The organism is Acidimicrobiia bacterium (assembly GCA_040289475.1).
GTDB lineage: Bacteria > Actinomycetota > Acidimicrobiia > ATN3 > PSLF01 > PSLF01.
This window is the reverse complement of record PSLF01000006.1, coordinates 1-57671: the sequence shown is the minus strand read 5'-3', so window position 1 is coordinate 57671 and position 57671 is coordinate 1. Positions and strand designations below refer to the sequence as shown.

Here is a 57671-nt window from a genome sequence, read left to right as displayed (position 1 = left end):
ACTCCCAGAAGGCTTTTCACTCGACAGGCCGTTTGGAGCGCGATGGCGTGGCACGCTGCAGGTGCCCAGCTCTGGCGAGTACGTGTTCGCCGTCGCTGCAAGCGGCCGCTCGAAAGTGTTACTCGACGGAGTCGAGATCGTAGACAACTGGACGGCTCCAGTGCCGGGCGGGTCGATGTTCGGAGCTACCACCAGAGAGAGGCGCTCGGTTGTTGTTCTAGAGGCTGGCCGGGAGTACTCTGTGAATGTGGAGTTCACTAGGGATCCTACCTTTGAGCAATCACTCCCGACTCAGACCCCCGTCACCTTAGTACATTTTGGACTCGAAAAGGCAGAGCGTCATCCAGGACTGGGGGAAGCAGTAGAACTTGCCGCCTGGGCCGACGTGGCCCTCGTTTTTTGTGGAACTGGTCCCGAGTGGGAGAGCGAAGGATTCGACAAAGAATCAATGGCTCTCCCGGGAGACCAGGACGAGCTCATAAAGGCAGTCGCCGCTGCAAATCCAAGATGCATCGTAGTTGCGAACTGCGGATCGGCAGTCGAAATGCCCTGGATAGAAAGGGTTGCAGCAGCGCTCATGGCCCTGTTTCCTGGCGAGGAGTTCGGCAACGCCTTAGCTGATGTTATCTTCGGAAATGCCACACCCGGCGGCAAGCTTCCCTTTTCTATTCCCAAGAGGATCGAAGACTGTGCTGTCTACCCGGGACTCCAACCCGAGGGTGAGAACGTGTTCTACACAGACCGTGTATTCACGGGCTACCGTTATTTCGACACAAGGAAGATAGAGCCGTTGTTCTGTTTCGGCCACGGTCTCAGCTATGGACAGATCGAAATCATCGACTGCAAGATTTTGCAGTTGACGTCCGGAGATTCCCAGTCACAACGACCTCTAACGGCTAGCCAGAAAAGCGCTGTCGATAAGAGTTTCCCAGCGACTGGGACATACTTTGGTCCTCAAGTAGCTATGGTACAAGCCACCCTTGAAAACCGTGGACGCCGCAGGGGAGCCGAGGTGCTCCAAGTTTATGTGAGAGATCCACAGAGCAGTATTTCCCGTCCAGAAAAAGAACTAAAGGGCTTCGTGCGGATAGAGCTAGACCCCGGAGACGCTGCCCAGGTACAGATCCCGCTGGAGAGTAGGGATTTCAGCTACTTTGACACCGGTGCGCGTGATTTCGTGGCACCCTCGAAGCACTACGAGATTCTGTTGGGATTCTCCAGTCGAGACATCCGATCGAGACTAGTCTTCAGACTCGAGTGATTGATTTTCTTGTCGGCTCCCGACGACAAAGCCGTTGTGGGATTCCGACTGCTTTCTATCACCGTTCTCTCCAACGAGAACTCTAAGCGCCGCGACCGCCACTTCTATTTGAGAGCTGTCGGGTTGCCGAGTTGTGATTGCTTGAAGGGCGAGTCCCGGCAGCATGAGGTATTTAGCCAGGGTTCGGTCTCTGAGGGCCCAGCCTGCTCTTATCAACTCATAGGAGATTCCAGCCACCAGCGGCAGGAGAAGAATGCGGGCTGCGATCTGCAACGAAAATGGAAGTGTGCCACGGATCACCGAAAAGACTGCGATTGTGACTATCATCACCGTAAGCAAAAAGCTCGTTCCACATCGGGGGTGTTTCGTCGAGTACTCCGAGATTCGCTCTACCACCAGAGGCTCGCTGTTTTCGTAAGCCGCGATCGTTTGGTGCTCGGCGCCGTGGTACTCGAAAACCCGCCTAACCTCTGGGATACGCGAAATTGCGAGGATGTAACCGACCAGAATTATTACGCGCAAGAGTCCCTCTGCTACGGATAGAGCGAAAGGGCCCTTCACGACTTGCGCTAGCGCGACCCTTGTGAGAACCGCAGGGATGACAACAAAGAGAGCGACAGCGAAGGTAATTGCGGCCGCCATCGAAACTGCTCCGCTCCCAGTCTCTTGTTTGCGGACTGGTTTGCCCGATTGAGTCGAGGCGAACACGTCCGCCGACCAGCTGAGCGCCGAAAACCCGATAGCCAGCGACTCCACGAGAGCCACGGCCCCTCTCAAAATCGGAATTCTAGCCCAGCGGTGAGTGGACTGGAACGACGGCCGCCTCTCCAGGCGCTTTTTGATGGTCCCATCGGGTGCCCGTACTGCAACTGCCCATCCAGTTGGATCCCGCATCATGACACCTTCTATAACAGCCTGCCCTCCGAGGCGGGGTTCGGAGCCTGGGGTCTGCAGCAAGAGGGCCAGAAAGGGGCGATCAGATCGGGCCTCCACCTGCCATCTGCTCCAGGTTCGCTAGCGGATCGCCATAACGCGAGACTCTTCTAGGTGACAACTCGCTAGGGGGCCTCCCGAGCCTCCTTCCGTTTCTGGATCTGTCGTTGAAGCCTCGAAGTTTTAGCTGCTTGACGCCTGAACCGCTCCACCCTACCACCTGTATCCACGAGCTTTTGCTTGCCGGTGTAAAAGGGATGACACTCCGAGCATAGTTCGACGTGGATTTCGGAACGGGTCGAGCGTGTCTCAAATCGATTTCCGCACGAACACACCACGGTGGCCACTACGTATTCAGGATGAATGCCTTGTTTCATTACCTACACCTTTCCCGCTCGCCGGTTGAGGAGATGGACGCTTCTCCTCGAGAAGTCCTAGGGAACACTAATCATGCAGCAGGCAAGGTTGACTTGGCGATCTCCGCCAGAAAGTCAGCGTTAGACGCTGTGGCTTTGATCTTGTCGATCAACAGCTCTAGGGCGGCCCCAGAGTCCAAACCAGCCAATACCCGCCTTAGCTTCCACACCTGAGCCAGCTCGTTCTTGTCGAATAACAACTCCTCGTGCCGAGTTCCCGACCCCTCTATGTCTATGGCTGGGAAAATACGCTTGTCAGCGAGCTTGCGGTCGAGCCTCAGCTCCATATTGCCGGTACCCTTGAACTCTTCGAAGATTACCTCGTCCATTTTCGAGCCCGTTTCGATGAGGGCGGTGGCAAGTATAGTCAGCGAACCTCCCTCTTCAATGTTGCGCGCTGCCCCGAAGAACTTTTTAGGCGGGTACAGGGCTGTTGAGTCGACGCCTCCAGACAGTACTCTTCCGGAAGCAGGCGTAGCCAGGTTGTATGCCCTTGCTAGTCGGGTAATGCCGTCGAGAATTATCACGACGTCGCGTCCCTGCTCGACCAAGCGCTTGGCTCTTTCCAGTGCCAACTCGGCCACCTGGGTGTGCTCCTCGACTGGCCGGTCGAAGGTAGAAGAGACGACCTCTCCCTCCACTGACCTCACCATATCTGTGACCTCTTCGGGTCGCTCGTCGACGAGAAGGACCATGAGATAAACCTCTGGATTGTTAATGGTGATCGACTGTGCGATCAGTTTCATGATCGTCGTCTTTCCGGCTTTAGGAGGAGACACGATCAGCCCTCGCTGACCCTTCCCTATTGGAGCCACGAGATCAATAATCCGCTGGGTAATGTCGTTTTTGGATCCTTTTAGCTCCAGGGTGAGGCGCTCGGTTGGAAACAGGGGGGTGAGGTCCTCGAAGCGAGGCCGCTGCCGAGCTTCCTCCGGATCTCTCTCGTTTATAGAGTCTATCCGCAGCAATGCGGGGTACTTCTCCGCATCTTTGGGAGGTCTAACCGCTCCCTGAACGAAGTCCCCCCTTCGCAACTGAAACCTGCGAATCTGACTCAGCGAGACGTAGACGTCCTTGTCGCCGGGAAGATATCCGGTGGCTCGTAAAAATCCATATCCTTCGGGCAAGATGTCTAGAACCCCGGATACTGTCGCTGCGGGCTCGTCCCTAACCTCTCTCTGGGCGCCACGCTCCTGGTTTCGCTTTTGCTTTCCCCTACTTTTGCGAGCTTGGGTGGTGGGCCGACGCTCGCCACTAGTCTCGGAAAAGCCTTCCTCTTCAAGGCTCTCCCCCGATGAGATTGCTTCATCGGATTCGCGTTCGGCCGCTGCCTGTTCTTCGACGGTATCGGTGTCAGTTTGAGTCATCGGTAGATTCCTATCTGGCAGTCGTGGATTCTCAGTGTGCAGTTGTGGACAGCCCGCAACCTACATGCTGGCCCTCGCTCGAGCGCAGCAATAGCCGCGGTACGGCTGAGGGAGACAACGGCACAGCTGGAGTCGTCAGGCTCCTGTTATAGCCCGCTGATACTTCTCCCAATCTTGCAAGAACCTCTCCGCTCCAATGTCTGTGAGAGGATGCTTGAACATCTTCTTGAAAACTTCGAAAGGCATTGTGGCGATGTCCGCGCCCAACCTGGCCGCTTCTGTTACGTGGAGAGGATGCCTGAGACTGGCTGCGAGAACCTTCGTAGTATATCCCTGGTTGGCATAGATCTCAACAATTTCTGCCAGGACATCCATTCCATGCCATCCAATGTCATCTATTCTGCCAAGAAACGCACTGCAAAAGTACGCCCCAGCCTCTGCGGCAAGAATCGCTTGGTTGGGTGAGAAGACCAAGGTCATGTTTACCTTGATCCCCTCTGCCGACGCCTTGGCGCACGCCGCTACACCCTCTTCCCCCATGGGCATTTTTACGACCACGTTTTCCGCAATTTCGGCGAGGGACCGTGCTTCCTCGAGCATCTCATCGCGGGTCTTTCCTACACACTCTGCAGAAACCGGGCCGCTCACTATGGAGCAGATCTCGGAGATCATTGATCTGAACTCCATTTTCTCTCTCGATGCAAGCGTGGGGTTTGTAGTGACGCCGCTCAGGACCCCGGTGGCTGCAGCCTCTTTTATCTCGTCTATGCTTGCCGTATCTAGAAAAAGTTTCATCTCGACCTCCTAGACTAAAGCCTTTCCCAACTGTTATCCGCCTGGGCGTTCCAAACGGCTAGAGAGGCGAGGCATGTTATCGGATGCTTCCCCCTCGCTTCCTCCAACGGCTGAGATCTTGCTGTGGGGCAGGGTTGCACGACGCATCGACTCGCCACTGTCTGGGACCCCACTCATCTTGGCCGAACTCGCAGAGCTTTTAGCTGCTAGGGTGACCCTTTCGAGGATTAGATCCATGCACGCAGTAACTGTCCCTTCAACATCATAACTCTCTATCACAGCAACCCCCGATCGAAGAGCGAGATTCCGGATGTATCTTTGAATCTTTCGGATGTTCGAGAAGTGGTGGAGATAGTGCTCGGCAGGGCGCCTACCGCTCTCCCTAGACCTGAACGCAAAGTGGCTACGGTGGAGACGTTCGCTGTCTATGGCAATGACTAGGTGGACGGCAACTGCGTCTTCAGAGCGGGGAACCTCGATAAATCCGGGACAGCAGTGGGCACCTTCAATGATGACGTTGGTCTTTTCGATCACAGCTCTTCGAATAAGAGCATTGATGCCTACACCAACTACCTGGACTTGCTCTCTGAACCCAATGATGGCCTTGTCAGCTGAGCGTGGAAGGGGCTGGGTAATGGATGCTTCGGCTGTAAAACTGGACGTATGGAGCGTGGGCATAAGCTCCTTGGTCAGCATACCTCTCATCACCTCGCGTACTGCGTCGGTAGGAATCACTCTAGTAATGCCCAGCCGAGATGCCAACAGCGAAGCAACCGTAGACTTTCCTACCCCAGTAGCACCCCCAATGAGGATGACAAGCGGCTTGTCTAGCCTCCCAACTCGGGTCCAACGCCGGTAGTTTTCCGCATAATGTTCTCCGGCCAGGTCTGCTAGGATGTCCGCTATAACGACCTCTAGCTCGTCAGCGGAAATTTTGGTGGTTCCCGATCCGAGCAGTCTTTGATAAACGGCTTCGGCGACAGCATAGGCTTTCTCGGGTGACAAACCGCTCCCCATGATGGATGTGGCTGTGAGTCCTCTCGAGTAGGGCAGCTCGTTTCCGGGTGCCGTTACGACGATGAGGTTGGGACGGCGAGAAGAATCCACCTACTCCTCCCTAGCCTCGAAGCGCTTTCGTGCGAGGTCCAGAAGGCGTCGCGATAGGCTGGCTAATTGGTCACCCTCGACCAACGAACGAGGACGATTCTCGGCGAAGATCACCTCGACTCCAGAGGCTACAGCCTGCCGGGCCGCCACGTCCACGGCTCTCGCTTTTAGTTCTGTTACTAATACATCGACTTGCGGAAGGAGCCGGGAAAGGTCTTCCGAGAGTCGATCGGGTCTGGAAAGGTTAACAGAGACGCCAGCAACCCGCGCTCCGTGCTCGGCTTCGAGTTGTTTTGCAACAACGCCGGCGACTTTTTTAGAGGCAGTCGTAGCGAGAGCAATCGTGCGGCCCTTGATAGGCTCCACCGGTGTCAGATCGAAAACGGTAAGGACAACCTCTATGTCTGTTTTCCACTCGTAGATCTTGCTGATGCGAACGCGTTCTCTCTCCGGGTCGAGTCCTGTAGGACAGCCTGTAACGACCAAGGCATCGGCGATGAGGAGGCGATAGAGGCCGAAACCTTTGAATGGATGCGGCAGTTCACCGGAGGCTTTCTCGAAGGCTTCCCAAGGGACTACTGTGACCGTGGCATCCGCATGCACTGGCGGGATGGAAGCGCCGCTGCCCTCAAGGAGCAGCAGCTGGGATTTGGACTCGGCAGCCTTTTCCTGCGCAAGGCGGACGGCGTCTTCGACCGCATTTGGTCCGGCCTCTCCTAAGATTCCGCCCCCGCAACGCCATGCGCCAATAGTGGGAAGACCGGTAAACAGAGCATCTTCTATGTAGTCGGATGCGGCGTGCAATCCTTCGTTTGCCATTTGTATAAGAGCAATGGGATCGGCTGGGATCGTTTTCGGAGGGATATACACGGGCTTTTTAGGTCCTCCTCTGCCCATAGTGACTATGAGAGGCGGAGCCCCGTTTTCGGTCAATAGGCGGGCGAGTTGAGCACATACAGCTGTCTTTCCCGTTCGCTTGCCAGTTCCTATCACTGCAACAGTCGGCAGCGTAGAAAGTCGCAATCTCGTTGGGGCTTCGAAACGGTATCCAGGCCCGACGTAAGTCACTTTCTTCGATGCTGCGACTGCCACAAGCTGTTCCCTTCTGGCCTGGGTGATGATAGGGTCGTCGGAGAGATCAACGATTTCTTCGGGGAAGTACTCGGCAATGGCTGAGACCAGGCTTTCAGCAACCGAATCTGTGCTTACTACGGGGATATCGAGCGGATAGCGGCTTGGATCGGCCTTTTCCGTACCGCCTGCCCACACGAGGGCAACTACCTTCGAATTAGCGTTTTCCAGAGCTTCAATAGCGGATTCGACCACAGAAGGCGAATGCTCGCCGTCGACCACCAAGAGGATCTTTTTAGGTCGAGCACCGTTCACTGGAGTCGGGAGAATATGAAGTCAATAGGTTTCACCTGTCGAACAAACGCCCGAGGAGCTCGTGACCTTCGATAGGGGATCGACCATCTTGGGCAGCTCCCCGCTCGGAAAACGTCAAGGTGGCGGAGGCAGCGCCCCCCTGGTTGGCGCGCCGCGTGTCGAAGATCAGAAACGGAACCGGCGAAGAGGTATGCGTTTTGGCTTTCACCGGTGTAGGGTGATCCGGCACGACGAGCACCCTGTACTCTTCGCCTTCGAGGCCTGATTGTAGTGTCGCCACGATCTGTTCGTCGATGGCTTCGTAAACCTCGATTTTGCGGGCATAGGATCCCTCGTGCCCTGCTTCGTCCGTGGCTTCTATGTGTACCAGACAGAAGGGGTGTCGCTCGAGAGATTCGAGGGCATACTCGGCTTTTCCTCTGTAATTGGTGTCGTAGTATCCGGTGGCACCCGGCACCTCTACTACTTCCAGTCCTGTCAACACCCCTAGACCCCGTACCAGATCTACGGCAGTAATCAGTGCGCCGGACATGCCATAACGATTGACGAAAGGCTCTACACTAGGGATTTTCCCTTGTCCCCAAAGCCAAATCTGTGTGGCAGGAAGCTGACCTTTTGCTCTGCGAGCCTCGTTAATAGGATGTTCTGCCAATATCTGTCTCGATCTGTCCATGATTTCTATGAGCTTGGACGCAGCCGGGCCCACCGGGAGCAACACCTCTTTGTCAGTTAGGTCGTGCGGGGGCGTACATTCCGCCTCGGAGTACGAGTCGTCGAGTACGCAGATGTTTCTATAACTGACGCCCGCATAAAACCTGGCTTCTCCGTCAAAGTAACGGTTGAGATCCTCTATGAGGGCGGCTGCCTCATTGCTACTTATGTGTCCAGCGGAGAAGTCTTTCATTACTCTGTTTTCAACAGTCACGAAGTTGCAGCGGTAAGCGACCTCTCCCTCTCCTAGGGGTACTCCCATCGCAGCCGCCTCGATCGGGGCTCTCCCAGAGTAGTGCTTGCGAGGATCCAGGCCTACGATCGACATGATTGCCACGTCGGAACCTGGTTTAAGCCCATCGGGTACGTTACGGGCGAGGCCAATCTGGGCTCTCGCTGCCCAATCGTCAATGTGGGGAGTGCTGGCTGCCTCCATGGGAGTGCGCCCGTTGAGTTCTTCCAACGGCTCATCTGCCAGACCGTCTGGGATTATGCAGAGATATTTCATGATTCCGGTACTCCCATCGATGATTGCTTGCGTGAGAATGCCTCAAAGCCCGAGGGCTTCGACGACGGCGTCGACTTTGGGTTCTAAGCTCGTTACCCTAGCCGACTCGGCGATCGCCCGGTCGGGATCCTTGAGGCCTGCTCCAGTCAGGATGCAAACCACGCACTTTCCCTTCTCTATATGGCCCCGGTCCGCTCTTTGGAGTAAACCGGCGACGGCGGCTGCAGATGCAGGTTCGCAGAACACTCCTTCGGTGTCAGCGAGAAGGCGGTACGCTGAGAGGATCTCTTCGTCGGTGACTGCCCAGAAACCACCCTTAGAGCTTCGGGCAGCTTCTACGGCGGTGTTCCAGGAAGCAGGGTTGCCTATTCTAATGGCGGTCGCAACTGTCTCGGGATTGGAGACAGGCTCACCCAGCACCAGCGGAGCCGCTCCAGCTGCTTGAAATCCGAACATCCTAGGGCGCCGCTTCGCCCTGCCTGCTTCTACATACTCGAGGTATCCCTTCCAGTAAGCGGAAATGTTTCCTGCGTTTCCCACCGGTATGCAGTGGTAGTCGGGTGCATCGCCTAAACAGTCGCACACCTCGAACGCGCCAGTTTTCTGTCCCTCGATCCTAAAAGGGTTCACGGAGTTGACCAGCGTGACGGGGTACGTGTGGGCGACTTGCTTCGCTATGCCCAATGCAGCGTCGAAATTGCCTTTTATAGCGAGAACTTTTGCTCCATGGATCAGTGCTTGGGCGAGCTTTCCAAGAGCGATCTTGCCTGCCGGAATCAGTACAGCCGAACTCATTCCTGCGCGTGTAGCATACGCAGCTGCCGAGGCAGAGGTGTTGCCCGTACTGGCGCAGATCACGGCTTTGGATCCTTCTTCTGCGGCCTTCGATATTGCCATTGTCATTCCCCGGTCCTTGAAAGATCCGGTGGGATTAGCTCCTTCAAGCTTGAGAAAGACCTCCGCTGAAACCATCGAGGAAAGTTTTTTGGCATGCACTAGTGGAGTGTTTCCTTCCCCGAGTGTCACCACTGGGGTCGATTTACCAACCGGAAGGAAATCCCGGTAAGCCTCGATCACCCCTTTCCAGGGGGTCGCATTCATCTTGGCTCCTCGCGGTTCGAGTTACGTCGATGGCCTGACGAAAACGAATCCGGCGCACGAAGCGTCATCCCCCCTCCTCGTCTTCGACCCTGAGAACCGAGATCACGCCAGAGACCACGTCTAAAGCCTTGAGGTCGTGCAATGTTGCTTGAAAGTCTTTCTCTCGAGCTGTGTGTGTCACTATGACTAGCTGCGCTGCCTCCCCATGTCCTTCTTGCCATACCGAAGCTATCGATACTCCGTGGGCTCCGAAGCATGAAGCAATCTTGGCCAAGACACCAGGCCGATCGACGACTTCCAGGAGAAGGTAGTACTGTGTGCACGTCTCGTCGAAGCTGCGGATAGGAAGCTTTCTAGTGGAGTCGACAGAGGGAGCCTGGCCTCCGAAGCGCAAATGTCGGGCTGCTTCGAGTATGTCGGCGAGGACGCTAGTCGCCGTCGGCCCGCCTCCTGCTCCCCGCCCGAAGAACATGAGTTCGCCGACGTGTTCGCCCTCGACAAATATCGCATTGAAAGAATCTCTGACCGATGCCAGAGGGTGGCTCTTTGGAATCATGCTGGGATGAACTCGGGCTTGCACTTCACCCCCCGACAGCTCGGCTATCGAAAGAAGCTTTATTACGTAACCTAGCCTGTCCGCGAATTTCATGTCGGAGGGGGTGATGCGCGAAATACCTTCTCTGTACACGTCGCCCTGAGTGATCCGGGTGTCGAAAGCGATGCTAGCAAGGATCGCAGTTTTTGCCGCGGCGTCGTAGCCCTCTATGTCAGCACTCGGGTCGCGCTCGGCATATCCGAGCTCCTGCGCTTCGGCTACAGCGTCGTGAAGAGACCTCCCCTCCTCCCACATTCGGGTTAGTACGAAGTTGGTAGTTCCGTTCAAGATTCCCACGACTCTGGCGACGCTTTCACCGGCCAGACTGTCTCTTAGGGGACGGATGATAGGAATGCCACCTCCCACAGCGGCCTCAAAGAGGAGATCTGTCCCTGTGGAGGCTGCTGCTCGGAACAATTCGGAACCAAGCGTCGAAATTAGTTCCTTGTTAGCCGTTACCACGGGCTTCCCGGATTGCAATGCTTCAAGGATCAGTGTGCGGGCTGGCTCGATACCGCCAATTACCTCGACGACGACGTGAATATCAGGATCGGACACCACTGAGGCTGGATCTGTAGTGAAAAGCGATTTGGGGACAGAGCAGTCTCTGTCCTTTGCGAGACTGCGCACCGCTATGGCTCCTAGTTCTAGTCGCATGCCGGTACGCCTGGCGATGGCGTCTCCGTTGTCCTGGAGCTGGCGACAGACCGCGGATCCAACAATCCCACATCCCAGCAAGCCAATCCGCACCGGATCGACCTTTGGGGACATAACCTTAGCAACTGGTCTGTCGTCTTCGGAGGTCATAGGGTCTCTGGAGGAAGTCTTGTAGTACGAGACGCCGCGGAAGCAGACATCAACTGTCGCTCTCGGCTACGGCTTTTACCTCGCTCTGAAATCCGATCTTTTTGTGACTGCCATCGCAGAACGGTTTGTTCTCTGAGTGCCCGCATCGGCACAACCAAGTTTTGTCCTCGGTGGTGAACTCGTTGCCATCTGAATCCAGTAGCCCGACGCGGCCTTCAACGAAGTATGGGCCATTTCGTCGCACATGGATCTTGACTTCTGGGACGGAGTCTCGCGCTTCGCCTTCCATGCTTGCCTCCTTTCTTAGCTTTTTTGATCTATTCTCGTGTGTTGCCTGGGTCTTTTTTAGTCTCAGCGTTTTTACACGTCAGTGCTGGAGTCGTAGTAGATCATCGATAGACTCACGCTCCACAACCAGCTCAGCTTTTCCGGATTCGACAAATACAATGGCTGCCCGCGGCTGCCCGTTGTAGTTGCTCGACATCGACCAGCCGTAAGCGCCTGTAGCCGGGGTGGCGACGATGTCGCCGGCGTCCACCGAAGTTGCCATGGACGCTCGGTCTATCAAAACATCTCCTGACTCACAGTGTTTCCCAGCGAGTGTCGCTTGGAGGCTGTGGTCTTCATTCAGCTTGTTAGCAATCAAGGCATGGTAGGTGGCTCCGTACAACATCGGTCTGAGATTGTCGGACATTCCGCCATCGACGGCTACGTAGGTGCGACCAGTTGGAGTCCTCTTGACGCTCTGGACGGTATAGAGAGTCAGCCCGGCGTTTGCAGTGATCGAGCGTCCGGGCTCTACTACCACCACTGGGAGAGGAAGACCGCTAGCTTCACACGATTCTTTCACGGCGTTCTTGAGGCATGCTGCGTAATCTTCGACCGACGGAGGATCGTCGGCGGGCGTGTAGGTGGCTCCCAGTCCCCCTCCAAAGTTCACTTCCTCAAGTGCGATAGAGAGTTTGTGCCTTATCGTCGCCATAAACTCCACAGCCACTCGGGCTGCTTCGGCAAACGGTTCGAGTTCAAGTATTTGTGATCCGATATGGAGATGAATTCCAACTGGCTCGATGTTTCGGCAGGAGGCGGCCTCCTTGAGGGCGGCTTCTGCGGATCCGTCGGAGAGGTAGAAACCGAACTTAGAGTCGAGGTGGCCGGTGTTGATGAATTCGTGTGTGTGAGCTTCTATTCCCGGAGTTATGCGAATTAAAACCTTTTGGCGCTGTCTGCTCGTCCTGTGTTGTTCGCACGACGACAGGACTTCCTCAATCTTGTACAACTCATGGATGTTGTCGACGACGAATCTGCCTACGCCTGCTTGTATCCCCATCGATATTTCCTGATGGGACTTGGCGTTACCATGAAAATAGATCTCAGAACCGTCCGCTCCTGCTTGTAGCGCTGCGTAAAGTTCACCTGGCCCCGCTACGTCGATGCCGAGTCCAGAACCCAGAGCTAGTCTTATCATTGCTACTGCCGGAAAAGCTTTGGAGGCGTATACCACCCTTCCATGGGGGGGAGACTTAGATTGAAACGCAGTAATGTAGCGCGCACACATTTGCTTCAGGTGGTCAGCGTCGTAGACGTAGAGCGGGGTTCCGAACTCTGAGGCAAGGGAAACGAGGTCGACACCGCCGACCTCAAGGTGTCCTTCGGGGGTTTTCCTCGCTGATGCAGGCAGAATTGATTCAAGGGCGGAAAAAGCGTCCAACGGTTTCCTCCGGGAGATCGAGCGAGAGCTAATCTTCGTCCGCAGAGCGATCGGAATCGTCTAGCTTTTCCATGCGTTCTGGGGCTCTCACCCCTAGTATTGACAGGCAGTTAGCCAAAGCTTGCCTGCAGGCCGCAACTAAAGCAAGTCGTGCTTTGGTCAGTTCTTCGCTGTCGGCCTGAAGCACTCTTAGCGATTGGTAGAACGCATGAAACTCCGCTGCCAGCTCTCTGGCCCAGTTCGCCAGCTTATGCGGTGCCCGCGCTGATGCAGCCTCGGACGTAAGGTAAGGGTATTCCTCCAATCGTTTGAGCACAGCGATCTCTTCTTTCGACGACAAAGGAGCCGCCTTCGCCATTTCCGGTATCGGATGTTTCAAGCCTGCGTCACGGGCTTTATGGAGTATTGAGCAGATTCTTGCGTGGGCGTACTGTACGTAGTAGACGGGGTTGTCCAATGAGTGCGCGACCGCTTTTTCGAGATCCAGGTGAAGAGCGCTGTCAGGTCCTTGCATTAGGAAGTGGAAACGGGCGGCATCAGGCCCGAGCTCTTCTACTAGTTCTTCGAAAGTGTATAAGTCACCTGATCGTTTCGACATTCTCACTGGCTCGCCAGCTCTCGAGATGCTAACTAACTGACCGAGAATTACCTCAAGACGGCGTGGGTCGTATCCAAGCGCTTCAAGAGCGTACCTGAGCTTGGGCACATGCCCGGCGTGATCGGCTCCCCAGATATCAATGAACCTGTCGAATCCCCTCTTGTACTTGTCGACGTGGTAGGCGATGTCGACGGCCAAATATGTAGGCTGTCCATCGCTCTTTACCAATACGCGGTCCTTTTGATCTCCCAGCTTGCTGCTGCGAAACCAAACAGCCCCCTCAGCCTCGTAGGCGAAGTCTCGCTTGCGGAGCTCCTCCAAAGTCGCAGAAACGCTCCCGCTTTCCCTGAGCGATTTTTCGGACGTCCAAACATCGAAACGCACCCCGATAGACTCTAGTTGGCCCCTGATTTCCTCCAACAGGCGATCAGCTCCCCACTCGCCACACATCGCAATGAGTTGTTCTCGAGGGTGGCCAACCCATGCTCTGCCTACCTCGCTAACGAGATCTTGGGCAAGATCCTGAATGTAGCTTCCCTTGTAGCCATCCTCTGGCGGTTCTGCATCTCCCCCGAAAGCACGCAGGTAGTAAGCCGCGATGGTTTTTCCGAGTAGAGTTATCTGGTTTCCAGCGTCGTTTATGTAAAACTCGCGGGTCACTTTGTGCCCTGCGGTCTCTAGAAGCCTGGCTAGTGCATCTCCCCAAGCTGCCCAGCGGGCATGACCGAGGTGCATAGGTCCGGTGGGATTGGCCGAGACGAACTCAATGTTGACGTGTTCAGGGGAGGGATTGATTGCGGCGCCGTAGCGGGACCCGGCTTCGAGAACCTCTTCGACTACCGATGCCCACGCTTCGGGATCCAGCTTGAAGTTCAAAAATCCCGGGCCTGCCACTTCAAGCGATACAAATTGAGCGGGTAGATCCAATCGCTCCGCCACAGCAGCGGCCAGTTCTCTTGGTGACATCGACACTTGCTTTGCCATTACCAAGGCGATGTTGCAGGAAAAGTCGCCGTGCTCGGGTATGCGTGGCCGCTCTATCTCTACCTCGATCCCGAAAGTCTCATTGTGAAGTGCCGGACTATCGTCGTAGGAATCCTTAGTCGGCGCGGCGCGACCTCCCCGAGCAAAAGGAGCCCCTCGCGAGGCGCTCCTCTCTCGGAGTATCGCAACCAGCGCTGATTCAATGCTTTCTCTGAGGGTCTGGCGAAACGGGGCCACGTTACAACGAGCCTACCGTTAGGTCTTATGGTAAGCCGCTCCATTTGGACTTTCTCTCGACTCTTCACCGACAAAGTCATCGCAAAATGCACACTGCATTGGCAGCTTGGTAAGGGTTACCTTGAGCATGACCCTTGAATGGCGGTTAAGCTACAGCTGTGAAACTACCAGTACGGTTCGCGATTGAGCGTCGCGGCGATCGGCTGAGTGTGACGTGGATGAGAGGCAGTTGGATTCGACTCCAGAGGTGAAAAAGTGGATCTGAACGACACTCCCGAAGAAGCAGCTTTTCGCGCCGAGGTCAGGGCATGGCTGGAGGCTAATGCGGAGAGAAAAGCCGAAGACGAAGAGGAAGGCGCAGCCGAGCTTTTCGAGGACCGCGATGAAACGGCAGTTCTTCAAGAGGCGAGGGCGTGGCAGAAAAAAAAGTATGACGCGGGTTGGGCCGGATTGAGGTGGCCGAAGGAGTACGGAGGGCGAGGCCTAGGTCCTATACATGAAGTCATCTGGAATCAAGAGGTCCAAAAGTATCGGGCGCCAGAAAGCGTGTTCCTCATCGGAATCGGTATGGCCGGGCCTACGATCATCACTCATGGAACCGAGGAGCAGAAGAAAAAGTGGCTCCCACCGATGCTCGAGGGTAGGGAGATATGGTGCCAGTTGTTCTCGGAGCCTGCTGCTGGCTCGGATGCAGCGGGAATTACGACAAGGGCTGTTCTGGACGGTGACGAGCTAGTGGTTAATGGCCAAAAAGTCTGGACGTCGGGCGCACACTACTCTAAGTGGGGAATTATGACAGTCCGGACCGATGTGAATGTTCCCAAGCATAAAGGGATCACCTTCATCGTCGTTGACATGGAGACCCCGGGAATAGAGGTCAAACCGTTGCGGCAGATGACCGGGGGCGCTAACTTCAACGAAGTGTTCTTCGACAACGTGCGCGTTCCAAAAGAGAACATCATCGGAAAAATGAACGACGGATGGCGAGTGGCTGTTACCACTCTCATGAACGAGCGTGTGGCTATTGGAACCGGAGGGGGCGGGGGTGGAATCAAGCGCCTCATGGATTACCTCAAAAAAATCGAGTACATGGGAAAGCCGGCTTCTGAGGACTCCTTGATCCGCCAAGAATTTGCCCGTCTATATGAGCTGGCCAGTGTGATGAAGTACACCGGATACCGGAATCTAACGGCTCTGTCACAGGGTAGACCTCCAGGACCGGAGGGATCCATCGGCAAACTTCTTCTCGTTAAGTTTTTGGCTCTAGAAGCTGCCCTCGCTACCCGGGCTGCAGGTCCAGCGGGAGCTTTGATCGGCAACGATGCCCCGGACGGCGGCAGATGGTCGATGCTGATGTTGTCATATCCAGGAATGAAGATCGCTGGAGGCACCGACGAGATTTTGCGCAATCTTATCGGCGAGCGGGTCTTGGGGCTTCCCAAAGAGCCCAGGGTGGACAAGGATCTTCCTTTCAAAGACATTCCCCACGGAACCCTCGCTGCGAGCTGAGACTCGCAGCTGCAGCGATCGCAGCTGGGGGAAAACTCCAAATACGTATTGATTCGCTTGGAAAGCGATGACTACTGGGCTCGAAAGCGTAGCGATCCCGAACAACTCAGGTACTTCCTCTGCCGGACAGGATTGATTTGATGGAGCTGATCAGCTCGGCGGGCTCAAAGGGCTTCGAGAAGTACTTAGCAGCCCCGGATTCGACTGCTTGGCGAGCCTCTTCTGGGTTGGATCGCGCCGATATATAAATCACGGGAATATGAGAAGTGACATCCTCGGACTTGAGGCGCTGTAGAACGTGAAAGCCACCTAGCTCGGGAAGCATCCCATCGATTATGAGGACATCCGGCTGCAGCTGTCGGGCAAGGTCGAGCCCCGCGGATCCGGTGCTAGCGAGGGATACCCTGTACCCCTCCAGCTCTAGCTCGAGCTGGATCAAGCGCGCGACATCGGGGTCGTCTTCGACCACCAAGACGAGTGGGGCGGTTTTCGAGTCGGATTCCATTGGTTCAAGTATCGACGCGAACGGGTTGCTGCCGCGATGTATTGCCTATTGCGATGCCTCGCGACAAGTACCATTTACTACGCTACATGGGCATAAATAACCGAAAAAGATTGACCTCCGAAAATGTCATTGAGACAAGCAGGATATGAGATGCACACAGCGAATGCGTTCGGCCATCATTGCTTCGATGGCCAACCAAGAAATCGGTGTGAAGCCCTCGTAGCTCAGAGGATAGAGCACCGGCCTCCGGAGCCGGGTGCGCAGGTTCGAGTCCTGCCGAGGGCGCACTTGAGGCCTCGCCCCTCGCTTCAATCCCCACGTCTCGGTAGCAGCAGATTTCAAGATCTTTGGTGCCAGGTGAATGCGGCCTAGCGTCGAAGTAAAACGTTTCGTCCTCGACAACGGGTTACGTGTCGTACTGGCTCCCGACCCCTCTAGCACGGCGGTTGCGATCGCTGTCTACTACGGCGTCGGATTCCGCTCCGAGACAAAAGGGAAAACTGGCTTCGCACATCTTTTCGAACACCTAATGTTCCAGGGCTCCCAGCACCTCGAGAAGCTTGCTCATTTCAGGCTTGTACAAGGGAACGGGGGTACTTTCAATGGAAGCACTCACGACGATTTCACGAACTACTTTGAACTGCTCCCTCCTGGGGCTCTGGAGCTGGGGCTATTTCTCGAAGCGGATCGCATGGCAGGCATCCGCCTGGATGAAGACAACCTGAGAAACCAGGTAGACGTGGTCAAAGAGGAGGTGCGCCTGAACGTCTTGAATCGTCCTTACGGCGGATTTCCGTGGTTGTACCTGCCCATGACAATGTTTCGAAAATTCGAAAACGGTCACAACTCATACGGGGACTTTCGGGATTTAGAGGCGGCTCGAGTAGAGGACGCGGCTAAATTCTTCGAGACCTACTACACGCCGTCCAATGCGGTGCTGGCGGTAGCTGGAAGAATCGAGGAGGTGCGATCTGCAACCCGCCTCGTTCGCCATTATTTCGAGGAAATTCCCGACAGAGCGAGGGTTTCGCCCCCAGACCTCTCGGAGCCGATTCCAAAGCGCCCCCGAAGGCGCGTGCATGTGGATCCAAAGGCTCCGGAGCCAGCCCTTGCGCTGGGTTTCAGGGTTCCAAATCCTCAGACTTCTTTGGACGAGTACGTTGCATTGGGAATCGCTCTGGAGGCGCTCACAAAAGGGCGAGCATCACGGCTTTATAGGTCGCTCGTGAAAGACAAGGGCTTGGCTACGTCGGTGTCTTCGCATCTAGGTCTGGCAGGGCATGCGTACGAATGCAGAGATCCCTCGATGGCTCAGTTCAGTTTCGTTTACAAGGACCTCTCCTACACCAACGCGCTGATTGACTGTTTCGACGAGGTAGTAGAGATGGTTGGGAGAGAGGGATTCGACGAGGAAGAAATCTACGCTGTCAAGGCATCGGGTAGGTCGCAGCTTTTGAGGAGCCTCGACTCCTGCCTTGCAAGGGCCATGCTCGTTGCGAGCCTGGAGCTTATACACGGAGATGCTCGCGTGTTGGAGCGCATCCTTGAGATAGAAGATCACACATCTCCGGAAAAGTGCTCGGACGCTGTGGGGAAGTGGCTGCGCTCGAGCGGAAGAGCGATTTTAGAGTGGCATCCAGGAAGTGGCCCAGGACCTACGGAGTCATTGGGCAGAAAGGACCTCGCCTCATGAGAGGTGTCCGACGAGAGGCGGTCACCGAGTTTGTAAAAGCTGGTAGTACAGCTACAAAGATCCCATCGCCAGTTCAGATCGACGAGATAGAGCTTGGTCCCGTCCGGAGGGCAGCCAGCGACGAGTTGGGTTTTGACATTGTCACCGCTCGAGGAGGCGAGATTCCCTACTTTGAGCTTCGCCTGCATCTCGCTGCCGGGTCGGCTGTTGAGCCTCGAGGAAGCCCTTTGCCACGTATGCTGTCCTCGACATTTCTCGGCGGAACATCTGAGATGACCTCCGAGGAGATCTCTCGCTCACTCCAGCGCATGGGATCCGCTCTGTCATGCGGTGTAGGCCTAGATGGGACGATTGTGTCAGCGAGCGGGCCGGCTTCGGAGTTCGAGCGCGTTTTGGAGCTCGTCGGCGAGGTGATTTTTTCTGCCGAGTATCCCCAAGTTGAGGTCGAGGTTTCCAGATCCCGCGTGATGCAAGATCTGTCGGTGGCGCGGGCGCAACCTTCCACCGTCGCACGAGACCGCTTGAGGCAAGTTCTGTTCGGAGATCACCCCTACGGCAACCCTACTCCTTTGCCTGAGGCTGTGTTGACCGTTAGGCGAGATGACATCCGCAAATTGCACCAGCGATTGTTCCGTGCTTGTGGTGGGCGATTTGTGGTGGTCTCTAACCTGTCCCATGCCAAGGTAGATCGCTTGATCCGGGGATACTTCGAAGACACGGCTGGGCCCAGACGAAACTGGGGTCGTCGTCCGCCCCCAGATCCCAAGCGCCCGAAGCCGAACTTCACTGCAAATGCGATTCTTGTGGACAGGCCGGGGTCGGTTCAGACGACTATTCGTGTGGCCATGCCTTCACCGTCGCGAACCGACCCGATATATCACGCTTTCTTGGTGGCCAACACTGTATTCGGTGGATATTTCTCTTCACGGTTGGTGGAGAACGTCAGAGAGAGCAAGGGCTACGCTTACGGCATCTCCAGCTCGATCTCGCACAAGCGCAAACTTTCAACAGTGACAGTTGCAACCGACGTTGCGACCGATGTTACAGCGCCGGCGTTGGTCGAGATTTTCTACGAGATAGACAAAATGCGCGCAGCACCGCCCGATCCTCAAGAGATCGAAGCAGCGCGACGCTACCTGCTAGGGGCTACAGCTATCTCTCTCGACACTTACGGCGGTATCGCAGCTAGCCTCGACTCGCTGTTCGATGCTGGCCTGAACGAGAGGTACTTGAGAGAGCTGAAAAGGCGATTGTGGTCTCTATCTCCCGACGAGATTTATGAGGCTGGGTGCCGCTATTTTGACAGATCTAAGGCAGTTGTCGTACTTGTCGGCGATGCAGCGAGGACGGAGCGGTCTCTCCGAAGAGTACTGGGCGAGCTTCTCCATGTCGAGAAGTGATCCAGAACGGAGGGCATGTGTCTGACAAGTCTTTTTCCAAAAACGTTCACAGCGGACTGCACCCTAAATTTCGGGGATTTGGGGTATTTCGCAAAATAGGTCCCGGAATGGTCACCGGCGCCGCGGACGATGACCCTAGTGGCATCGGGACATACAGTCAAGTTGGTGCCGCTTTCGGGTTTCGGTATCTTTGGGTTCTTCTTCTCTGCTACCCGTTCGCTGTGGCTGTGCAAGAGGCAACCGCCAGGCTGGCTATAGCCACCCAGAAGGGACTTTCGACGCTTGTTCGAGAACGATATTCCAAACCAGTCTTGCTAGGGGCGATAGCCCTCGTGGTATTTGCTAACACGTTCAACATCGCAGCTGACATAGGAGCGATGGCAGAGTCCCTGGGGTTCGAGGTACCTGTACCCCGCTGGGGGGGGAGTGATTTTGTTCGGCGGAGCGATCCTCTTCTTGGAGTTGCGGTTCCGGTACAGAACCTACGAGAAAATCCTGAAATGGCTAGCGTTTTCCATCTTTTCCTGTGTGGGCGTCGCGCTAGTCGTGAGGTCCGAGCTGCTCGACGCAGTCAAAGCGGCGGTGAAGCCGAGTCTGGGCTTCACTACAGCCTCGCTGGTGGCTATTACGGCGATTTTCGGAACTACGATTTCCCCCTACCTTTTTTTCTGGCAAAACGCCGAAGAGGTCGAAGAAGAGCGCGAACAGAATGCCGCTGAGACTACCAGAGAAAACCAAAAGTACCGGGGAATCTCGGAGATGCGAGCCGACGTAGCCTCCGGCATGGGGGCAGGAGTTCTGGTCGCCATGTGCATCATTTACGCAGCTGGGGCGAGTCTCAACAAGTCGGGTGTGACCGATATCGCTACGGCAACTCAGGCTGCCGAGGCTTTGCGTCCTATCGCGGGGAACTTTTCCTCGCTACTGTTCGCTTTAGGAATAATCGGGACAGGTCTTCTGGCTGTGCCGGTACTAGCCGGATCGTCCGCTTATGCACTGGCCGATGCACTTGGCTGGGAGGAGGGGTTGTCTCGCCCAGTGCACGAGGCCCCTGCGTTTTACGGAATCATAGTTGCAGGAGTCGTGGGGGGTGTGGCTATGAACCTCCTCGGTCTTCCTGCAGTAAAGGCCCTTTATTGGTCAGCGGTAGCAAATGGCTTCGCAGCGCCACCGCTCATGCTGCTTATCAACCTTTTAGCGTCCTCTAAAGATCTCATGGGCGATAAGGTATCGGGCGGGCTCTCCAAGTTGTGGCTTTGGTTGGGTACAGGGATCATGTTTGCCGCTGGTTTAGCTTCGGGGATCTTCTCCCTCAGCGATTGAGGCTCGTAGCGCTAAAAGGTAGCGTGTGCTTGCCTGACCTTGCACGGTTTGAAGGGAACTAGCCGGCCACCCGGGGTGCACCAGCAAGCACATCGACTATGATCGCGGCCGAAAGCAAAGCCAAATAGACATTGGAGTACTTGAAAAGTCCCGAGGCCAAGAGCAATAGATGGCCCGAGCCAGAATGTCCAGCAGAATACGTCAAGCGCCTGAGCGCATATGCTCTCCTTACTAGCTCGCCTCCGAGCACGGATGCGCTCACGAGGTATACGACCCCCGCTCCCCCAACAGCAAAGTACAACAGCGAAGTAGCCACGGTGAGCCAGGAATAAAGCAAGATCTGACTGGCGGTGTGCGAAATTCCCCGTGTAACCGGAAGCATTGGAATCTCTGCGGCCTCGTAGTCATCTTTGTACTTGATCGCTAGGGCCCAGAAATGTGGCGGTGTCCAGTAGAATACGAGAAAGAAAAGCACCACTGCTGGAACCTCGATCCTTCCCCTGACGGCTGCCCAACCGACAAGCGCGGGGACACCGCCGGCGGCTCCTCCGATGACTATGTTCTGCGGAGTGCGACGTTTGAGGATCAGAGTGTAGACGACTACATAGAAAACCAAAGCAGCCGTTGCAAGGAACGCAGCTAGCCAGTTAGTGAAAGCTCCTAATACCAAAAAGCCCGCGGTCCCGAGCACTATCCCAAAGACCAATGCGTCACGAGGAATGATTTTGTGGGAGGGTAAGGGGCGGCGCTGGGTTCGAGCCATCCGTTCGTCAATGTCTCTGTCAAAGTAGTTGTTGATGGCATTTGCTCCGCCTGCGGAGAGTGTTCCGCCAAGTACTGTAGCCACGATACTTTCGAGGCGAGGTATCCCCCGCTGAGCCGCCACCATAGCAGGAACCGTTGTTATTAGAAGAAGCTCGATGATACGCGGCTTTGTCAGAGCGAGGTAAGCGTGTAGGACCTCGCTCACTCGGCTCGCTAAGACGGACTTTTGCTCTCGGAAACCCGTATCGCCCGACACGTTGTCGTCGAGGGGGTAAGGATTTGCGGGTTGGTGGGTACTAGTCTCGGTACTCATGCAGATTGAACCTGAGCATCACTAGATTCCTCTAATGGGACAATTCTTGCTTCGTTCACAGATATGGCTGCCGTCGCTATCGACGACACAAACGCCAAGGACGCAAGAGCCACATGTACCGCCCTCGACCATTGCGAAAGGTCGGTAAGAACAATAGCAGCGCCGGCTAGTGACTGAAGGATGTAAGCCCCAGCAGCTAGATGCGCAAATGCCACCATCTTGCCTATTCGAGGGCGGAGCGATGTGGTACGCACTGCTAGCCACACGACTGGAACGGCGGCCGCTAACGCGGCGATCCTGTGGGCGAAGTGGATTCGTCGAGCCTCGGTGTCAAGGGAAGGAAATATACGGCCTGCCATGAGCGGCCAATCAGAGAAAGCTAGCTGTGCGCCTTCCGCTCTCATATAAGCTCCCACGAGAATCACCGCAAAGACACTAGCGGCAGCCAATATCGCGAGCCCAGCAGGGTACCTGCGTGTCGGCCGGATAGGATTGCGTTTGTCAGAGCGCCCGTTGCTAGCTCGCTGGGCAGCATGCTGCGCGAGACCTATGTCGTCCTCCGTCCCGTGCGACGGTGTACTTGCGGCCGAAAAAAAAATCTCGGGAACGTAGAACGCGTTGACAGCAGCTACAGTCACTGTCGCCTGTAACAAAAGGGCAGTACCTAAATGAACAGTGACTAGCGCAGGCGAAAGAGCCCTCTCCACGACTAGTTTTCCCAAGTAACTCTGGAAGATAAGCAGCGCGAAAGCTACTCCAGCTGGAACGGTGAGGGACGGCCGTGTTCGTGCTTGAGCATTGGCCAGAAGTGCCAGCGCGAGGCCCAAAAGAAATATCCCTGCAATCGCCGCAGCAAGCCTGTGCGAGTACTCGAGAATAGCGTGGTAGTTTGCGGGCGGGAGCCATCTACCAAAACACTTGGGCCAGTCAGGACATGCATCGCCTGACCCCGTCGCTCGAACGATGCCTCCAAGCAGAATGGGCAATCCTACCGCAATGGAGGATGACACCGCCAGCTTTCTAAATATTCGCAATGCGTCGCTCCGTTAGGTAGACAGTGCCAAACATTCCGACTAAAACTAAAGTCCAGGTTGCATTACGATTGTCGCCCGCACCTAATCGGCCTCGCAATTGCCACAACATGGTGAGCGACAAAGAGGGTTGAGAAATTACAGAAAGGAAGTTTTTGAAGCGATTACCGATTACTCCTCTAGCGCTATGCGTGGTGGCGGTACTGCTATCGACTTGTTCGTCAGATAGTGGGTTCGGCCGGGAGAGTCGTATACGACCGCAAGAAGCGCCCAAAGACACTACCTTTGATGTCTTTGTCGTAAACAGCGATCTCGCTATAGGAACTAACTTCTTGGTTCTCGCGGTGAGAGGGTCTGACGGGAGCTTTAGGGGGAGCAAAGAGTCGACGGCAACGATCGAGGCTCGTCGCCACGGGCAACGGGAAGAGGCTCCACATGTCAATGGAGCGGCTTTTACCGCCGATGCCCCTTTTATCGAAACGAGCCAAGAGGGAAGGGGAGTATATGGCACTCGAGTGACTTTCCCTGTTCCAGGGACTTGGGATTTATTGGTGCGCTTTACTAACCCGGAGCCTGGAGGCTTACCAGTTCAACCTGTCCCGACCGTAGCCGTAGTAGCGGAGAAGTCACAGGCCCCCTCTCGGGGCGAACCAGCTCCCAGATCCCACACCAAAACTCTCGCCTCTGAAGGGGGAGATTTCACCAGGGTCACTTCCGATTTCGAGCCGGACCCAGATCTGTACGCTCACAGCCTCGATGAAGTGATTGGCTCGGGAGTTCCTGTCGTGGTGATGTTTGCAACGCCACTCCGTTGTAGAAGCGCTGTTTGCGGTCCAGCCCTCGAACAGCTCAAGAAGGCTAAGGTGCTGGATCCAGGGGCTTATTACATTCATGTAGACGTGTACGAGAAACCTCGGGATCCCTCTGATGAAACATATGTACAAGCAGTTCATGATTGGAGGCTGCCTACCGAGCCGATGACTTTCGTAGTGACTCCGAAGGGATACGTGTACGACCGTTTCGAAGGACCGTTTTTACCCAGCCAACTCTTGCGCTCCCTAGAAGAGGCTAGAGCGGCTGAATGACTCCAATGGGTTCTATTCCTCGCGCAAAAAGAACTTTGCCCTGAATGGCACGAGCTTGGCGACCTCGTCACATCCCTCGTACTCTACGGACTCGGCGGTGCCTTCGAGTACAAAAAGCAGTGAGCTTCCCTGGCGCACACAGTGCACCGTAGCCTCGACTATCGGATATTCGTAACCGTCCACTTGGATACTGGCGACTGTAGGAGCATCTTCGGGCCTCCGAAGGTCGTACGCCGCTCGGTCTTTTGAGAAAAAAGAAGGATCAAGCTCGGACCATCTGAGCTCCAGGCGAGGTGCAGCTTTCACGACGAGATGTCGAGCGGATTCCAAAGCGGGCTCTATGGCAACTTCTTCTAACGCGTAGGTCTTGCCGAGAAACTCGACGGCTTGATCGGGGGTACTTTCAAACATATTTTTATCTAATCACAACCTGCGTTCATTCGCTAGCGGTCGTCGAAGCGCTCAATCCTCGCGAGGCCATCTCCTCGAGTATCCTGCGTCGGATCTCTCTCGTAATGGCGGCTCGACTGGAGGGAATAACACGGGCTACGAGTCGAAGCGTTACGCTGTCTTTCTCGATTTCCTCGACTCCTAGGTATTCGGGAGTTTCCAAAAAAGACGCGGACCACTCTGGCTCTTGGGCCAAGCCGCGCGCCACCGAATCCATTATGCTGCCTACCTCTGGTGCAGACAGAGGATCGGTGACGATGTCAACTACCGCCTTGGACCATTCTTTCGAGTAGTTGGAAACAAACCTGATTTCCCCATTGGGAATTATCTGGGCCTCGCCTTCGGCGCCTCGCACGACTGTAGTTCGCAGACCTTGCCTTTCGACGGTGCCTTTTACTTGTCCGCTCGCTGTATGCAAGCGGACGGTGTCGCCAATTGCGAGCTGTCCCTCGGCTAGCATGAAAAAACCAGCTATCAAGTCTCGTATCAATGTTTGCGCGCCGAAGCCTACAGCGAGTCCTAGAACCCCTAGCGAAGCCAACAACGACCCAGTTCGTAGGCCAAACCTATCGAGGATAGAGACCAGCGCTATCACGTAGACAGCGACGCTCACCGTACCAGAAAGAACGCTTGCCAGAGCGCGTGTCCTTTTTTCGCGTTCGCCTTCTGTTTCGCCTGGAGAAGCGAATCGCCGGGAGATCCTTCTGATGGCAATTCGCGCCAAGCGCTCCGTCACGAACGCTCCTGCAATGACCAAAAGCGCGTACAAGCCCGGTCCCGATAACCACGCTAGAATGCGGGAAACCACTTCGCTAACCCCACTCATCAACGCTGACTATTACTGTTTAACCCTTTATCGTGTAGATAAAGCATCTATGTACCCCCAAAGTACTTGTGGGGTATCCGCGATTGTCCACCTTGAATTTGCCATGCTCGCCAGGAACGAAAAGGTCTTGTGTGTAAAGGTTATGCCCAACCGAGCCGTCGCAGCTCTTGCGTTGTCCTTTGTGTTTTTGGCATCGGGCTGCGTGGCGGGCATCACCCCTTTCTCGTTCGACGGAGTGTCCCTACCTAGTCCCGCGGTGTTAGGGCAGGCGACTAGGGTATTGGCTGCCGACGGCAGCCAGATCGCAGTGTTCTTTAGCGAAAGAAGAACCGCGCTTCCGATAGAGCGCATTCCGCTCCGGCTCAAACAGGCGGTCATCGTTATAGAAGATCGTCGTTTCTACACCCACAGGGGATACGACATCGCATCGGCGGCAAGGGCGATGGCGCGCAACATCGCAGCCGACGATATTCACCAAGGGGGATCTACGATCACTGAGCAGTACGTAAAAAACACATACTTTCCCACACTCCCGAGAACCGCAGAACAAAAGATTAGAGAGGCAGCTGTGGCTGCGAAGCTCGAACGCGAAATGTCTAAGGACGAAATCTTAGCTGAGTACTTGAATTCGGTGTATTTGGGGAACGGGGCTTTTGGCGTCGAGGCCGCATCTCGGTACTACTTCGGCAAAGGAGTAGAGGAAATTTCTCTCTCTCAGGCTGCTCTATTAGCGGGGATAATTCGCGCTCCCCAAACGTACAACCCAGTTGCCGCTCCCAGAACTGCCTTCGATCGTAGAAACCTCGTATTAGAGGAGTTGGCGAGCCGGGGTTATATAGAGCGAAATGTTGCCGAGGCAGCCAAGAGGGAGCCACTGGGGGTGGTAGCCCAGCGCGGCGATCCGTCCTACAGGTACCCCTACTTCGTCGAATTCGTTCGTCAAGGACTGCTGAGCGATCCGCGTCTCGGGGCCGACGAAGAAGCCCGTGCCACTCAACTTTATAGGGGCGGGCTGGTAGTAAAGACGACGATAGTCCCACAGCTGCAGGATGCTGCAGAAGCCGCGGCTCGTTCAGCGCTAGGATCCGATGGAGATCCGGAGACTGGCCTCATCTCGATCGATGTATCGAACGGCCACATCGTGGCAATGGTCGGGGGGCGAGATTTTTCTAAACGCCAGTTCAACTTAGCTACTGATGCTCGCCGGCAAGCCGGCTCCACTTTCAAGGCTTTTGGACTAGTGGCGGCTTTGCGTGCAAGGGTGCCCCCACAGACGAGGTTGGATGGTACGCCCCGTGTGTTCAGTTTGCCCACTGGGGAATTGTGGCACGTTCACAACTATGACAGAGGTGGTGGGGGAAGTGTGAGCTTGTGGGATGCGACAGTTTATTCGATCAACGCTGCCTTCGCCGATCTAGTGTTCAGAGTTGGTGCGTCATCGGTAGTGTCGACTGCTTATGACATGGGCATATCCACTGGGCTGGAGTCAAACCCCGCGGTGGTTTTGGGGGGAACGAAAAACGGTGTGTCGGTGCTTGAGATGGCATCGGCTTTTGTCCCTTTTGCCACCGGCGGAGTGCGAAGGAATCCAATCGCCGTCGAGTATGTGGAGTTCCCCGGCGGAAGGCGTCTGTCTATGGAGTCCCCGTCATCGCTGGTACTACCACCCGGCGTGGCCTGGTTGGCGTCCGCAATCCTCCAAGACTCAGTAGCCAGAGGGACCGGACGAGGGGCACGAATCCCTGGAATACGAGTAGGAGGTAAAACTGGTACTGCAGAGAACTTTACGGATGCTTGGTTCGTCGGTTATACGCCGAGACTTTCTACAGCGGTGTGGGTGGGGTATCCGGATGCCCTGGTACCTATGTACTCGGTTCACGGGGTAAGAGTCGCAGGTGGAACTTATCCAGCTTGGATCTGGCGAAACTACATGGCTTTTGCCGCTTCAGTATTTTCTGGCGGAGAGTTTCCAGGCCCCGGAGAGGAGATGAGGCCTGTGCGGATCTCCTTGGAGAGCGGCAAGCTTTCAGGGGAGTTCTGTTCCGACGGTGCGTGGGTCACTCTCCCAGAGTCGGTAGTACCGACCGAACGAGAAGAGTGCCCTGTTCCACCCCAGCAGACGGAGGCCCACCCAACTGTTTCTCCGGGATCATTCGAAGGAGTTACGCCTACTATGACTCCCGCGGTGACTCCCTCACCACCCCCGTCCCCCAGAGCCAACGTGGTTCTTTCTCCGTCACCTGGTGTTCCTAAATCGTGATGATAGATGTCCGGATCTCAGTGAGTGTGCCGCTTCAGAACCACTGCACTATTACCGGGGAGGAAAAGAGATGCCGACACGAGCCTGCTTTCTGGCAGGCTTGCGAGATCGGTTGAGATAGCGACGTGTCCTTCGAAACTTTTGGGAAGGTCGACTTTGGCCTTGTCGGCTGACATGTTGACTGCAACGATTACCTCTTCCGAGCGAGTCCATCGCCTAAATACCCACAGTCGATCGTCGCTTCGGAGCAGCGAGTAGTCACCGAGTCTTAGTGCTTCGGATTGGTTGCGAAAGGCAATGGCGCGTCTGTAAAGGGAGAGCACCGAGTGGGGATCCCCCTCTTCGGTCTCTACATTTACTGTCTCGTACTCTTCGCTCACCGGGAGCCACGGACGCACATCGGGTGCACAGAATCCAGCGTTTGCCGATGAGTTCCAGTGAAACGGAGTTCTAGCCCCATCTCTTCCCCCGGGGTCAAGCCTCTGTTCGACAGGCGGAGGATTTCCCAACATTCCTAGCTCTTCACCCATGTATAAAAACGGGGTTCCAGGAATTGTCAAAAGAAGAAGGCACGCTGGTTTTATGGACCCCTCTCCGAATCGAAGAGCGTGCCGCGGTAGATCGTGGTTTGAGAACATAAAGCACGGTCGGGCACCTGGCGGGATCTTGTCGAGCGTGATCTCAAGGGTTTTGGACATGAATCTGGCGTTCCATCCACAAAGCGCAAAAGGAAAGTTGAAGGCGAGATGCAGTTCGTCTCTCCCATTGCCGTAAAACTCGAGAAGATATTCGATATCGAAGACGAAGGTTTCGCCGACGAGCATACGACCTTCGTATTCGTCGGCAACCCGCCTGAAGTCTTTTACGTACTCGTGAACTTCCGGCCTGTACAACACGTGAGCCAAAGGATTGCTGGGAGGGTCATCAGAGAGTGTCGGGTCCTTGGCGAGCATATGAACAACGTCTATGCGGAAGCCATCTACACCCCGATCGAACCAGAATCGCATTATCTCCTTGAACTCCTCTCTAATGCGAGGGTTCTTCCAGTCGAGGTCTGGCTGTTCTGGAAGAAAAGAGTGAAGGTAGTACTGCCCTGTCTCGGGGTGGAAAGTCCAAGCGCTTCCGCCGAACGCCGCTTTCCAGTTGTTGGGAGGCCCTCCATCGGGGGCGGGATCCGCCCATATGTAATATCCACGCATTGGGCTTTTTCTAGAGCTTGATGCCTCTTTGAACCAGGGGTGCTTGTTAGAGGTGTGATTGGGTACAAGATCCATGATGAGTCTAATGCCCCGGGCGTGGAGCTCCGATACGAGGCGGTCGAAGATTGTCAGGTCTCCGAAGAGTGGGTCGATGTTCAGGTAATCGGAGATGTCGTAGCCGAAATCCCTCATTGGTGACGGATACACGGGGGAAAGCCAAATGCCAGAAATCCCCAAGTTGTCTAAGTAATCGAGCTTCGTGAGGATGCCCTCAAGGTCACCCACTCCGTCTCCGGAAGCATCGAAAAAGCTACGGGGATAGATCTGATACAGTACGCCCTCACGCCACCAGGCATCCGGGTCCGCGCTATGCCGAGGGCTCATGGCGGGCTTCGCTGTGCTGGTTTTATGCCTCGGGTTCAAAGAATTGTCGTGGAATTCAGTGTCCAATGGCAGCAGCTCTCAGGATGTGCGCACTGGGCTTTACGCGTCGATCGCGGCTTATTATGCCAAAAGGAACTTCGAAACCGTGAAGCCACTCGTAGTTGTCGACAGAGGTCCAGTGAAAGTAGCCAGCCACCGGTGTTCCCTCATCGATCTTGCGGCCAACAATCTCCAGTGAACGCATGAGAAACTGCGCCCGCACACCATCATCGGTCGTCCCTATTCCATTTTCCGCGACCAACAAGGGAGTCCCGGGGAGCTCTTGTCGCAGGCGGTCGAAGACCATCGCTATACCATCTGCCCAGGGGTGGTATCCGAGAGGACCTGGGGGAGATCCGGGTGGATACGTAGTGACATATCCGAGAAGTCCGATCCCGTTCTCCTTTGCAGAGACTCCTATTGCGTTGTAGTAGGAGAAGCCAAAATAATCAGCTGAGCCCTGTACTCCGTTTATCTCGACAGGCTTACGCCCGGGAAGCGCCACGATTCCATCTCTAAAGGCGGCAATAGGAACGCCCCATGAGACTGAATCGATCAAACGGGCAGTGTCGGTGGCGGACGAATCGTCGCCTAGAGGAATGACCGGGGATAGGTTGTGGATCGTAGCCACCGGGCCCGTTCCCGACAGCAGATTGGAGGCCTCTGCCCACGCCTCGAATATCGCCACCGTCGCCTCTGCAAACGAATCAAACCCTTGCTTGCCCGGAGGGAAAAACCCAAAAAGAAATGCCGCGGTCGTGTACGCCATCGGCTCATTTATCGGCATCCAGCCGAAAGCCGCGTCGCCGAATTGCTCCGCAACGAATGCTACGTGACGCACCCAATGTTCAGCTCTTGCAGTTGGGTTGCGAAATCCCCCCAAGTTTTCGAACCACTGAGGGAGGGTGAAGTGATGGAGGCATATCCATACATGTATACCTTCCCGGCGGGCTGCTTGTAGCACCTGGGAGTAGTGCTTGATGGCCTCGGGATCTCGCTCGTTTGGCCGCGGCTCAATTCTGGCCCACTCAAGAGACATCCTGTGGTGATCGAGGCCCAGTTGTTTCAACAAGGCGAAGTCTTCGCTGTAGCGCGTCCAGAACCCGGACCCGTCTCGAGAAGGCGGGGCCTTTCCCAACTTTTCCCATGTTGCCCAGTTCGAGGCTGGGGCTGCTCCTTCGCACTGAGTCGACGACGCAGCTGTGCCCCACATAAAACTTTCGGGAAATTGAGGGGGAGTCCAGCCTAAATTGCTCATTCCGACCCCTTTTCTGGCCACTACAAACGGACGCCTATTTCAAGCTAGCTATTTCTTTATGAACAAGTACAGCTATAGGTGGAGCCCCCTAACTGAAAAAGCCCGGGCCACTTTGCCCGGGCTTTTTCTTGCGTCGGTAGGCTGTCAATGCTGGAGGATGCGGCACTTTCTTAAGTGTGGCATCCTGGCCTTCTACGCGCCTGCCCAGAAGCTAGATGTCGTAGTAGAGGTAGAACTCCCAGGGATGGGGTCGGAGGTTGACTTCCTGAAGTTCCCGTTCTGTTTTGAACTCTATCCAGGTATCGATAAGGTCCTGAGTAAACACCCCCCCTTCCAACAGGAAGTCGTGGTCGTTCTCGAGGCTTTTCAAAGCCTCGCCGAGGCTTCCAGGTACCTGGGGAATGCCCGCAAGCTCCTCGGGGGGAAGGTCGTAGAGGTCCTTGTCAACGGGGTCAGGAGGCTCGATTTTGTTGTTTATCCCGTCTAGCCCGGCCATGAGCATTGCCGAGAAGGCCAGGTATGGGTTGCAAGATGGGTCCGGGCACCGAAACTCGACTCGCTTCGCCTTGGGATTTCGGGAATATAGGGGGATTCGGCACGCGGCCGACCGGTTTCGCTGAGAATATACGAGGTTGACCGGTGCCTCGTAGCCTGGAACAAGCCTCTTATAGCTGTTCGTTGTAGGTGCCGCGAACGCCAGAATTGCCGGCGCGTGTGCGAGCAGGCCGCCAATGTACCAGCGAGCGACGTCGGATATTTGTGCATATCCGGACTCGTCCCAGAACAAGTTTTCGCCGTTGCGCCAGAGACTTTGGTGGGTGTGCATACCTGACCCGTTGTCTTCGAAAATAGGTTTTGGCATGAAGGTTGCAGTCTTTTGGTGCCGTCTGGCCACGTTTTTGACGATGTACTTGTACAGCATGACCTTGTCCGCTGTGCGCAGAAGGGTGTCGAAGCGGATGTCGATCTCCGCCTGACCAGCAGTTCCGACTTCATGGTGGTGTACCTCGACATCAATCCCACATTGTTTCATCGTTAGGACCATTTCAGAGCGGAGGTCCTGGTAATGATCCATTGGTGGGACAGGGAAATACCCCTCTTTGTACCGGGGCTTGTATCCAAGGTTGGGATTCTCCTCTGCGCCGCTGTTCCAGACTCCTTCGACAGCGTCGATGTAGTAATAACCTGAGTGCTGGTTCTGATCGAAGCGGATGTCGTCGAAGATGTAGAACTCGGCCTCCGGCCCGAAGAAGGCCTGATCGGCTATGCCCGAGCTCCGTAAGTACGCCTCGGCCTTGTGCGCGATGTAACGGGGGTCCCGCGTGTAGGGTTCGGAGGTGACCGGGTCCCGGACGAAGCAGTTGATGGCAAGCGTTTTGTGCTTAGTAAATGGGTCTAGGTACGCAGAGTCCGGGTCAGGGATGAGAATCATGTCCGACTCTTGGATCTCCTGGTATCCCCGAATAGAAGAGCCGTCGAAGCCGATGCCTTCTTCGAAGGCGCTCTCCCTGATCACCTCTGGAGGAAGTGAGAAGTGCTGCATGAGTCCTGGCACGTCACAGAATCGAAGGTCTACGATCTCGATTCCCTCTTCCCCAATCATTCGAAGTATTTCTTCGCGATTCAATCTGCCTCCTTTAAGCGACTAGAAGAGCGTGACATCCTCTCATTTCATATTGGTTGCCTCAATGTGACAGGAGTGTTAAATCAACGTCGGGTCTTCGAAGTCGTGTGTTCCGGAGGAGGGTACATAGACATCACCACATCGTCGTCGCTACTGAGCCGTACGATGCAGTCAATTTCACTGGCAAAGCCGGTGGTCTCGCCTCTGTTGACGACACATAACAGCCTCAGTATGTGGAGATCGCCGGCGGCCAGTGCTTGAGCAGCTGCTGCCATCTGCGCTCCTGTGGTGACAATGTCTTCCACGAGTACTACGGGCATCTGTGGGTGCCAGTCACCCTCTAGCCAGTTGTCCGGACCGTAGCCCTTTCGCCCCTTGCGCACTATGAGGAAAGGAATGCCAGATTCCAGGCTCATTGCTGTGACCAGTAGCCCGGCACCACCTTCTACAGCTGCAATCCTTTCGGTCTCAGGCGGCACTCGCTCGAGCAGTGCTGATGCCACTTCCCTCAACAACTGTGGATCGCACAAAAACGCATATTTGTCTACGTAGTAGCGAGATCTCCTCCCCGAAGAGAGCACGAAGTCACCATAGCGGAGGGAGACTTTGAGTATTCGATCCGCGAGATCGGTCGTGTCTGTTGGGTTGGCTATAGGGTTACCCACTGTGCAGCTTTTGGATGGTCTCTTCTGTAGGCTGGTTCAAACCACAGGTGTTTATAAGTCGTCATGATCAACTTTAGCGACATTTGTGTCTATTCATCTATCTGGGCATCACAGGTTCGCTAGGGAAGCTGCCCCGTACACCTCATAGAGCAAGCAGTTATGCTTCTTGACGAATGCAGTTTTGCCAATCCAGAAGGGAAAGTAGGGCCGTGCATCTCGAACTCTAAAGCTTTTCCTTGCTTAGTTAGAAAAACGCTCATGTTTGAAACAATGAGGTAACAAAGGGATGCGAGACTGCATCGGGGGAAGGGACGACTCCCCCGGTGCAGCATATGAATTAGGAAGTTTGCGAGGAGCTGAAGATGGAGACAGCTGGGGCTTTAGAGCCAATAGATCGCCAGGAAGAGTATGTCCTTCGCACGGTGGAGGAGCGGGGTATCCGTTTCATCCGCTTGTGGTTTACCGACGTTCTCGGGTTCTTGAAAAGTTTTGCCATAACGCCCGAGGAGCTTGAAAAAGCATTCGAGGAAGGGATCACATTTGACGGGTCTGCGATTGACGGTTTCAGTCGGGTTCAAGAAGCTGACATGATCGCCCGCCCCGACCCGTCGACGTTCGCGATTCTGCCCTGGAGGCCCGAAGAGAACGGGGTGGCCCGGATTTTTTGCGACATCTACTCGGTGGACGGCGAGCCTTTTGTCGGCGATCCTCGGTACGTACTTCGACGAAACCTCGCCAAGGCAGCGGAGATGGGATTCACTTTCTATGTGGGGCCGGAACTGGAGTTTTTTTACTTCAAAAGCTCGAAGGCGCCAGAGTTGCTGGACAACGGCGGCTACTTCGACTTGACACCCCACGACGTAGCTAGGGATTTCCGAAGAAAAACAATTCTCGCTTTGGAACAGTTGGGAATTCCTGTGGTCTTTTCACATCACGAAGTTTCCCCTAGCCAGCACGAGATAGACCTTCGCTATACCGACGCACTTACTATGGCTGATGCGGTGATGACCTACAGGCTCACTGTCAAAGAAGTGGCGATGGAGCATGGCTACTACGCGACCTTTATGCCAAAGCCAATAGAGGGGGTAAACGGAAGTGGGATGCACACACACTTGTCCCTCTTCGAGGGTGATAAGAACGCCTTCTATGACGTGTCCGACGAGTATAGCCTCTCAAACGTTGCAAAGGGATTCATTGCTGGCTTGCTGAGGCATGCAGCAGAAATCACTGCGGTCACCAATCAGTGGGTCAACTCGTACAAGCGCCTAGTTCCCGGTTACGAAGCCCCTGTTTACATCTGTTGGGGGCGTCAGAATCGCTCGGCCCTAGTGCGTGTTCCGGTATTCAAAGAGGGAAAGCAAGGTTCGTGCAGGATTGAGTTTCGTTCTCCGGATCCGGCGTGCAATCCGTATCTGGCCTTCTCGGTGATGCTCGCTGCTGGACTAAAGGGGATACAAGATGGCTACGAGTTGCCGCCCGAGGCTTCCGACAACATATACGAGATGTCGGATGAAGAACGCAAGGCTTTGGGAATCGAAACTCTTCCTGAAAACCTCCACGAAGCGGTCCTGCAAATGGAGCAGAGCGAGCTTGTTGCTGAGAGTCTCGGTGAGCACGTTTTCGAGTTTTTCATCAAAAACAAAAAAGAAGAGTGGGATGCCTACAAAGCACAGGTGACACCGTACGAGATCGAGCGGTATCTACCCCTGCTTTAGCGGAATTACCTCGTCGGGGGGCAAGACGCGAACTTGGAGCGTGTGGAGAGGTGTGAGTTGCGGGCAGTACCGCGGCGGGCGGAGCGGTACCCCGTTGCCGAGCACAGACGCAGAGTGCAGATGATAAGAAACGGCTGTTTCGCTGGGATAACGAAAGCTGCCGGCAAACGTAAGCTTTTGGGAGCGACCAGAAGCGAGAGGCTCTAGAGGAATGGAACCCTGTCTTGTTTACCCCAGCACGCCGATGAACTCACTCGTACAGGCGCTAGAGCACTTAGGACTAGCATGGACTCCAGCTTCCTCTCTCGACGAGGTTTCCTCGAGTACGGATAGCGATAGCTTTTCAGTTTGCATAGTCGAAACCAGTGCCGAAGGTGCTTTCGGATTCTGCAGATCCGTGAGGGCAAATGAATTTATGAACGTGTCGATTGTGGTGGTGGCCGAGAGGGATCGTCTTGCGGAGCTCCACTCTAGAACGGATCTGTTCGACGAATTCGTGTGCGTTCCGGTGGACCCTTATGAGCTTGACTCAAGAATCAAGATTCTTTTGACTCGCAAAAACCAGAGCCGCGATAGTGAGATCATCACCTATGGACCTCTCGCTCTCAACACCGAGACATATCAGGCCGCCATAGCAGGAAGACCTCTAGATCTCACCTACATGGAATACGAGCTTCTGCGATTTTTTGCTTCCAATCCTGGAAAGGTTTTCACAAGAGAGACGCTTTTGAACCGTGTGTGGGGCTATGACTATTACGGCGGAGCTAGGACCGTGGATGTCCATGTGAGGAGGCTTAGAGCAAAACTTGGCGAAGAACACGCCAATTTGATCCAGACCGTTCGTTCTGTTGGGTATCGGTTCGGTAACGTCCGATGGGGCGGGGTAGCCTCCCCTCAAGGATCCACTGCTGGAAGGCGGCCACAGACTTGACGTGAGTGCTACGAAGACCCCGGGAGTTTGATCACTGGACTTCCTGGCCCAGCGAGAAAAACAACGATCCCAAGCGAGATCAGCACGAGATTGCGCACGAGAGTGGCAGGGCCTATACGGCTGCGGAGCAGCGATCCAAAGCACGCACACTTCGCCTCGCCTTGCGTAACCAAACGCACTACCACAGCAAGGGTGAACGACACGAGGGCTCCCGTTGCGGCGACAGAGGCAGCACGCCACGCAATTCCTGTTATTAGGATGAAGCCAACGGCTATCTCGAATGTGGGGACCGCGTACGACGCTGCCGTGCGGATAGCAGCTGAATTAGCGCCGAAGTAAACTACGGCTTTGCGGAAAGATTCTCTGTCTCTGGCTTTGGCGACTCCAGCTACCAACAGAACCGAGCCCAGGAAAATGCGGGCTGCGCCTACAAGCAAATTCATGTTGGCTCTTGGTCAGTTGTGAGATTCGGATGCCGTGACCGTACCAGCGAGTCGGCGCATAAGGACTTCAAGGGCACTAGACGCCAGAAATCCTGCCGCAAAGATAGCGCACGGAAGCACGACAACAAGCCACATCACTACAAGAATCGGTCCCATTAGACGTCTCCCATCTCTAGTCCTTGTATCCTTCACCTAATGTGAGTTTTCGTGGGGGTACCATTTGGGGGCCGGCCTCCTTGGTACCGGCCCCGCTACGTCGTTGTGTTGGCAACCACTCTTATCCTGAGGGAATGGCCGCAACGATATCCACCTCCACCGCGGCACCCAACGGCAATGCTGAGACCTCTACTGTCGTTCTGGCAGGGGCTTCAGATGGGAAGATCTCTTCGAACACCTTGTTGACTACCGGAAACTGCGATAAATCAGTGACAAACACTGTGACCTTAACTACGTCCGAGAGTTTGCATTGGGCCTCGGCGAGCACTTCTTGGGCATTTGCAAATGCCTGACGAAGCTCCTTTTCGACCCCTCCTTCTACGAGCCGGCCGGTGGCAGGGGAAAAGCCGACCTGACCGGAGACGAAGACCAGGTCTCCGGCTATCACGCCCGGAGAGTACGGCCCAGCCTTGGGAAGACGCACGCTTATCGTTCGCTTGTTCATGTGTCATTCTTTTCGGACATATGGACTCTTGAGCTTTCATTGCTGGAGAGCGTGGATGCCTGTCGCCTGGTTATAGGGCGTCCAGAGAGGAGAGTCTCTCCAGGCTGCTGAAGAAGCCAGAGTATGGCTCCTACTCCCAGCAAAATCCCCGTCTCTAGGCCTACAAGAAGGTCTCTGCGGGTCACTGCACGGTCGTAATCGTCGTTATAGCCCACTCTACATACGTAAGCTGTGTCCGGTGGGGAGTCTGGACAGTTTCCAACCGGAAATTTCGGCCACAACATAATGGCGAGTACGACGCCTAGCCACACAGCTCCTACGATCGTTATTACTCTTAGCTTGAACCGAACTGCGCTCGAAAGGCGGGCCATGGTGGTGACCTCTAATCTTCGTACAACAATATTCGTAAGTCTTCCGGGAATCAGCGCGAGCCTAGTGTTCCGGTTGACGAAGTTACCACTCCAAAGCCGAGTACGCTGGATAGGTTAGCCGCTGATTTTTTGGTACTTGGGTGAGCTCTGCTTCAGAAGGGCGGTTATCGGTGCCCAAAGGCTCCGGTAAAGACGAAGAAAAAGGCGCGCCTGATTCGCAAAACGGGTCTGTTGTCTGCCCCGAGTGCGGCTTTGACAACGCGTCCGTGTCCGTCATCTGCGGAGAGTGCCATGCTCCGCTCGTCGGGATCGTAACGGGCCGAGGAGAATACCGGAGGCGAGGGCAATCCAGGGGTTCTCGACGCAGCAGCGACGATGCTAGGCGCATCGCCCGTGGCAAGCATCCCTCGATTCTGGCGAAAACCCTGTTTGGAAAGCGCGAACCCTCTAGCAGTCCTTCCGAAGTTGGAGCCCTGGAAGGTGACTCGGCGCCTGCTGGAGGACGATCTGAGTTGGGTGATAGCCATCTGGACGAGGAGGAGCGCGTAAAGACGCAATCCAACACTGCCTCGATTCTTTCGCCGCTAAAAAGACACAGATCTCGGACTGAACACAGAGCCCATCCCAAGCGGGCCGCTGTGTATAAAAAGCGATTCTTGCTGAATCGCAAAACCGAAGACACGGGTCGAGAGGCGGTCCTATGGGAGGGGAAGTTGTCGTGGTCGCAGAGGATCCGCCAGTGGGTACCCGATCGGTTTGTTTTGCCTCTCTGTAGAGCTCGAGAGAAGCTGGGGATACAGGGTATCGTCGCCATCGGAGTGGCCATGGTCGTCATTGGTTTGGTTGTAGCGGGGCTGTCGATGCGGCCCAAGTCCACCCGTGATGCTGCAGAGAAGATCGGTTTCTCCTTTGAGGTCTCTGACCGATGGCGAGATGTGAGATCCAGCACCGAGTGGCCATCTTACTTTGTCGTAACTTCGAAGATTCTGAGCTGGGGAGCCGAGCCTTCGCTTGTGTTCGTAAAAGACAGTACTAGACTAGCGATACTCTCTAAAGCTGTAGCCACCGACACCTCGTCTCCGCAGGTCGCTGCGGATGATGCTCAGGAACTGGCCTTGGTCTATTCGCTCTCGAACGACACCAGGCTGCAGGGGCGTAGCGAAGTGGAAGTGTTCGGCTCGAAGGGTGTGAGTTTTGTTGCCGAGCGGTCGATGGCGGGAGAGTACTTCAATGAAGCGGTAGCCGTTGTCCCGCTCAACAATCGCGTGGTTTACGTGGTTTATGCCGCTCCTCAAGACCAGTGGGACTCCGAGCGTAGGGAGGTCGAGGGGATTCTGAGGTCGGCCCAGCCTATCTCTCGTTAAGAGTCGCTACGTTGCTCGGCGGGCTATGTCAAGGGTGGTTTACCCCTAGCTGAATGATTGTCCGCAGCCACAGGTTCGCTGCGCGTTGGGGTTGTCCAAGGTAAAGCCCGCATCCATTAGACCTTCCCGGTAATCCAGCGATGCTCCGTCTAGAAATTTGGAGCTTATCTTGTCTACGGCGACCTTAACGCCGTGTACCTCAACGACCTCATCGTCTTCGCCAATGTCGCTATCGAAGTACATTTCATAGGTAAAGCCCGAGCATCCACCTGGTCTCACCGCTACTCGCAGCGCCAGGTCCGGTCGACCCTCCTGGCTCATCAGCTCTTTTACTTTTCTGGCCGCAGGCTCGGTGAGAAGTATCATCACCTACCTCCCATTTTTCTTTGACGAACCGTCGGAAAACTCTGAATTCTTCCGCCTTTTACGTGATTTTACCGTCTCTGCATCGTCAGTACGGGAGTGTAAAACGAAACTATCGGGTCCGGGCCCTTTGAGAATGGCTCGACACGGCTCACCGGATTCAATTGAGTGAAACTGCGCTATTTTGATGCCCTCCCCAACTGAGCCGAGACTTTCCTCGCATATAGCCCTGTGCACCGTACACACGATCTCGGGCGCTGCAAGGGCCAAGTCGCGATAGGGGCAGTCTCCAAAAAAGACCACTTGTTCATCGTCGCTACCCTCAACGGAAGGCTCAAAGCCCAGCAACTCGAGATCTTCCGAAATGGCAGCCATGGATCTCCGCCCCAGTTGGAGCTGAGTTACGCTCCTCTCATGTGGAACATTCTGAGAGCTTTTTGCCCGCCGGGGAGGCTGACTGGCAGGCCGCTCTCCTTCAGCGCTCTTTCGGATCTGGCGGCCCCAAATCTTGCCTAGCTCGTACGCTTCCTGAGGGCTCACCCTGTACTCGGATATGAGCTCGGCGAGAGTGTCACGAATCACTCCTCGCAGGATCCGCAGAACCCTATCGCCAATCAATGCAGTGGGCCGGTACGAGGTCGCGGAGTAAAGGTGGATCGGCCTTCCGACCTTTCCGGAGAGCTCTGGCTCCGTCACGACGAGTCCCGCCTCCTTCAGCCGGTCAAGATGTGGCCGGGCGGTGTTGGGGTGGATCCCAAGCTTCTCAGCTATCTGCTGAACCGAGACAGGGGTGGGAGAGGCTTGGACGAGGCAGTAGATCTCGAAGCGCGTCTGATCTGCCAGGGCCTTTAGTACCCGGAATGCCTCCGATCGGGTGTGTTCGGCTGCGGTTTTGGTTGGCACTTCCCTTTTGATCACTCCTCGACGGCGCCGTAGTATAAATTTACACGGAATATCCTGTATTTATTGTAGCAAACCGCGAACGAGTGCGGTCGGGTTCTAAGCCCAGAAGGGATACACCAGAGTCAACTCGCAAGCGCAACCTTGCAATCGACATAGGCGACAGGAACGGCACAGCAATGGGACAGCGAGAAGCTAGCTTCGGAGAAAAAGTCAAGGATGTGCTTCGCTCTGTTGTCGACCCCGAGCTCGGAGTGGACATCGTTGAGGCGGGCATGTTCAAGGGTGCGAAGCTAGAAGATGGAAAGGCTATCGTAAGCGTCGCCCTGACAATAGCGGGATGTCCTCTTCGTGGGCCCATTGAGCAGGCCGTCAAGTCAAGGGTGGCCTCTCTCGAAGGCGTGCGGGAGGTTGAGGTTGTGATGGCCGAGATGTCGCCCGAGGAAAGATCTATAGTCATGGACCGCGTACGGAAGCTGCGTCATGACAATCCGGAAGCGACGGAGGTGCCGCCATCTTGCCATGTAATAGCGGTCTCCTCCGGCAAGGGCGGGGTAGGAAAGTCGACCCTGTCGGTGAATCTAGCATGCTCTTTAGCGTCCCGGGGATACACGGTTGGACTGCTCGATGCGGACATATGGGGTTTCTCGATTCCGAGGATGTTGGGGGCGTCGGCTAGGTTGGGCGGCAAGGATGGAAAGATTCACCCACACATCCTCGAGGTGGGAACAGGGTCGATCAAGCTGGCCTCCACTGGCCTTTTGGTAGAGAGTGAAGATCGAGCGCTCATGTGGCGAGGGCTCGTCCTATCGCGCGCCTTCGAGCAGTTCTTGAAGGATGTGCGGTGGGGTGCCATGGAGTACATGGTTGTTGATCTCCCCCCTGGAACAGGCGACATCCAGATGGCATTGGCGAGGTTGCTCCCGAACGCAGAAGTGGTCGTAGTTACGACACCCCAACTAAGCGCAATGAAAGTCGCTTCTAGAGCGGCCAACATGGCACGACGGTCTTACCTTCACATCTTAGGAGTCGTCGAGAACATGTCTGCTTTCGTGTGCGAGCACGGGGCAGAGTACGAGATTTTTGGGAGCGGAGGTGGATCGAGGCTGGCCGGCGATCTTGGAGTTCCACTGCTGGGCAAAGTTCCTCTAGATCCGGCGCTGATGGAAGCGGCGGACACAGGAAAGCCGCTTGTTTTGTCAAAGCCGGACTCGCCCGCCGCAAAAGCTATCACTGCTATTGCCGACAAAATCTGTTGTGAGCTACTCGTTCCAATAGACGATTCTTCGTGCACAGCACGCGTGTCCCAGCTTGCGGTTAAACCTGTTTAGGTACTCTCAAGTCGGCCTACATCCGTTTCGTATCCCGTCGAGTGCTGCTCGCTTACTTGGCGCGTGTGGCGCTTGAGAACGCACCTAACCGACGGAGCGGGCTAAGTCAGTGAGTGATTGGTTCGTCGGAGAGAATTCGCCCGTCTCGCATCTGCACGAGGCGCTTTGCTACCGATGCCACCTCTCTGTCGTGAGTCACCATAACCACGGTGTGTCCCTCTGAGTTGGCATGGCGCAACAGGCGGAGAACGGCTTTGGAGTTCTCGGAGTCGAGGTTCCCCGTTGGCTCGTCAGCCCATACGATCGCGGGCGAGCTGACAAGCGCACGTGCGATAGCCACACGCTGTTGTTCTCCTCCAGAGAGTTCCGATGGTCTGTGGCCGAGCCGTTTTGACATCCCCAATTTCTCCAAGATGGCCACGGCCGACTTGCGGGCTTCAGCCGGACTCTTTCCTGCAAGCAGTAGAGGAAGCTCTACGTTCTCGACAGCACTGAACTCCGGTATTAGGTTGAACGACTGAAATACAAAGCCAATTTTCATTGCGCGGAATTTGGAGAGCGCTTTGTCCGAAAGCGCGTGGATGTCTACTCCTTCCACGCGTACCTGGCCCTCGTCGATTGTGTCAAGGCCGGAGAGACAGTTGAGTAGAGTTGTTTTACCGGACCCAGAGGGACCCATGACAGCAACGAACTCGCCCGGCTCCACCAATAGGTCGATGCCCTTCAGGGCCTCCACATCTTCAGCCAGGCCCCTATAGACCTTGCGGACCCCTTTTGCTTCCAGTGCAGGCACGAAAGTGAAAATTGTTCTGCGGAAAAATCAGGGCTTGGGAAGTTCTCGCTCCGGGATTTCTAGCTTGAGACGTGCGTCGATCACGGTCTCTATGCTAAAACTCTCCGTAATCACCTCGGTATCGGCATCTATAACCATCTCGTCTCCCTCGTAGAGGTCGGCGAGCCACCCAGGCGCATACACCTCAACGCCAGCTATGTCACCGACTTTTTTAGCGTCAGGGCCCGGATCAAAGTCCTCGTATAGAAATGGAGCAGTAGACTCGCAACACCCAGTTCCCAAGGTGATCACGAGCCTTCCCGATCGCACGGACTTGACTTCATTTATCACTCGTAAGGCTTTGTCGGTAGCTGATACCTTCATGCGACCTCCGATCTGCTGCGGATGCCGGCATCCATGGGATGGAACGCTATCTTGATCGCACCCGGTATTACTGCACAAGCGTCGGAGAGAGCACGCCAAAGTGCATGTGAGAACTTTTGTTTCCAGACTTGTCTATGTGGACGTGTTTTATCTGGCGATATTCATCGTACCCGTACTTGCCTAGCTCCCGCCCTATGCCGCTCTGCTTATAACCCCCAAAGGGGTACTTGGCGTTGATGAGATGGTGGTCGTTGATCCAGACCGTTCCGCTCTCGATTCGTGCCGCCAAGGTTTCGGCTCGTTGCCGATCCCTACACCACACGGCGCCTGCGAGCCCATAGATGGAGTCGTTGGCGACTTCTATAGCATGGTCGTCGTCTCTGACCTTGATAACCGAGAGAACCGGCCCGAATATCTCCTCTTGGGCGATTTTCATCTTGTTATCTACGTCCGCAAATATCGTGGGTTGGTAGTAGTAGCCCCCCTCGTGACCCGGAACCTCTGCTCGCTTTCCGCCACAGACTAGCTTGGCACCTTCGTTGTTGCCAATGGAAACGTAGCGCTCAACTGTCTCTAGCTGCTGGGCAGAGACCAGAGGCCCCAAATCCGTGGAGAAGTCGCCGGCCGGCCCGATCTTGAGCTTTCCAGCTCGGTCCACGAGCATCGAGAGAAACTCGTCATATACCGACTCATACACGAGCGCCCTAGTACCAGACTCGCAGACCTGTCCACAGTGGAAGAACGTGCCCCACAGGACCCCCGACGCAGCCAAATCGAGGTCGGCGTCGTCTGTGACAAGGGCAGGGGATTTACCGCCCAGTTCCAATGTGCACTTCTTTACCGTCGTCGAGGCGAGCTGCATGATGCGCCTCCCAACCTCTGTGGATCCCGTGAATGCAACTTTTGCTACCTTCGGGTTGGAGGCCAGCTCTTCTCCGACGGCTCCGCCGGGGCCGGCTACAACGTTCACAACTCCTTTGGGAATATCTGTTTGGTCGATGAGCTTTGCCAGCTCGAGAGCCGTTATAGAAGTGTAGCTTGCTGGCTTCAAGACCACTGTGTTACCGGCCGCTATGGCGGGTGCAATCTTCCAAGCTGCCATCAGAAGAGGGAAGTTCCACGGCACGATCCCCGAGCAGACACCATAGGGCTCCCGTCGCACGTAGTTATCCGATGGAACAGGAATAGAGGATGGCTCCTGTGGTTCGATGTCGGGGATTTCTCGCGCCATTCGGGCGAAAAACTGAAATGCCTGAGAAGCCCCGGTTACGTCGGCGAGTTGCGCTTTGCGAATGGTTCCCCCCGAGTCTTTTGACTCGAGTTGCGCCAGAGTTTGACTGTTCTTAGAGATGTTGTCGGCTATTTGATCAAGTATGTCTGCCCTCTTTGCGCCGGGCATGCTCGACCAAACTCCGGAACGGAAACATTCATACGCCGCGTCAATTGCTTTGGCAGCGTCGGCCCTGTCACCTCTGGCAATTGTGGCAAAGGGCTCTCCGGTAGAGGGATCTATAGTCTCGAACGACTTTCCGCTCTCCGCCTCTACCCACTCTCCTCCTATGTACAGCTTGTAATCCGACATAATTTCTCCTTTGAAGACTTTCGGTCGCTCTCCGTTTTCGAGCCTCAGCGGTTGAAATTTTGCGGCGGCACATCCGTCCTAGCCAAAGATAGCCTATCGCAATCGAGGACTGGCAGTCGCCTCGGAAGTTCTCAGGGTCGAACGGATGCAAATTCGAATCGCTCCTGGAAAGCCGAGAAAGCGGATGCTTGCTTGATAATTCCCTCGAGGCTGGATGCGAACTGAACCTGTAGCAACTGACCCTCCGGTCCTGCGACTACGTACACCTCTACAATCAAGGGAAAGCCGCTCTGGACAGCGTATGCCCTAAAAGACGCAGCATCGAATTTTGCGAATTTCGTTTTTTGCGGTTGTACCATGATCGAGTATCCCTGCTGCGAAGAGGCTTTCGTAGCTACTTGGGACGCTGCAGCCAATGGATCGAGGCCTGGAGACTGCAGGCTCAAGACCTGAATCACAGCGTAGTCATCGCCCTCTCGTCCGTTGGTAAAAACGTCGATCTCCGAGTCTGCGCTTCCTATTCTGGCCTTCTGAGTCACTGTCCATCCTGGCGGAATCCGAGTCATGTATCCGAGTTCGCTTTCGAATTCGCCTGTCTGGTTCTCGTTTCCACCGAGAGGCGCTCCACCTCTTAGGGTCCCGATGGTCCCTGTTGGAGGCACACGAGGGCGAGCCGCGTCAGTATCGGTTCCAGAAGGAGATCCACTCGGAGACGCCGTTGATCGAGGAGATCTGCTCTCCCAAGGAAGAGTCAGTGTTCCTCTGCGGGCCATCACTGCCACCGCAGTAGCTGTGGCGACTGCGACGAAGACGAAAACAATCAGTGAAACAAAGGCAAGGGTTTTTAGAAGCGATGGCTTTGACGAATTGGACGGCGGACTCGAAGAAGGGTGGATCTCAGGTTTACTCTTTTCTTGTCCTTGGGCTTCGGACGGGGCTAGCTCCAAAACACCCTCCGGTTCCAAGGAGCGATCGGAGGTGCCCTCAGATGTGTGGGGGTGGTCGCTCAACGCTATCTCCTACCCTCTGGTTGAATGGTCGAAATCGTTACGGCGTTATGCTCTCTGGAGGTAGATTGCGGACTCCCTCTGGAAGGGGCAGCCCCTGCTCCCACCGAATGTAGCTCACCACGGCTACGATCTCGCCTCCGGAGAGCGTGTTTTTGAAGGCAGGCATGCTTCCCGAGCCTGCATAAATTACGTTCGCGAGGTCCTGATCCGTCCATCTGGATGAGTCGTATCGGCGGGCCCTCAAGCTGGGAGCGATTCCTCCAGAGAGGCGGCTCCCATGACATGACATGCAGTTTCTTTCATAGATTACACGGCCAGCCGCAGCTATCGGAGGAGGCTCCCCAGTTGGCAATGGCCCGATAGGCTTTTCTATTTCTCGGCGAGCACGCTCTTGCGGGCTGACGCCTCCATAGGTAATGAGCCATGCCACCACTCCAGCTACCGTTGCAAAGAACACGCCCAGGAAAACAATAGAAGCAGGGGAGAGGTGAGGTATGGCGGACTCTCCGCCCTTGGGCCTTTGCCGCCTACTCGCTCTGCTAAGTCGGGTTCTGGGTGAGCTGCCACAAGGATTGGAGACCTTCTTCTCCAAGTGCTCGTACCCTCCCTTCTTCTTCTAGCTTGAGCAGGTGGGCCCAGACCGAGTACTGGGCGATTTTATGAGCAGAAGGCGGAACATCTTTGTAAACGACTTCCACGATGTCCTGGATCGTCCAGCACTTATTCATTTGGGAGGCGAGCACTCCTAAGATTGCTGCTTCTCGCTCCATACGATGTTGAACGTACCACTCGATCGCTTCAATAGGATCAGGTAAGGGCTGACCATGACCGGGAAGAGCATAGCGGGGATTCATGTCTTTTAGTTTTTGAAGAGACCGGACGTACTGGCCCATGTTTCCATCCGGCGGGGCTATCACAGAGGTGTTTCCCCCCATTAGGTGATCACCTGTAAGTACTATGCCTGACGAGTAGATGAGAAAACAGAGGTGGTCGGAGGCGTGTCCTGGGGTATGCACCGCCACTATGTCGCGCTCGCCGCCAACGGTGAGGCACGATCCGTCATGTAGATGAATGTCCACTTGTAGCTTGGATGGGTACCCCGCCAGCGGTGCGCCAAGAAGCTTTCCCAATCGCGAGGCTCCTTCGACATGATCCACGTGATGGTGGGTCAAGAGGATTGCAGTGCATTTGCGGCCTCCGAGAGCAGAGGCGATCGCTTCTAGATGACGCGCATCTGCTGGCCCGGGATCCACGACCGCGGCCTCGCTTGACGAGGTGATTATGTACGTGTTGGTTCCTGGACCTGTCATAACGCCTGGGTTAGGAGCCAAGACTCTTAGGATCCCAGGTCCTACCTGTTGAGGGACGGAGGCAGCCAAAGGATGATTGCTCTCGTTCCATCCGCGTATTCCTCTAGTCCCCCAGGTCGGTCCAGTTCCATTCGGTACCTGACGGATGCGACCCAGATTCTCTTGATCGGGTTGATGTTGTGGGCTCGCCTGATGTGTGGCGTCTTGATGTAGAGAGAAAATCAATTCACTTCCTCGGCATCTTCGTACCCCGGATCTCCAGGGATCAGAATTCTGACAAAGCCTTCCTCCATAGCGACTCGTGGCTTTACGACTCTGGGAGTGTGCTGCTTGGCCCAGGCAATAGTTTGTTTGATTCCCCCTCTCGACGCTAGCAGTTCCAAATTTTTTAGAGTGGGGAAGATGATCGTCATTCTTCCTTCTGTTGCGGCCTGCAGGGCATCTCGAGGAGTGATCCAAAGGCTGTCGGTGGTCTCTACCCCGTCGTGGAGAGGTTTCTGCGCGGCGGGCATCTCGCACAAAAAAAATCTTGTGTCGTATCGCCTGGGCTGTCCTGGCGGGGTGACCCAATGCGAGAAAAAGTGAAGCTGGTTGATGTCGAGGAAGACGCCCAGTGCCTCTAGCACATCGGCAAAGGTCGCTTCCTTGGCGTTGAGCCTCCTACGCCACTCGACGAGCTGTGATGCCAGACCTGGGTCCGAAGACGGATCTATGGGAGCACTATTGGCGTGTGCGGCTAGCAGAACCCCGGCTTCCTCGAAAAGCTCTCTCGCAGCGGCTGCGTACCACCGCAGGCCCCCGTGATCGAGCGCAAGGCGGGCAGAGGCATCCTCATCGCTCAGCCCGAGGAAGAAGGCCGAGAGGTCCGAGTCGGAGGAGTCCACAGCACCTCCCGGAAACACGTATGCGCCACCCACGAATTCGCTCCGAAAGCTTCGCCGTACCATAAACACCTCGAAAGGCTCATCGCGGGCGTCAGTCTCGAGAGGCCCTGGAGAGGGCGGCACCCGAGCCTTTCTTAGCATCACAACTGTGGAGGCCGGTCTAATTGGGACCGAATTTGATGGATCGCTCACCTAGTTCTCCTCACTAATGAACGTGATCAGCTATGGGATGGTCGACCGGCAGTCGTTTCACATGCTGGACGTTGATGCTGCTCCTGTTTTGGCTTTCTGGCTCGATGGCTTTATTCGGTTGGCGACGCGGGCTACCGCCACAACATTCGTCATAACTTCGCCAAAGGCATCGGGATCCGCTAACAGCCAGGTGTGTCCTCCCGAAACCACGTCCCCCTCGATCTTGGCTGCCCTACACAAGTCCTCGAAGGCCTCCTGGGTGATAATTCGGTCTCCTTTCCCCCAAAGAATCACTAGGGGCACATTTTTATCTCTCAGCTCCTGGAGCTCTTTGCGGAGATCTGCTTGGCGTGCCAAATTGCCTACTTTCCACAGAGCCATTGGATTTCGCAAGAGGTTCGGGATGGCATCTTCCAGGATCACGGGCAACACCTTCGTAATCTGTCGGACGGGAAGTACGTCTGCTGGGAAATGTATACCCCAGTCCCACAAGGGTCGCTCTTTCATCGATTTGACTACGGAGTCCTTTTGCGCCCATACGGATCCACCGATCGAGTTGACCAAGACGAGTAGGCGCACGCTGTAAGTGTGGCGGTGGGCAAACGAAATCGCCACCCCGCCGCCAAAGGAGTGGCCTACGACCATAACGGGATCGACCACTCCGATGGCGTGCAAAAAGGAAGCGACCCAATCCCCGTATCCCTCCATGGAAAAGCTTTCTTTTGGCAAGTCCTCTGTGCCTCCGAAGCCAGGAAGGGCAGGCGCAATAACGCGAACATCCAGTCTCAACAGGCGTTTCATGGCTCGCTTGTAGGAGTGTTGTCCTAAACCCCATCCGTGAAGGAATAGAAGGGGTTCTCCGGCGCCAGCCTCCCCGTAGGCGGCCTTTCGCCCTTCGACTATGCACGTTTTCCACTCAAGGTGGTACTCGTCGTTTCCAGCCATATAAAAGTGCTCTCGGCGGAGTTACCTTTCCCTGTCGTTGAATTGTTTCTATGTATCGTCGAGTCCTAACTCCGAACTCGTGGTCCAGAGTGGAAAAGTTTCTCGGGCGGAGCCTCGTACAAAGATCTATTGGTCCCAAGGCTCCTGGTCCCAACGCTCCGGACATCCGAAGTCAGTCCCGGGTCGGCCTGTTCGGTTTATCGTGGGTGTGAAATTCAGACCGGACAATTGTTGCATCATTTCGATGCCTGGAGCACCTCTAGTTGGACGAAAGGTAAAGCGGCTAGCGCTTTGCTTCAGGTAGTCGGGGGCGAGCCCAGTCGGCCTTTACCAGCTACAGGTTGGCCGCGGGGCGGTTGTATATCAGGTCGAAGATCAGCTAGCGATGTGGCGCTTAGCGAGAATTTCTTTGCGCTCTGCTTCGGTTAGTCCCCCCCAGATTCCGTGGGGTTCTCTTATTGCAAGGGCATATTCCCGACACTCGTCAATCACGGGGCACGTTCGGCAAATAGCTTTGGCAGCTGCTTCCCGCTGTAGTTTTTCGTGTTTCCGTTCAAAGTGATTCGGAGGAAAAAACAAATACGCGTGTTGCCCCCGACATGCAGCTCTAGCTTGCCAGAAGTCCTCTGGTGAGTTGTTGCCAATTGTCATCTGCCTCTCCGCGAATCCAATCCACATACATAAAGTGTGGACTTCGGTTGTCAAAGTACCCGGATAACCGCCTCCCCCCGGTGAGGCTTACCCCCAACTCTCCCCATATGCTGGTAATTTGCGATTGTCGGGGTTAGCTAAGCCTATCAAATAGCCGCTTTGGAATCCAGAGGAAGAAGGTAGTTTTTTTAGTACACACGTGTAATTACAAGGACGTCATTCTTGTGAAGAATCGCTCATTGTTTTTAGATTTGTTGCTTTTTCTACCACTAGCTTCCATCCAGAGATTCCCGACACTATAACTTCCTCTCCCCTGGGGATGTTTTCGTTAGCTGATATTGCAGAAAATTTCCCTCCCTCTATGGCAACGACACCTTGCGGGTCGAGGGGATCCCTAACAGTGCCCTTTGCGCCAATGAGTTTTTCTCTGGCGATAACAGGTGCCCAAAATCTTGTCCGCACCATTACCACGACGCCCAGCCGCCACCCTATCAGGTAGCCAGAGCCCAAAAGGATAGACAGCCAAAGCGGAAGTCTCAGTGTTGGGGGGCCTTGGAAGGATGCTGCTGCAAGTGCCACAGCCGTTGCTGCTACTCCTCCGATCGTGGCAAACGACCGGATACCTTTTTGAATGTCGGATGCAAAGAGGGGAACGGATGCCCCAAGTCCTGCGAGCGCAATCCAGTTGGGCCCTGCCGTTCCCAAGCCGTAACCGCCGATGAGCAGGCATATCCCCCCTAGCAATGCCACGATGCCTATGCCCGCTGTATAGAACTCCAAGGCTAAGAGAAGGATGGCTGCCAAAATCAGCATGTAGGCCACGGGCGGCGCGGCCGATGAGTGCAGGATCCGCTGAAAGAAACCCAACCTGTAAAAAAGGATCTCGACAGAGGGTTGTCTGGAGGGGGGGCCAATTTCGGGAGTGACGACCTGGGCCGTGTGAAGCGTCTTTACTCGATTCTCCCCACGTGCAGCTGCGACCGTGACGCTGATTCCGTCTAAGCTGACGATAGCATCTCCGAGCGTCGGAGCCACAAAGTCCGCCAATCCAGTGACCGTGAGTTCCTCTGCTGACAGCGTGGTTTCGAAGACAGATTCGGGAAGTCCGGGAAACGCAGTAGCAAGGAAAGATCGCTCAGCACGTAGCGTCTCGCCATCGTTAGGAGGGCGCAGCTCAGCTGGGAGAGCTGAACCCGCCTGCGATGCCGGAGAGACGCCTTTTATGTGTCCTGCGAGATACAGCCAAAAAGCGCCCCGCTCTACACTAGAGCCGGCGGGGCCTATCCAGAAGGCCACCGGCACTTGCGAGCTTCTGATACCTTCGACGAGCTCCCGGATAGAATCCCAGCTACCTCCTAGCACCCCAGGCGAGTCAATTTGCACCAGTACCAACTGAGCTCCGGTAGTCGCCGCCACCTGAAGGCGCTGACTCAAAAAGCGGCGGTTGATCTCGTCGAGTGGGCCCTCGACTCCGACGACGTGGATAGAGCCCTCGGATTGAGTAGCTGAAGACCCCACCGTTTTGCCCGCATTCGACTGCGTCGCCTCAATTGGCAGTTCAGCAACGGGCGATTTCAAAGGCTGCGCAATAGCTGAGAGCGGTTCGAAGGAGAGGATAACTATTACGGCCAGTACCCCTGCGCCACAAAGCACGCACGCTGACGCCAAGGGTTTTTCGAATATAGGATGCCGACGCATTCTTCGGGCGGACTCTGCCACCTTTATCATTCTCCTTATGGACATAGATGAGTTTTTACAACCCCGCCTACACATACTGCTTGGAAAGGGTGGAGTCGGCAAAACCACCGTGGCTGCAGCGCTTGGCACCGCAGCTTCCAATCGTGGCCTCGACACCCTTATCTGCGAAACAGAGGGAAAGAGCAGCCTAGGCGCGATGTTCGCCCGCGGTGCGCTAGGGTACGATGAGGTCCTGCTTCGACCTCATCTGTGGGCCAGGACCATCAAACCAGACGAGGCCCTCGTCCAGTACCTCGAAGATCACTCGATGTTAAAGCTGTCGAAGTATTTAGTTAGGGCGGGGCTGCTGGAGTATGTCTCGACCACCATTCCAGGGATAAAAGACGTTCTAATTCTGGGCAAGGTCAAACAGCTCGTGTATAGGAACCGGAAGTACGAGCGACCTTACGATGTGATCGTATTGGACCCTCCCGCTGCGGGACACGCGGTGACGTTTCTGTCATCTCCCCTCGGTATAAAAAACGCCGTGAGGATGGGCCCCCTTTTCGAGCAGGCAACGGAGGTCCTCAATCTCTTGGGCGACCACGAGCTGACTGTCGTGCATGTTGTGACGCTTCCCGAGGAGACTCCGGTCAATGAGGCTATCGAGGCAGCAGAGAAGGTCGTCGAGCGCACTGGCTGTCGACTGGGCGTAGTCTTCGTTAACGGATGTTATCCGACACCTGGCGAGGTTTTGCGGCCGGATGAACTTTTGGAGGCCGCCAAAGAAATCGGGGTAGAGCTCGAAGTCGAGGTAGCGGAGGGAATGGCTGCGGCGACAGCGTTCTTAGCTGACAGGTACCGGATGCAACAGGCAGAAAAGGCGAGGGTCGCAGAGAAGCTAGGGTTGCCTACTGTGGAGCTTCCTTTCTTATTCACTACCGAGGTATCCCAGGCCGAGATAGAAGTTTTGGCCTCAGCTATCGTCTCCGGACTAAAGGCAGCTGTTTAGAAGTGAGCGAAAAAGGCCGGAGGGAGGTAGGGCCAAGATGATTACGGATTCAGTAGCGCCTGGGGCTACTGGCGAAGGATTGTCGTCGCATTCCGACATTATTCCCAGAGACGAGACTGTCGGACCATTGGAGGCTTTGGAGCGACTTGTCCAGCACTCGAGGGTTGTGTTCACGTGTGGGCCGGGAGGAGTCGGGAAAACATCGATCTCTGCGACGCTTGCTCTACACGCTGCTCGCAAGGGAGCGACCGCGTGTGTGGTGACTGTTGACCCAGCCCGTAGGCTCGCTAACGCGCTGGGACTTGCCACGCTGAGTAACGATCCTCACGAAATACCTCGACAAGAGTGGGCCGCGGATAGAGACGAAGACGCCAGTGGACGCTTTTTCGCTCTCATGCTCGATGCCAAGGCTACATTCGATGCTTTAGTCAAAAGGTACGCCCGGAGTGAAGAGCAGGCTGAGCGAATAGTCTCCAACCGGTTCTACCAGAACATCGCCGAGTTTCTTTCCGGGACCCAGGAGTACATGGCGATGGAGAAGTTGTTCGAGCTAACCAACTCGTACCACTTTGATCTGGTCGTTGTGGACACCCCGCCTTCTCGGAACGCTCTGGACCTTTTGGAAGCTCCACAGCGACTCGTCACGTTTTTGGATGCCCGGGTTTTTAGGTATTTCCTTGCGCCCACCGGGGTGTATTTGCGAGTTGTGGGAGCGGCTGGCAGAGGGGTCATGAAGATGGTAGCGAAGGCCATCGGCTCTAATGTAATCGACGACGCTGCTGAGTTCTTCTCTGCCTTTGAGGGGATGTACGATGGCTTCAAGGAACGAGCACGTGCTGTCTCGGCCCTCATGCGGGCAGAAACGACGGCATACGTTCTCGTTTCTTCTCCTCGGAAGGATGCGGCAGAGGAGTCCTCGTATTTCGCCCGGCGACTTCGGGAAGGGGGACACGAAATTTCTGCTCTAATTGTCAATCGCATGCATCCCCGTTTCTCTTCTCTGGAAGTAGGGGTAGCGACTGGGAGGGCCTCGGCTCTTTCTGGGTTGGGAGAGGCCAGCAGTCGCTTGGCAAAGGCGTATGAAGTGTTGCATACGCTGGACGCGATCTCTGACGGAGAAGCGGAGAACCTCGCGGAGCTAGCGGGCTTGTGTGCTCCGGCACCAGTTGTCGTGGTGCCAGTACTTCCGCACGACGTGGCTGACTTGGCCGACCTGCGAGAGCTTGAGTGGTATCTGTTTCCCTGATGCGTGCGTTCTAGTTCTAGGTATGTGCGCTCTTGAGCTTCTCCCGGACGCCTCGTAGCCATGCCCGTACGCGCATTCGCGCATCGGCTCAAAGCGTCTACCGCGTAGTCTGAGGCGTAGGTGCAATCCTCGAGGGCTCGGAGCGCATATAGCTGGTTCCCTTGGTAGCTCTGGCGGTTCTCATCCTGCTTATGCGGCTTCCCAGCTCATCTGGATCGACGATCTCTACCTCGAAGATTCGGTCCAAACCAGCGATGCGTAAGAGATCCCAAATGCCAGGATTACAGGTTCTTACCACTACCCTAGTGGCATCACAGTTGGCAGCTGCTTCCTCTACGATCCTGAGTCCACCGCTGTCTACGAAACTGCATCTGCTGAGATCTACAACGAGGGTTTCACAGCTAGGGAGAGAGGCTGCGTCTGCCTTCGCGAGGCTAGCAGAGTAAGTGTCGAGAGCACCCACGCAAGACCAGATGATTGTATTGTCATCTTTGAAGTCTAATCTCGAAGCGAACATACTCACACCCCTAGAGAGATCTTACGCCTTTGTGTTGGAGCGTGCACCGGCGCCGAGATAAGCTGGCATCTCTCTTGAGCAGCCCTTTGTAGATCCCGGGGTAGCTGGGGAAATTTACTCGATACCTCCGGAGGCTTCGAGCAGATCTGGAGAAAACTGCGGCTGTGGAGCTTGATACCAGCGATTTGCCCGCAACGAAGTCATCTAAGCGAGAGATGAGGACGGGGAGGATGGCTAGAACCCGCATACTCCTGGCGACCGACTCTCCTTGGGTAGTAGAGGACGTCTCCTCGGAGTTAGAAAGCGACGAATATGAAATGGAGGTTGTCGACTCGGGACGCGAGGCGGTCAGGAGTGTAATAGAGGGTAAGGTGGGGGTATTGCTTGTCGACATGCAGATCGGCTCGATGGGCGCGCCGGCAGTCGTGGCCGAGGTGAGAAACGAGCTAGACGACAAAGTGGCATCTACCCCGATCCTTTGCCTTCTAGACAGGCCTGCCGACTCTTGGATTTGTAAGAAGATGGGAGCAGACGAAGCGATAGTAAAACCCTTCGAGCCTGGATCTTTAGAGCGGGCTGTCCGGCGGCTTATCCGTCGAAAGGCGAACAGTCCAGCGGCTGCCTCGATTACCGCTCCTCGCACCAGCTAATGGACGAATTGAGCTACCACAGAAGCTTTTACCTGGTTACTGTGTAAAACCGCGGGACGTGGCGCAGTTTGGTTAGCGCGCAGCGTTCGGGACGCTGAGGTCGCGGGTTCAAATCCCGCCGTCCCGACCAGGGGTCTATCCCGGCTTTACGTATCCACCGAGACGTGCTGTAAAAGTACTCTCTGAACGGCGCGCACAAAGCCCGGTGAGAGGCAATTTGGAGGACGAGAGAGTCTCCGCAGAAAAGGCGAGCGAGAGCCTATCGCAGTCAACTTCAGGGGAGCACCGCGCGTACCACCGTGTTGGTCTCAAATGAAATCTGGTAGAGGAAGCCATTGGTGGCGTCGATTGCAAAGTCGACGGGAGAAAGATATGTTTTTTGTTCTAGAACGGCGAGAGACCCAGCGTCAAGAACCCAGTTGGAGCTTCCTTCCCAGGAAGCAACGGAGATTCTATTTCCGTCTGCTCTCACCGTGTGTACAGGCCATCCAAACGTGATGTTTCCTGCTGGGGTAAGAGTACCGCCATTCAACACGTGCACCTGGCCCAGATCAAAGTTGGCCACCAGAACTCTCCCGGAACTTGAAGAATAAGCGACACCGAGCGGCTTACCGCCTAGTGTCGTGGATGCCACTATCGTCCGGGACGAAATACTCACTGCTTTTACCTCGCTGCTGCTTTCGGTCGCAACATAGAGGAGGCCTCGTGCGTTGTCGAGCGCGAGCCCGGCCGTCTCTGGGCCCACGGGGATTCGGTCAATGATCGAATTGGTAGCGGTGTTGATAACTAAAAGGTTCGAGGTAAACATGCCACTGACAAAGAGATACCCGGTGGTCGGGTCAAAAAGTAGTGCCCGAGGCAGGCCTGTCTAGTGTGGAAGCTACTCCGACTATCGCCCCTACCAATGTGTCGATGACCGTCACCGTGTTAGAGCCACTATTGGCGACGAGCGCTGTGGACGTACCTGGAATCCAAGCACATCCTGCTGGGCTTGGCCCAACGGCCGCCCGTTTCAGTTCGGTAAGGGTGTTGGCATCCCAAATGCCAACTGTCGAGCTACCTGAATAGCTGACGACCAACCTGTCGTTGAGGGCATCTAGCGCAAAGCCTGTCGGGGCCGTAGGCGTGGGAAGCGTTGTTAACACCGCTAGAGTAGAGGCATCGAGTACCGCAACTGCTGGAACAGCAGGCAGCGATACATAGAGCCTGTTTCTATTTGCGTCCACAAACAGAAGTGAAGCTCCAGACGGAACCGTGACTACCCCGACTTGTGTTCCCGTATCGGGGTCAAAGGCTTGCACAGTCTGGGACTGAATGTCAGAGACGTAGATTCTTCTCAGCGTAGGATGAAATCCAAAACCGTCGGCAGCTACGTTGGCTGCATATCGACTTAGAACCGCATCCGTCGCCATATCTACGATGGCAATCCGTTTTTCCTGCTGGTTCGCTACATATAAAAGTCCTTTTGTTTGGTCAATGGCGAGAAATGTGGGTTTGCTCTTCCTACCCATACCTATCTGGCCAATGGGGTTGCCATTGGTGTTGAACACGGCGACAAGCTGAGACCTGGGCACAGCGACATATACCTTTCCATAAGCCGTAGCGACAGCGATGTCGCTCGGACGTTGCGTAAGAGTCGCTGTTGCCATCACTTGAAACGATGGGGCGGGGCCAATCGTCTTTAGAGTCCAATCGTTGGATATTGCATACGAGTATCCGGTTGCTGGATCGACGGCTATCGCTGTAGGGCCAGTGCCAACGACAATTCCCCAAGATGCCGCCGCTGTGACGGGAGTTAGCAGCGAAACGATAAGCGAGAGCCCAACTGCGGATGGTATTCGTAGTAGCTGGTGGACGTTGAAGCTATGCCTAAGCGATGGTCGTGCAACCTTCACGACTTTCTACCACCCCTAGCCTAGTTGATTTGCTGCCAGTGGTTTCCCTCGACTTCAGACGTCCTCTGGCATCTCCCGTATTGTTCGGCATCTACCAGGGGTGAATTGTGTCCGGTTTCCAAGATCCTGCGAAAATAGCGCGATTTTACTAAGAAAAGGCGGCCCAATCGGACCAGAGGCGATGGAGCGGTTGCACTAGCTGGATGGAGCTCTAGAGTTGAGCTTTGCGAGAGCGGGGAGCGGAAATCCTCCTGTGCTACAAGAGAACCCCGCCCCCTCTCGGCACCGAGCCTTCAACAGCCATCCGCTACCACTTCTGCATACAGATGATGCTAAGGATTAGGCAGACTCATGCCGTAATCTCGGCAATCTTTTTCCCAATCTCACCGCCACCAATGGGACCACCTCCCTGCTGGAGAGCCATGAGCTTGGTCATGTCGCCCTCGATCCTCAGCTTTCCCGCCATGAAAGCCTGCATTCCCGCTTGGGGATCGTTGGCCACGAAAATCTGCTTTGCTGTCTCGTAGTCGGTGATGATAGTCGCATCGGCGTTGTCGATGTGGTCCAGCCCCCACTCGAACTTACCGCCTGAGATGACCATGTGGAGCTTCTTCTCTCCGCCGCCGGCGGACTCGGGAACGTCTGTCACAGTCTGGTTGAGCTTGAGATCAATACCGGCTGCACTCGCTGCAGCGTCTCCGGAGGATTCCTCGGTGATTTTTTTTACAGCCTCGATCCAGCCGTCGGATAGGAACTCGTACTTGTCTGCCATTGTCGCTCCTTTCAGGGTCTCGCCGTTAGCTCGCGCCTGTAGCCCAGTTTCCTTACCTACGTCTTTAGTTAGTTAAGGTGCTGGGCAGGGTCACTAGCTAAACGCCTTCCGTTTTCTGACAGCATCTTCCGGGGCAAATAGTGATCCTCGTGTGATCGCGGACGCTACTAGCACCCGGGTGAGATGCGTAGCAAATAATAGTCGCTTTGTCTCTTTACAAGCTAGCGAGAGCGAGAGGTTCGCAGCGTTTGTGGGGATTGTCAGCCCCGCCAGATCGTGAGTTGTGGAGAATCGTCGGGGATGACTCCCCTCAAGAGAAAGTCTTCAGTAATTCTATTGGTGCGTTCAGAGTGCTCAAGCTGAGGTACGTGGCCGCCATCCTCGTATATGACCGAAACCGAGTGTCTTATGGACCGTGACGTGGCCCGCGAATACTTCCAAGAGATGAGCGGATCATGTCGGCCCCAGATAAACAGCGCCGGAGCCTCTACTCGCTCTAGGCTGTCCCAGAAACCGTTTTTGCCGAACGGCTCAGCCAAAAGATAGCCCCTAAGCGAGCTGTAAAGAGCCTGCCGAGCAGAGGGTGAGCTGTAGATACGCAAAAAGTCGTCGATGGCTGCCTCTAGCAAGGGCCGGCTTGTAAGAGTGGACTTCCCGAGAAAAGTGTTGACCACGATCTCGGCTCGCCGCCGAGAGAAGACGCCTGGGATCATTCCCACATACGAGGGCACGAGACGAAGAAGTGGGATAAGTGTACGGTCCTTGATCGGCGCCATCGCGGGTGCGTACAAGACTAGCCGATCGACGCGATCTGGCCAATGTGCGGCAGCCTCGAGAGCTATCCGGCCCCCTAACGAGTTGCCTACGAGAGATGCCCTCTCGATGCCCTCGGCATCCATGTAATGGAGAAGCTCGGTGGCGAAAAAGAGCGGCGTGTAGCTTATGAGGGGCTTGTCCGATTCCCCGTGTCCTGGGAGGTCGATCGCGTGGACTTCGGTAGAGCGAGCCATGTGTACGAACGGATTGAGCATCGAAGATTTGGTCGCTGAGAGTCCATGAAGAAATATCACCGGCGACGTGCGGTTCCTACTTTTTCTTGTCGGATAACTTGTCTTCGCAGAATCAATGGATTTGATGCGAGCAATAGATACCTTCCCAGCTTGCGTCCTTCCTACTTCATAGTGCCATTCGTAAGGCGAGCGAGGTTCTATGAGGGATCCCAGTTCCATTGCCCTGTGCAAGTTTCC

The 57671-nt window shown here is 55.4% G+C and carries 56 protein-coding genes and 2 tRNA genes (1 of these 58 running past the window's edge); 17 read left to right on the top strand and 41 right to left on the bottom strand.

The genetic code is table 11. From position 1 onward, the window contains the following. Window positions 1-1261: the final stretch of a glycosyl hydrolase gene (locus C4318_04750; protein ID MER3454451.1), read on the top strand. The gene continues 1376 nt to the left of window position 1, outside the view; the window shows 1261 of its 2637 coding nt (coding positions 1377-2637); its start codon lies beyond the left edge, outside the window; its stop codon occupies window positions 1259-1261. Here C4318_04750 and C4318_04745 read toward each other — a convergent pair. From C4318_04745 to C4318_04690, 12 genes are all read right to left on the bottom strand, one after another. Next, window positions 1241-2254 carry a DUF1385 domain-containing protein gene (locus tag C4318_04745; protein ID MER3454450.1) on the bottom strand — a complete coding sequence of 338 codons (1014 nt, stop codon included), beginning with the start codon at window positions 2252-2254 and terminating at the stop codon, window positions 1241-1243. The genes C4318_04750 and C4318_04745 overlap by 21 nt on opposite strands. Before the next feature lie 65 nt (window positions 2255-2319). After that, window positions 2320-2571, bottom strand: a complete 252-nt coding sequence (locus C4318_04740) for a 50S ribosomal protein L31 (protein MER3454449.1) — start codon at window positions 2569-2571, stop codon at window positions 2320-2322. 71 nt (window positions 2572-2642) lie between these two features. Then, window positions 2643-3977, bottom strand: coding sequence for a transcription termination factor Rho (locus C4318_04735; protein ID MER3454448.1), 1335 nt, complete (start codon window positions 3975-3977; stop codon window positions 2643-2645). Between the two features lie 135 nt (window positions 3978-4112). Next, window positions 4113-4772 carry a fructose-6-phosphate aldolase gene (gene fsa, locus C4318_04730; protein MER3454447.1) on the bottom strand — a complete coding sequence of 220 codons (660 nt, stop codon included), beginning with the start codon at window positions 4770-4772 and terminating at the stop codon, window positions 4113-4115. A gap of 33 nt (window positions 4773-4805) precedes the next feature. Next, window positions 4806-5879 (bottom strand): 2-phosphoglycerate kinase, encoded by a 1074-nt coding sequence (locus C4318_04725; GenBank protein ID MER3454446.1) that lies wholly within the window; start codon window positions 5877-5879, stop codon window positions 4806-4808. Then, a complete protein-coding gene (locus tag C4318_04720) occupies window positions 5880-7232 on the bottom strand; it encodes a hypothetical protein (GenBank protein MER3454445.1) in 1353 nt (450 codons plus the stop codon). A gap of 64 nt (window positions 7233-7296) precedes the next feature. Beyond that, window positions 7297-8484, bottom strand: coding sequence for a cofactor-independent phosphoglycerate mutase (locus C4318_04715; protein MER3454444.1), 1188 nt, complete (start codon window positions 8482-8484; stop codon window positions 7297-7299). A gap of 42 nt (window positions 8485-8526) precedes the next feature. Then, a complete protein-coding gene (locus tag C4318_04710; GenBank protein MER3454443.1) occupies window positions 8527-9585 on the bottom strand; it encodes a threonine synthase in 1059 nt (352 codons plus the stop codon). A 64-nt stretch (window positions 9586-9649) separates the two neighbouring features. Further along, complete coding sequence (locus C4318_04705) at window positions 9650-10951, bottom strand: homoserine dehydrogenase (protein MER3454442.1); 1302 nt, start codon at window positions 10949-10951, stop codon at window positions 9650-9652. Window positions 10952-11036: 85 nt separating this feature from the next. Continuing rightward, window positions 11037-11276 carry an iron-binding protein gene (locus C4318_04700; GenBank protein ID MER3454441.1) on the bottom strand — a complete coding sequence of 80 codons (240 nt, stop codon included), beginning with the start codon at window positions 11274-11276 and terminating at the stop codon, window positions 11037-11039. Between the two features lie 78 nt (window positions 11277-11354). Further along, entirely contained in the window at window positions 11355-12671 is a 1317-nt protein-coding gene (lysA, locus tag C4318_04695) for a diaminopimelate decarboxylase (GenBank protein MER3454440.1), read from the bottom strand. A 55-nt stretch (window positions 12672-12726) separates the two neighbouring features. Continuing rightward, on the bottom strand, window positions 12727-14517 hold the full coding sequence (locus C4318_04690) for an arginine--tRNA ligase (GenBank protein ID MER3454439.1): 1791 nt from the start codon (window positions 14515-14517) through the stop codon (window positions 12727-12729). Window positions 14518-14772: 255 nt separating this feature from the next. On the opposite strand from C4318_04690, the gene C4318_04685 reads away from it, so the two are divergent. Then, window positions 14773-16026 (top strand): acyl-CoA dehydrogenase, encoded by a 1254-nt coding sequence (locus tag C4318_04685; GenBank protein MER3454438.1) that lies wholly within the window; start codon window positions 14773-14775, stop codon window positions 16024-16026. A 106-nt stretch (window positions 16027-16132) separates the two neighbouring features. On the opposite strand, the gene C4318_04680 is transcribed toward C4318_04685, so the two are convergent. Then, a complete protein-coding gene (locus C4318_04680) occupies window positions 16133-16531 on the bottom strand; it encodes a two-component system response regulator (protein MER3454437.1) in 399 nt (132 codons plus the stop codon). Between the two features lie 213 nt (window positions 16532-16744). Here C4318_04680 and C4318_04675 point away from each other — a divergent pair. The 5 genes from C4318_04675 to C4318_04655 all read left to right on the top strand — a co-directional run bounded on the left by C4318_04675 (window position 16745) and on the right by C4318_04655 (window position 20947). Continuing rightward, a tRNA-Arg gene (locus C4318_04675) sits at window positions 16745-16816 on the top strand. A 76-nt stretch (window positions 16817-16892) separates the two neighbouring features. Beyond that, window positions 16893-18224: a peptidase M16 gene (locus C4318_04670; protein MER3454436.1), complete on the top strand. Its 1332-nt coding sequence runs from the start codon at window positions 16893-16895 to the stop codon at window positions 18222-18224. After that, window positions 18221-19624, top strand: coding sequence for a hypothetical protein (locus C4318_04665; protein MER3454435.1), 1404 nt, complete (start codon window positions 18221-18223; stop codon window positions 19622-19624). Before C4318_04670 ends, C4318_04665 begins: the two co-directional genes overlap by 4 nt. Beyond that, on the top strand, window positions 19621-20343 hold the full coding sequence (locus C4318_04660; protein ID MER3454434.1) for a hypothetical protein: 723 nt from the start codon (window positions 19621-19623) through the stop codon (window positions 20341-20343). The genes C4318_04665 and C4318_04660 overlap by 4 nt, the downstream gene beginning before the upstream one ends. Further along, on the top strand, window positions 20030-20947 hold the full coding sequence (locus C4318_04655; protein MER3454433.1) for a hypothetical protein: 918 nt from the start codon (window positions 20030-20032) through the stop codon (window positions 20945-20947). Before C4318_04660 ends, C4318_04655 begins: the two co-directional genes overlap by 314 nt. Before the next feature lie 58 nt (window positions 20948-21005). On the opposite strand, the gene C4318_04650 is transcribed toward C4318_04655, so the two are convergent. Together C4318_04650 and C4318_04645 are read right to left on the bottom strand one after the other, a co-directional pair. Beyond that, a complete protein-coding gene (locus tag C4318_04650; GenBank protein MER3454432.1) occupies window positions 21006-22025 on the bottom strand; it encodes a protoheme IX farnesyltransferase in 1020 nt (339 codons plus the stop codon). Further along, on the bottom strand, window positions 22022-23059 hold the full coding sequence (locus tag C4318_04645; GenBank protein ID MER3454431.1) for a hypothetical protein: 1038 nt from the start codon (window positions 23057-23059) through the stop codon (window positions 22022-22024). Before C4318_04645 ends, C4318_04650 begins: the two co-directional genes overlap by 4 nt. A 152-nt stretch (window positions 23060-23211) precedes the next feature. Here C4318_04645 and C4318_04640 point away from each other — a divergent pair, with 152 nt between their 5' ends. Further along, complete coding sequence (locus C4318_04640; protein MER3454430.1) at window positions 23212-24141, top strand: hypothetical protein; 930 nt, start codon at window positions 23212-23214, stop codon at window positions 24139-24141. A gap of 12 nt (window positions 24142-24153) precedes the next feature. Here the strand turns inward: C4318_04640 and C4318_04635 are convergent, their stop codons facing one another. Both C4318_04635 and C4318_04630 read right to left on the bottom strand, forming a co-directional pair. Continuing rightward, window positions 24154-24552, bottom strand: a complete 399-nt coding sequence (locus C4318_04635) for a hypothetical protein (GenBank protein ID MER3454429.1) — start codon at window positions 24550-24552, stop codon at window positions 24154-24156. 25 nt (window positions 24553-24577) lie between these two features. After that, window positions 24578-25417 carry a hypothetical protein gene (locus tag C4318_04630; GenBank protein MER3454428.1) on the bottom strand — a complete coding sequence of 280 codons (840 nt, stop codon included), beginning with the start codon at window positions 25415-25417 and terminating at the stop codon, window positions 24578-24580. Between C4318_04630 and C4318_04625 the strand changes: the two genes are divergently transcribed. Continuing rightward, window positions 25299-27677, top strand: coding sequence for a hypothetical protein (locus tag C4318_04625; GenBank protein ID MER3454427.1), 2379 nt, complete (start codon window positions 25299-25301; stop codon window positions 27675-27677). The two genes, C4318_04630 and C4318_04625, sit on opposite strands and share 119 nt — an antisense overlap. 17 nt (window positions 27678-27694) lie before the next feature. Here the strand turns inward: C4318_04625 and C4318_04620 are convergent, their stop codons facing one another. The 4 genes from C4318_04620 to C4318_04605 all read right to left on the bottom strand — a co-directional run bounded on the left by C4318_04620 (window position 27695) and on the right by C4318_04605 (window position 32846). Further along, the gene (locus C4318_04620) at window positions 27695-29260 is read right to left on the bottom strand and encodes an alpha-amylase (GenBank protein ID MER3454426.1); all 1566 of its coding nucleotides are present in this window, start codon (window positions 29258-29260) and stop codon (window positions 27695-27697) included. Window positions 29261-29315: 55 nt separating this feature from the next. Next, complete coding sequence (locus C4318_04615) at window positions 29316-30578, bottom strand: hypothetical protein (GenBank protein ID MER3454425.1); 1263 nt, start codon at window positions 30576-30578, stop codon at window positions 29316-29318. A gap of 190 nt (window positions 30579-30768) precedes the next feature. After that, window positions 30769-32160 (bottom strand): type I glutamate--ammonia ligase, encoded by a 1392-nt coding sequence (glnA, locus tag C4318_04610; GenBank protein MER3454424.1) that lies wholly within the window; start codon window positions 32158-32160, stop codon window positions 30769-30771. Between the two features lie 104 nt (window positions 32161-32264). Then, window positions 32265-32846, bottom strand: coding sequence for an orotate phosphoribosyltransferase (locus C4318_04605; GenBank protein ID MER3454423.1), 582 nt, complete (start codon window positions 32844-32846; stop codon window positions 32265-32267). Window positions 32847-33235: 389 nt separating this feature from the next. On the opposite strand from C4318_04605, the gene C4318_04600 reads away from it, so the two are divergent. Continuing rightward, complete coding sequence (locus C4318_04600) at window positions 33236-34561, top strand: glutamine synthetase (GenBank protein ID MER3454422.1); 1326 nt, start codon at window positions 33236-33238, stop codon at window positions 34559-34561. Between the two features lie 211 nt (window positions 34562-34772). Beyond that, entirely contained in the window at window positions 34773-35492 is a 720-nt protein-coding gene (locus C4318_04595; GenBank protein ID MER3454421.1) for a GlnR family transcriptional regulator, read from the top strand. Between the two features lie 8 nt (window positions 35493-35500). Here C4318_04595 and C4318_04590 read toward each other — a convergent pair whose 3' ends face one another. The 3 genes from C4318_04590 to C4318_04580 all read right to left on the bottom strand — a co-directional run bounded on the left by C4318_04590 (window position 35501) and on the right by C4318_04580 (window position 36967). Next, window positions 35501-35935: a hypothetical protein gene (locus tag C4318_04590; protein MER3454420.1), complete on the bottom strand. Its 435-nt coding sequence runs from the start codon at window positions 35933-35935 to the stop codon at window positions 35501-35503. Between the two features lie 277 nt (window positions 35936-36212). Then, on the bottom strand, window positions 36213-36596 hold the full coding sequence (locus C4318_04585; GenBank protein ID MER3454419.1) for a reactive intermediate/imine deaminase: 384 nt from the start codon (window positions 36594-36596) through the stop codon (window positions 36213-36215). Then, a complete protein-coding gene (locus C4318_04580; GenBank protein ID MER3454418.1) occupies window positions 36593-36967 on the bottom strand; it encodes a hypothetical protein in 375 nt (124 codons plus the stop codon). The genes C4318_04585 and C4318_04580 overlap by 4 nt, the downstream gene beginning before the upstream one ends. Window positions 36968-37137: 170 nt before the next feature. Between C4318_04580 and C4318_04575 the strand changes: the two genes are divergently transcribed. Continuing rightward, on the top strand, window positions 37138-38331 hold the full coding sequence (locus tag C4318_04575; GenBank protein ID MER3454417.1) for a hypothetical protein: 1194 nt from the start codon (window positions 37138-37140) through the stop codon (window positions 38329-38331). 45 nt (window positions 38332-38376) lie between these two features. On the opposite strand, the gene C4318_04570 is transcribed toward C4318_04575, so the two are convergent. Both C4318_04570 and C4318_04565 read right to left on the bottom strand, forming a co-directional pair. Next, the gene (locus C4318_04570; protein MER3454416.1) at window positions 38377-38697 is read right to left on the bottom strand and encodes an iron-sulfur cluster insertion protein ErpA; all 321 of its coding nucleotides are present in this window, start codon (window positions 38695-38697) and stop codon (window positions 38377-38379) included. 3 nt (window positions 38698-38700) lie between these two features. Further along, window positions 38701-39657 (bottom strand): hypothetical protein, encoded by a 957-nt coding sequence (locus tag C4318_04565; protein ID MER3454415.1) that lies wholly within the window; start codon window positions 39655-39657, stop codon window positions 38701-38703. Window positions 39658-39680: 23 nt separating this feature from the next. Between C4318_04565 and C4318_04560 the strand changes: the two genes are divergently transcribed. After that, window positions 39681-40925 (top strand): hypothetical protein, encoded by a 1245-nt coding sequence (locus C4318_04560; GenBank protein ID MER3454414.1) that lies wholly within the window; start codon window positions 39681-39683, stop codon window positions 40923-40925. A gap of 106 nt (window positions 40926-41031) precedes the next feature. Here C4318_04560 and C4318_04555 read toward each other — a convergent pair whose 3' ends face one another. From C4318_04555 to C4318_04510, 10 genes are all read right to left on the bottom strand, one after another. After that, window positions 41032-41730, bottom strand: coding sequence for a macrolide ABC transporter ATP-binding protein (locus C4318_04555; protein MER3454413.1), 699 nt, complete (start codon window positions 41728-41730; stop codon window positions 41032-41034). Between the two features lie 15 nt (window positions 41731-41745). Continuing rightward, on the bottom strand, window positions 41746-42081 hold the full coding sequence (locus C4318_04550) for a hypothetical protein (GenBank protein ID MER3454412.1): 336 nt from the start codon (window positions 42079-42081) through the stop codon (window positions 41746-41748). Between the two features lie 67 nt (window positions 42082-42148). Beyond that, a complete protein-coding gene (locus C4318_04545) occupies window positions 42149-43663 on the bottom strand; it encodes an aldehyde dehydrogenase (GenBank protein ID MER3454411.1) in 1515 nt (504 codons plus the stop codon). A gap of 131 nt (window positions 43664-43794) precedes the next feature. Next, on the bottom strand, window positions 43795-44673 hold the full coding sequence (locus C4318_04540) for a hypothetical protein (protein ID MER3454410.1): 879 nt from the start codon (window positions 44671-44673) through the stop codon (window positions 43795-43797). 37 nt (window positions 44674-44710) lie between these two features. After that, the gene (locus C4318_04535; GenBank protein ID MER3454409.1) at window positions 44711-45106 is read right to left on the bottom strand and encodes a hypothetical protein; all 396 of its coding nucleotides are present in this window, start codon (window positions 45104-45106) and stop codon (window positions 44711-44713) included. A gap of 106 nt (window positions 45107-45212) precedes the next feature. Continuing rightward, window positions 45213-46208, bottom strand: a complete 996-nt coding sequence (locus C4318_04530) for an MBL fold metallo-hydrolase (protein MER3454408.1) — start codon at window positions 46206-46208, stop codon at window positions 45213-45215. Continuing rightward, window positions 46205-47059, bottom strand: a complete 855-nt coding sequence (locus C4318_04525) for a hypothetical protein (GenBank protein MER3454407.1) — start codon at window positions 47057-47059, stop codon at window positions 46205-46207. The genes C4318_04530 and C4318_04525 overlap by 4 nt, the downstream gene beginning before the upstream one ends. A gap of 57 nt (window positions 47060-47116) precedes the next feature. After that, a complete protein-coding gene (locus C4318_04520; GenBank protein ID MER3454406.1) occupies window positions 47117-48004 on the bottom strand; it encodes an alpha/beta hydrolase in 888 nt (295 codons plus the stop codon). A 375-nt stretch (window positions 48005-48379) separates the two neighbouring features. Next, entirely contained in the window at window positions 48380-48655 is a 276-nt protein-coding gene (locus tag C4318_04515) for a WhiB family transcriptional regulator (GenBank protein ID MER3454405.1), read from the bottom strand. Between the two features lie 216 nt (window positions 48656-48871). Then, window positions 48872-50494, bottom strand: coding sequence for a hypothetical protein (locus C4318_04510; GenBank protein ID MER3454404.1), 1623 nt, complete (start codon window positions 50492-50494; stop codon window positions 48872-48874). On the opposite strand from C4318_04510, the gene C4318_04505 reads away from it, so the two are divergent. Further along, a complete protein-coding gene (locus tag C4318_04505; protein ID MER3454403.1) occupies window positions 50391-51344 on the top strand; it encodes a hypothetical protein in 954 nt (317 codons plus the stop codon). The two genes, C4318_04510 and C4318_04505, sit on opposite strands and share 104 nt — an antisense overlap. Before the next feature lie 37 nt (window positions 51345-51381). Continuing rightward, complete coding sequence (locus C4318_04500; GenBank protein MER3454402.1) at window positions 51382-52590, top strand: hypothetical protein; 1209 nt, start codon at window positions 51382-51384, stop codon at window positions 52588-52590. A gap of 97 nt (window positions 52591-52687) precedes the next feature. Here the strand turns inward: C4318_04500 and C4318_04495 are convergent, their stop codons facing one another. Then, window positions 52688-53107, bottom strand: a complete 420-nt coding sequence (locus C4318_04495; protein MER3454401.1) for a hypothetical protein — start codon at window positions 53105-53107, stop codon at window positions 52688-52690. 164 nt (window positions 53108-53271) lie between these two features. Between C4318_04495 and C4318_04490 the strand changes: the two genes are divergently transcribed. Next, window positions 53272-53757, top strand: coding sequence for a hypothetical protein (locus C4318_04490; protein ID MER3454400.1), 486 nt, complete (start codon window positions 53272-53274; stop codon window positions 53755-53757). A 52-nt stretch (window positions 53758-53809) separates the two neighbouring features. After that, window positions 53810-53887: transfer RNA gene (locus C4318_04485), tRNA-Pro, on the top strand. 144 nt (window positions 53888-54031) lie between these two features. Here the strand turns inward: C4318_04485 and C4318_04480 are convergent. The 4 genes from C4318_04480 to C4318_04465 form a co-directional block, all read right to left on the bottom strand. Next, window positions 54032-54565: a hypothetical protein gene (locus C4318_04480; GenBank protein MER3454399.1), complete on the bottom strand. Its 534-nt coding sequence runs from the start codon at window positions 54563-54565 to the stop codon at window positions 54032-54034. A 31-nt stretch (window positions 54566-54596) separates the two neighbouring features. Next, on the bottom strand, window positions 54597-55652 hold the full coding sequence (locus tag C4318_04475; protein MER3454398.1) for a hypothetical protein: 1056 nt from the start codon (window positions 55650-55652) through the stop codon (window positions 54597-54599). A gap of 349 nt (window positions 55653-56001) precedes the next feature. Further along, complete coding sequence (locus tag C4318_04470) at window positions 56002-56424, bottom strand: SCP-2 sterol transfer family protein (GenBank protein ID MER3454397.1); 423 nt, start codon at window positions 56422-56424, stop codon at window positions 56002-56004. 260 nt (window positions 56425-56684) lie between these two features. Next, window positions 56685-57671 (bottom strand): hypothetical protein (locus C4318_04465; protein MER3454396.1); only part of this gene is annotated, 987 nt, incomplete at its 5' end.

Bases quoted from the DNA above. Each gene is read 5' to 3' on its own strand.
- C4318_04700 (MER3454441.1), bottom strand. From the start codon at position 11,276: ATGGAAGGCGAAGCGCGAGACTCCGTCCCAGAAGTCAAGATCCATGTG.
- C4318_04620 (MER3454426.1), bottom strand. From the start codon at position 29,260: ATGAGCCCTCGGCATAGCGCGGACCCGGATGCCTGGTGGCGTGAGGGC.
- C4318_04480 (MER3454399.1), bottom strand. From the start codon at position 54,565: ATGTTTACCTCGAACCTTTTAGTTATCAACACCGCTACCAATTCGATC.
- C4318_04670 (MER3454436.1), top strand. From the start codon at position 16,893: ATGCGGCCTAGCGTCGAAGTAAAACGTTTCGTCCTCGACAACGGGTTA.
- C4318_04625 (MER3454427.1), top strand. From the start codon at position 25,299: ATGGCAATTCGCGCCAAGCGCTCCGTCACGAACGCTCCTGCAATGACC.
- glnA (MER3454424.1), bottom strand. From the start codon at position 32,160: ATGATTGGGGAAGAGGGAATCGAGATCGTAGACCTTCGATTCTGTGAC.
- C4318_04545 (MER3454411.1), bottom strand. From the start codon at position 43,663: ATGTCGGATTACAAGCTGTACATAGGAGGAGAGTGGGTAGAGGCGGAG.
- C4318_04590 (MER3454420.1), bottom strand. From the start codon at position 35,935: ATGAATTTGCTTGTAGGCGCAGCCCGCATTTTCCTGGGCTCGGTTCTG.
- C4318_04710 (MER3454443.1), bottom strand. From the start codon at position 9,585: ATGAATGCGACCCCCTGGAAAGGGGTGATCGAGGCTTACCGGGATTTC.
- C4318_04495 (MER3454401.1), bottom strand. From the start codon at position 53,107: ATGTTCGCTTCGAGATTAGACTTCAAAGATGACAATACAATCATCTGG.
- C4318_04630 (MER3454428.1), bottom strand. From the start codon at position 25,417: ATGAGTGGGGTTAGCGAAGTGGTTTCCCGCATTCTAGCGTGGTTATCG.
- C4318_04470 (MER3454397.1), bottom strand. From the start codon at position 56,424: ATGGCAGACAAGTACGAGTTCCTATCCGACGGCTGGATCGAGGCTGTA.
- C4318_04665 (MER3454435.1), top strand. From the start codon at position 18,221: ATGAGAGGTGTCCGACGAGAGGCGGTCACCGAGTTTGTAAAAGCTGGT.
- C4318_04500 (MER3454402.1), top strand. From the start codon at position 51,382: ATGATTACGGATTCAGTAGCGCCTGGGGCTACTGGCGAAGGATTGTCG.
- C4318_04505 (MER3454403.1), top strand. From the start codon at position 50,391: ATGGACATAGATGAGTTTTTACAACCCCGCCTACACATACTGCTTGGA.
- C4318_04580 (MER3454418.1), bottom strand. From the start codon at position 36,967: ATGGCCCGCCTTTCGAGCGCAGTTCGGTTCAAGCTAAGAGTAATAACG.
- C4318_04515 (MER3454405.1), bottom strand. From the start codon at position 48,655: ATGACAATTGGCAACAACTCACCAGAGGACTTCTGGCAAGCTAGAGCT.
- C4318_04550 (MER3454412.1), bottom strand. From the start codon at position 42,081: ATGAAGGTATCAGCTACCGACAAAGCCTTACGAGTGATAAATGAAGTC.
- C4318_04680 (MER3454437.1), bottom strand. From the start codon at position 16,531: ATGGAATCCGACTCGAAAACCGCCCCACTCGTCTTGGTGGTCGAAGAC.
- C4318_04650 (MER3454432.1), bottom strand. From the start codon at position 22,025: ATGAGTACCGAGACTAGTACCCACCAACCCGCAAATCCTTACCCCCTC.
- C4318_04520 (MER3454406.1), bottom strand. From the start codon at position 48,004: ATGGCTGGAAACGACGAGTACCACCTTGAGTGGAAAACGTGCATAGTC.
- C4318_04585 (MER3454419.1), bottom strand. From the start codon at position 36,596: ATGAACAAGCGAACGATAAGCGTGCGTCTTCCCAAGGCTGGGCCGTAC.
- fsa (MER3454447.1), bottom strand. From the start codon at position 4,772: ATGAAACTTTTTCTAGATACGGCAAGCATAGACGAGATAAAAGAGGCT.
- C4318_04705 (MER3454442.1), bottom strand. From the start codon at position 10,951: ATGTCCCCAAAGGTCGATCCGGTGCGGATTGGCTTGCTGGGATGTGGG.
- C4318_04740 (MER3454449.1), bottom strand. From the start codon at position 2,571: ATGAAACAAGGCATTCATCCTGAATACGTAGTGGCCACCGTGGTGTGT.
- C4318_04735 (MER3454448.1), bottom strand. From the start codon at position 3,977: ATGACTCAAACTGACACCGATACCGTCGAAGAACAGGCAGCGGCCGAA.
- C4318_04595 (MER3454421.1), top strand. From the start codon at position 34,773: ATGGAACCCTGTCTTGTTTACCCCAGCACGCCGATGAACTCACTCGTA.
- C4318_04635 (MER3454429.1), bottom strand. From the start codon at position 24,552: ATGTTTGAAAGTACCCCCGATCAAGCCGTCGAGTTTCTCGGCAAGACC.
- C4318_04570 (MER3454416.1), bottom strand. From the start codon at position 38,697: ATGATACTTCTCACCGAGCCTGCGGCCAGAAAAGTAAAAGAGCTGATG.
- C4318_04715 (MER3454444.1), bottom strand. From the start codon at position 8,484: ATGAAATATCTCTGCATAATCCCAGACGGTCTGGCAGATGAGCCGTTG.